Annotated in this window: 56 protein-coding genes (2 of these 56 running past the window's edge); 16 read left to right on the forward strand and 40 right to left on the reverse strand. The window is 67.9% G+C overall.

Going from position 1 to position 56842, the window contains the following annotated elements; translation table 11 throughout:
* The 4 genes from IBJ82_RS34740 to IBJ82_RS21155 form a co-directional block, all read left to right on the forward strand.
* Positions 1-340, forward strand: the end of a protein-coding gene (locus tag IBJ82_RS34740) for a HEAT repeat domain-containing protein (RefSeq protein WP_194827673.1). It extends 464 nt beyond the left edge of the window; only the last 340 of its 804 coding nucleotides appear in the window; the start codon falls outside the window, past its left edge; it ends in the stop codon at positions 338-340.
* 47 nt (positions 341-387) lie between these two features.
* A complete protein-coding gene (locus tag IBJ82_RS21145; protein WP_131816481.1) occupies positions 388-690 on the forward strand; it encodes a hypothetical protein in 303 nt (100 codons plus the stop codon).
* Complete coding sequence (locus IBJ82_RS21150) at positions 680-1066, forward strand: hypothetical protein (RefSeq protein WP_194827674.1); 387 nt, start codon at positions 680-682, stop codon at positions 1064-1066. The genes IBJ82_RS21145 and IBJ82_RS21150 overlap by 11 nt, the downstream gene beginning before the upstream one ends.
* A gap of 228 nt (positions 1067-1294) precedes the next feature.
* Positions 1295-2668, forward strand: a complete 1374-nt coding sequence (locus tag IBJ82_RS21155) for an FAD-dependent oxidoreductase (protein ID WP_194827675.1) — start codon at positions 1295-1297, stop codon at positions 2666-2668.
* Between the two features lie 12 nt (positions 2669-2680).
* Here the strand turns inward: IBJ82_RS21155 and IBJ82_RS21160 are convergent, their stop codons facing one another.
* Genes IBJ82_RS21160 through IBJ82_RS21180 form a run of 5 tightly spaced genes read right to left on the reverse strand, consistent with a single transcriptional unit; the run spans position 2681 to position 8541 of the window.
* Positions 2681-4051: a hypothetical protein gene (locus IBJ82_RS21160; RefSeq protein ID WP_194827676.1), complete on the reverse strand. Its 1371-nt coding sequence runs from the start codon at positions 4049-4051 to the stop codon at positions 2681-2683.
* Between the two features lie 9 nt (positions 4052-4060).
* Positions 4061-4897 (reverse strand): ABC transporter permease, encoded by an 837-nt coding sequence (locus IBJ82_RS21165; RefSeq protein ID WP_370585406.1) that lies wholly within the window; start codon positions 4895-4897, stop codon positions 4061-4063.
* 20 nt (positions 4898-4917) lie between these two features.
* Positions 4918-5865 (reverse strand): ATP-binding cassette domain-containing protein, encoded by a 948-nt coding sequence (locus IBJ82_RS21170; RefSeq protein ID WP_194827677.1) that lies wholly within the window; start codon positions 5863-5865, stop codon positions 4918-4920.
* Positions 5862-7124 (reverse strand): glycosyltransferase, encoded by a 1263-nt coding sequence (locus tag IBJ82_RS21175; protein WP_194827678.1) that lies wholly within the window; start codon positions 7122-7124, stop codon positions 5862-5864. Before IBJ82_RS21175 ends, IBJ82_RS21170 begins: the two co-directional genes overlap by 4 nt.
* Positions 7125-7128: 4 nt before the next feature.
* Positions 7129-8541: a condensation domain-containing protein gene (locus tag IBJ82_RS21180; protein WP_194827679.1), complete on the reverse strand. Its 1413-nt coding sequence runs from the start codon at positions 8539-8541 to the stop codon at positions 7129-7131.
* Positions 8542-9337: 796 nt separating this feature from the next.
* On the opposite strand from IBJ82_RS21180, the gene IBJ82_RS21185 reads away from it, so the two are divergent.
* Complete coding sequence (locus IBJ82_RS21185) at positions 9338-9913, forward strand: hypothetical protein (RefSeq protein WP_194827680.1); 576 nt, start codon at positions 9338-9340, stop codon at positions 9911-9913.
* 77 nt (positions 9914-9990) lie between these two features.
* Positions 9991-10392 carry a nuclear transport factor 2 family protein gene (locus IBJ82_RS21190; protein ID WP_194827681.1) on the forward strand — a complete coding sequence of 134 codons (402 nt, stop codon included), beginning with the start codon at positions 9991-9993 and terminating at the stop codon, positions 10390-10392.
* Here the strand turns inward: IBJ82_RS21190 and IBJ82_RS21195 are convergent, their stop codons facing one another.
* Positions 10393-10734, reverse strand: a complete 342-nt coding sequence (locus tag IBJ82_RS21195; RefSeq protein ID WP_194827682.1) for a hypothetical protein — start codon at positions 10732-10734, stop codon at positions 10393-10395.
* Between the two features lie 104 nt (positions 10735-10838).
* Here IBJ82_RS21195 and IBJ82_RS21200 point away from each other — a divergent pair, with 104 nt between their 5' ends.
* Entirely contained in the window at positions 10839-11597 is a 759-nt protein-coding gene (locus tag IBJ82_RS21200) for a 2'-5' RNA ligase family protein (RefSeq protein WP_194827683.1), read from the forward strand.
* Here the strand turns inward: IBJ82_RS21200 and IBJ82_RS21205 are convergent.
* From IBJ82_RS21205 to IBJ82_RS21240, 8 genes are all read right to left on the reverse strand, one after another.
* Positions 11587-11925 (reverse strand): ferredoxin family protein, encoded by a 339-nt coding sequence (locus IBJ82_RS21205; RefSeq protein WP_194827684.1) that lies wholly within the window; start codon positions 11923-11925, stop codon positions 11587-11589. The two genes, IBJ82_RS21200 and IBJ82_RS21205, sit on opposite strands and share 11 nt — an antisense overlap.
* Positions 11922-13514, reverse strand: a complete 1593-nt coding sequence (locus IBJ82_RS21210; RefSeq protein WP_194827685.1) for an FAD-dependent oxidoreductase — start codon at positions 13512-13514, stop codon at positions 11922-11924. Before IBJ82_RS21210 ends, IBJ82_RS21205 begins: the two co-directional genes overlap by 4 nt.
* Before the next feature lie 101 nt (positions 13515-13615).
* Positions 13616-14551 (reverse strand): TauD/TfdA family dioxygenase, encoded by a 936-nt coding sequence (locus IBJ82_RS21215; protein WP_194827686.1) that lies wholly within the window; start codon positions 14549-14551, stop codon positions 13616-13618.
* Positions 14552-14659: 108 nt separating this feature from the next.
* Positions 14660-16000, reverse strand: coding sequence for an LLM class flavin-dependent oxidoreductase (locus IBJ82_RS21220; RefSeq protein WP_194827687.1), 1341 nt, complete (start codon positions 15998-16000; stop codon positions 14660-14662).
* A gap of 13 nt (positions 16001-16013) precedes the next feature.
* The gene (locus IBJ82_RS21225; protein WP_194827688.1) at positions 16014-16907 is read right to left on the reverse strand and encodes an ABC transporter permease; all 894 of its coding nucleotides are present in this window, start codon (positions 16905-16907) and stop codon (positions 16014-16016) included.
* On the reverse strand, positions 16900-17763 hold the full coding sequence (locus IBJ82_RS21230) for an ABC transporter ATP-binding protein (protein ID WP_194827689.1): 864 nt from the start codon (positions 17761-17763) through the stop codon (positions 16900-16902). The genes IBJ82_RS21225 and IBJ82_RS21230 overlap by 8 nt, the downstream gene beginning before the upstream one ends.
* Positions 17760-18842 carry an ABC transporter substrate-binding protein gene (locus IBJ82_RS21235; RefSeq protein ID WP_194827690.1) on the reverse strand — a complete coding sequence of 361 codons (1083 nt, stop codon included), beginning with the start codon at positions 18840-18842 and terminating at the stop codon, positions 17760-17762. Before IBJ82_RS21235 ends, IBJ82_RS21230 begins: the two co-directional genes overlap by 4 nt.
* A 322-nt stretch (positions 18843-19164) precedes the next feature.
* Positions 19165-19905 carry an IclR family transcriptional regulator gene (locus IBJ82_RS21240; RefSeq protein WP_194827691.1) on the reverse strand — a complete coding sequence of 247 codons (741 nt, stop codon included), beginning with the start codon at positions 19903-19905 and terminating at the stop codon, positions 19165-19167.
* Positions 19906-20157: 252 nt separating this feature from the next.
* Here IBJ82_RS21240 and IBJ82_RS21245 point away from each other — a divergent pair, with 252 nt between their 5' ends.
* The gene (locus IBJ82_RS21245; RefSeq protein WP_194827692.1) at positions 20158-20466 is read left to right on the forward strand and encodes a hypothetical protein; all 309 of its coding nucleotides are present in this window, start codon (positions 20158-20160) and stop codon (positions 20464-20466) included.
* Between the two features lie 10 nt (positions 20467-20476).
* On the opposite strand, the gene IBJ82_RS21250 is transcribed toward IBJ82_RS21245, so the two are convergent.
* Genes IBJ82_RS21250 through IBJ82_RS21260 form a run of 3 tightly spaced genes read right to left on the reverse strand, consistent with a single transcriptional unit; the run spans position 20477 to position 23039 of the window.
* Positions 20477-21739 carry an acyl-CoA dehydrogenase family protein gene (locus tag IBJ82_RS21250; protein ID WP_194827693.1) on the reverse strand — a complete coding sequence of 421 codons (1263 nt, stop codon included), beginning with the start codon at positions 21737-21739 and terminating at the stop codon, positions 20477-20479.
* An 8-nt stretch (positions 21740-21747) separates the two neighbouring features.
* Positions 21748-22752 carry a phosphotransferase family protein gene (locus IBJ82_RS21255; protein WP_370585407.1) on the reverse strand — a complete coding sequence of 335 codons (1005 nt, stop codon included), beginning with the start codon at positions 22750-22752 and terminating at the stop codon, positions 21748-21750.
* Positions 22749-23039 (reverse strand): DUF6285 domain-containing protein, encoded by a 291-nt coding sequence (locus tag IBJ82_RS21260; protein ID WP_194827694.1) that lies wholly within the window; start codon positions 23037-23039, stop codon positions 22749-22751. The genes IBJ82_RS21255 and IBJ82_RS21260 overlap by 4 nt, the downstream gene beginning before the upstream one ends.
* A 167-nt stretch (positions 23040-23206) precedes the next feature.
* Between IBJ82_RS21260 and IBJ82_RS21265 the strand changes: the two genes are divergently transcribed.
* Positions 23207-24496 (forward strand): hypothetical protein, encoded by a 1290-nt coding sequence (locus IBJ82_RS21265; RefSeq protein ID WP_194827695.1) that lies wholly within the window; start codon positions 23207-23209, stop codon positions 24494-24496.
* Positions 24493-25260, forward strand: a complete 768-nt coding sequence (locus IBJ82_RS21270) for a hypothetical protein (RefSeq protein WP_194827696.1) — start codon at positions 24493-24495, stop codon at positions 25258-25260. Before IBJ82_RS21265 ends, IBJ82_RS21270 begins: the two co-directional genes overlap by 4 nt.
* 60 nt (positions 25261-25320) lie before the next feature.
* On the opposite strand, the gene IBJ82_RS21275 is transcribed toward IBJ82_RS21270, so the two are convergent.
* The 7 genes from IBJ82_RS21275 to IBJ82_RS21305 all read right to left on the reverse strand — a co-directional run bounded on the left by IBJ82_RS21275 (position 25321) and on the right by IBJ82_RS21305 (position 32824).
* The gene (locus IBJ82_RS21275) at positions 25321-25488 is read right to left on the reverse strand and encodes a hypothetical protein (protein WP_194827697.1); all 168 of its coding nucleotides are present in this window, start codon (positions 25486-25488) and stop codon (positions 25321-25323) included.
* A gap of 53 nt (positions 25489-25541) precedes the next feature.
* Positions 25542-26744 (reverse strand): peptide synthetase, encoded by a 1203-nt coding sequence (locus IBJ82_RS21280; RefSeq protein ID WP_194827698.1) that lies wholly within the window; start codon positions 26742-26744, stop codon positions 25542-25544.
* A 48-nt stretch (positions 26745-26792) separates the two neighbouring features.
* Positions 26793-27836, reverse strand: coding sequence for an NAD(P)-dependent oxidoreductase (locus tag IBJ82_RS21285; protein ID WP_194827699.1), 1044 nt, complete (start codon positions 27834-27836; stop codon positions 26793-26795).
* On the reverse strand, positions 27833-29491 hold the full coding sequence (locus IBJ82_RS21290; RefSeq protein ID WP_194827700.1) for a fatty acid CoA ligase family protein: 1659 nt from the start codon (positions 29489-29491) through the stop codon (positions 27833-27835). Before IBJ82_RS21290 ends, IBJ82_RS21285 begins: the two co-directional genes overlap by 4 nt.
* On the reverse strand, positions 29488-30387 hold the full coding sequence (locus IBJ82_RS21295; RefSeq protein ID WP_194827701.1) for a hypothetical protein: 900 nt from the start codon (positions 30385-30387) through the stop codon (positions 29488-29490). The genes IBJ82_RS21290 and IBJ82_RS21295 overlap by 4 nt, the downstream gene beginning before the upstream one ends.
* A gap of 9 nt (positions 30388-30396) precedes the next feature.
* Complete coding sequence (locus tag IBJ82_RS21300) at positions 30397-31446, reverse strand: 3-oxoacyl-[acyl-carrier-protein] synthase III C-terminal domain-containing protein (RefSeq protein ID WP_194827702.1); 1050 nt, start codon at positions 31444-31446, stop codon at positions 30397-30399.
* Between the two features lie 382 nt (positions 31447-31828).
* Positions 31829-32824, reverse strand: coding sequence for an MsnO8 family LLM class oxidoreductase (locus IBJ82_RS21305; RefSeq protein WP_194827703.1), 996 nt, complete (start codon positions 32822-32824; stop codon positions 31829-31831).
* A gap of 159 nt (positions 32825-32983) precedes the next feature.
* Between IBJ82_RS21305 and IBJ82_RS21310 the strand changes: the two genes are divergently transcribed.
* Positions 32984-33382, forward strand: a complete 399-nt coding sequence (locus IBJ82_RS21310; protein WP_194827704.1) for a DUF779 domain-containing protein — start codon at positions 32984-32986, stop codon at positions 33380-33382.
* Between the two features lie 4 nt (positions 33383-33386).
* On the opposite strand, the gene IBJ82_RS21315 is transcribed toward IBJ82_RS21310, so the two are convergent.
* The 7 genes from IBJ82_RS21315 to IBJ82_RS21345 all read right to left on the reverse strand — a co-directional run bounded on the left by IBJ82_RS21315 (position 33387) and on the right by IBJ82_RS21345 (position 41246).
* Positions 33387-34784, reverse strand: a complete 1398-nt coding sequence (locus IBJ82_RS21315) for a hypothetical protein (RefSeq protein WP_194827705.1) — start codon at positions 34782-34784, stop codon at positions 33387-33389.
* A 10-nt stretch (positions 34785-34794) separates the two neighbouring features.
* Positions 34795-35619, reverse strand: coding sequence for an ABC transporter permease (locus IBJ82_RS21320; RefSeq protein ID WP_194827706.1), 825 nt, complete (start codon positions 35617-35619; stop codon positions 34795-34797).
* A 29-nt stretch (positions 35620-35648) separates the two neighbouring features.
* Positions 35649-36611 (reverse strand): ATP-binding cassette domain-containing protein, encoded by a 963-nt coding sequence (locus IBJ82_RS21325; RefSeq protein ID WP_194827707.1) that lies wholly within the window; start codon positions 36609-36611, stop codon positions 35649-35651.
* Positions 36608-37864, reverse strand: a complete 1257-nt coding sequence (locus tag IBJ82_RS21330; protein WP_194827708.1) for a glycosyltransferase — start codon at positions 37862-37864, stop codon at positions 36608-36610. The genes IBJ82_RS21325 and IBJ82_RS21330 overlap by 4 nt, the downstream gene beginning before the upstream one ends.
* Before the next feature lie 2 nt (positions 37865-37866).
* Positions 37867-39288, reverse strand: coding sequence for a condensation domain-containing protein (locus IBJ82_RS21335; protein ID WP_194827709.1), 1422 nt, complete (start codon positions 39286-39288; stop codon positions 37867-37869).
* 279 nt (positions 39289-39567) lie between these two features.
* Positions 39568-40509: a hypothetical protein gene (locus IBJ82_RS21340; protein WP_194827710.1), complete on the reverse strand. Its 942-nt coding sequence runs from the start codon at positions 40507-40509 to the stop codon at positions 39568-39570.
* A 50-nt stretch (positions 40510-40559) separates the two neighbouring features.
* Positions 40560-41246, reverse strand: a complete 687-nt coding sequence (locus tag IBJ82_RS21345; protein WP_194827711.1) for a TVP38/TMEM64 family protein — start codon at positions 41244-41246, stop codon at positions 40560-40562.
* Between the two features lie 173 nt (positions 41247-41419).
* Between IBJ82_RS21345 and IBJ82_RS21350 the strand changes: the two genes are divergently transcribed.
* The 4 genes from IBJ82_RS21350 (at position 41420) to IBJ82_RS21365 (ending at position 47171) form a co-directional block, all read left to right on the forward strand.
* Complete coding sequence (locus IBJ82_RS21350) at positions 41420-43291, forward strand: methylmalonyl-CoA mutase family protein (protein ID WP_194827712.1); 1872 nt, start codon at positions 41420-41422, stop codon at positions 43289-43291.
* Positions 43291-45555, forward strand: coding sequence for a methylmalonyl-CoA mutase (gene scpA, locus IBJ82_RS21355; protein WP_194827713.1), 2265 nt, complete (start codon positions 43291-43293; stop codon positions 45553-45555). The genes IBJ82_RS21350 and scpA overlap by 1 nt, the downstream gene beginning before the upstream one ends.
* Before the next feature lie 110 nt (positions 45556-45665).
* Positions 45666-46649, forward strand: coding sequence for a methylmalonyl Co-A mutase-associated GTPase MeaB (gene meaB, locus IBJ82_RS21360; protein ID WP_228537520.1), 984 nt, complete (start codon positions 45666-45668; stop codon positions 46647-46649).
* Between the two features lie 198 nt (positions 46650-46847).
* Complete coding sequence (locus tag IBJ82_RS21365; RefSeq protein WP_194827715.1) at positions 46848-47171, forward strand: hypothetical protein; 324 nt, start codon at positions 46848-46850, stop codon at positions 47169-47171.
* Positions 47172-47184: 13 nt separating this feature from the next.
* On the opposite strand, the gene IBJ82_RS21370 is transcribed toward IBJ82_RS21365, so the two are convergent.
* The 7 genes from IBJ82_RS21370 to IBJ82_RS21405 all read right to left on the reverse strand — a co-directional run bounded on the left by IBJ82_RS21370 (position 47185) and on the right by IBJ82_RS21405 (position 54256).
* Positions 47185-48312, reverse strand: a complete 1128-nt coding sequence (locus IBJ82_RS21370; protein WP_194827716.1) for a magnesium and cobalt transport protein CorA — start codon at positions 48310-48312, stop codon at positions 47185-47187.
* Between the two features lie 175 nt (positions 48313-48487).
* Positions 48488-50029 carry a molybdopterin-dependent oxidoreductase gene (locus IBJ82_RS21380; protein WP_194827717.1) on the reverse strand — a complete coding sequence of 514 codons (1542 nt, stop codon included), beginning with the start codon at positions 50027-50029 and terminating at the stop codon, positions 48488-48490.
* Between the two features lie 48 nt (positions 50030-50077).
* Complete coding sequence (locus IBJ82_RS21385) at positions 50078-50815, reverse strand: anti-sigma factor (RefSeq protein WP_194827718.1); 738 nt, start codon at positions 50813-50815, stop codon at positions 50078-50080.
* A complete protein-coding gene (sigK, locus tag IBJ82_RS21390) occupies positions 50812-51459 on the reverse strand; it encodes an ECF RNA polymerase sigma factor SigK (RefSeq protein ID WP_194827719.1) in 648 nt (215 codons plus the stop codon). Before sigK ends, IBJ82_RS21385 begins: the two co-directional genes overlap by 4 nt.
* 122 nt (positions 51460-51581) lie before the next feature.
* Entirely contained in the window at positions 51582-52235 is a 654-nt protein-coding gene (locus IBJ82_RS21395) for a fasciclin domain-containing protein (RefSeq protein ID WP_194827720.1), read from the reverse strand.
* Between the two features lie 120 nt (positions 52236-52355).
* Positions 52356-53666, reverse strand: a complete 1311-nt coding sequence (locus IBJ82_RS21400) for a deoxyribodipyrimidine photo-lyase (protein ID WP_194827721.1) — start codon at positions 53664-53666, stop codon at positions 52356-52358.
* Positions 53663-54256, reverse strand: a complete 594-nt coding sequence (locus IBJ82_RS21405; RefSeq protein WP_194827722.1) for a lipocalin family protein — start codon at positions 54254-54256, stop codon at positions 53663-53665. Before IBJ82_RS21405 ends, IBJ82_RS21400 begins: the two co-directional genes overlap by 4 nt.
* A gap of 174 nt (positions 54257-54430) precedes the next feature.
* Here IBJ82_RS21405 and IBJ82_RS21410 point away from each other — a divergent pair, with 174 nt between their 5' ends.
* Positions 54431-55267, forward strand: coding sequence for a MerR family transcriptional regulator (locus IBJ82_RS21410; RefSeq protein WP_194827723.1), 837 nt, complete (start codon positions 54431-54433; stop codon positions 55265-55267).
* Between the two features lie 129 nt (positions 55268-55396).
* Here the strand turns inward: IBJ82_RS21410 and IBJ82_RS21415 are convergent, their stop codons facing one another.
* Positions 55397-56749, reverse strand: a complete 1353-nt coding sequence (locus IBJ82_RS21415) for a TIGR01777 family oxidoreductase (RefSeq protein ID WP_194827724.1) — start codon at positions 56747-56749, stop codon at positions 55397-55399.
* Between the two features lie 56 nt (positions 56750-56805).
* On the reverse strand, positions 56806-56842 hold the 3' end of the coding sequence (locus IBJ82_RS21420; RefSeq protein WP_194827849.1) for a multicopper oxidase family protein. The gene runs 1406 nt beyond the window's last position; 37 of the gene's 1443 nt are visible here — the last part of the coding sequence; the start codon falls outside the window, past its right edge; its stop codon occupies positions 56806-56808.

The following is a 56842-nucleotide window of genomic DNA, read 5'->3' on the forward strand; positions in this document are numbered from 1 at the left end:
CATGATCGGCGGCGACGCGGCCTTGGCCGCACTCTGGGACGAATTCGAGAATCGCCGCTACTACCGCATCGGCTACATCGCCAGCGCGTTGTCGGAATTCGCCCCGGACATCATCCCGAGGCTGATCGAGGCGGCCGCAGGCGACGACCCCGACAAGCGGTACTGGGCGGCCGTCGCCCTCGGCTCGACCGGCGACGATCGCGCCGTGCCGACGCTGGAGCGGCTCATGGCCAACGATCGTGGCTCCACAGTCTTCGACGGCATGGTGAGCGTCGCCGCGAAGAAGGGCCTGCGCACGCTACGCCGAATCCAAGCCGCGATCGCCGCCCGCGAATCCTGAACGCGCAGCCGAGGATAGTTGTCGGTGCCTGACGATAGTCTCGTCCGGTGTCAGTGAATATCGATGTCGCCCTGACTGTTCGGGGGCTCGCGAATGAACGCGAGTGGGTGGGGATGACCGACTTGCTCGTCGAGGTCTTCAAGGACGAGCGACTCGAGGACGAGGTCTTCGTCTGGATGGAGGAGACCGCGGACGGCCTGTTCGTTCGCGCGAAATCGGACTACCCGGTGATCTTCAGTGGATTTTTCCGCTGGAGTGGGGCTTTCGAAGATCGCCTCACTCGCCGGGTGACAGCACTCGTCCCGCAGGCCCGCGTGGCTTTCGACTGGGGGTATCCGGATGAAGAATGACGATACCGGCCTCGAGTGGGCCGACATACTACCGGACACAGCGCCGACGATCCACAGAAACCTGGACGTGACGGTCGGCGAGCGCACCCTGACCACACTCACCCGCACCCAACTGAGCTATTGGATCAGCAAACTGAAATACAGTCGCGGCGGCCCGTTCATGACGGTATCCCGCCCCGACCACCCCGAATTCATCCAGACCTACCGCCACAGCGACACCGACTACTACCTCGAGATCCGCTCACCCGATTCCCTCGACGAGTTGGCATCGACGACTGTGCAAGACGCTGAATCGGTCGCTGACCTCATCTGGGAGTGGTTGGAGCGCAAGGGAAGTCGCCTGGACGCAGTGCAATGGGAGCGGCGCACGATCTAGCCCCCGTTTCGAGTTCGCCGCAACGTCGCAGTATGCGACTCGACTCGGAAGTAGATGTTATGACCCGCAGGGCGGTTGACAGCGTTCTCTACGCGACGCTCTCGGAATTCGGTATGTCCGCGAGAACGGAACTCGGCGTCCGTCCTGAGCGGGTCCGCCGAACCTTCAGAACTGGTGACTCGCGGTGCTGGTGGCCGAAACCACGACGTGCTCTCGTACGGTGGTGGGATGGGCGGACGGATGGTGGTTGTCGGTGCGGATGCGACGGGGATGGCGGCGGCGTCGCAGGCGCGGAGATTGCGCGATGTCGGTGAGCTCGAGATCGTGGTGTTCGAGAAGGGCAACCACTCCTCGTATTCGGCGTGCGGGATTCCGTACTGGGTGGCCGGCGATGTTGCCGGTGCCGATGATCTGATCGCGCGGTCGGTGGCCGAACATCGTGCTCGTGATATCGATCTGCGGATGCGGACCGAGGTTCTCGAGATCGATCCGGTGGGGCGGCGGGTGCTTTCTCGCGATCTCGACACCGGTGCGCAGGGGTGGACGGGTTACGACCAACTCGTGCTGGCCACCGGTGCGACGCCGGTTCGCCCGCCACTCCCCGGTATCGACGCCGAGGGCGTGTACGGCGTGCAGACCCTCGACGACGGGCAGGCGCTCATCGACGGGCTGGAGTCGGCGACCGGACGGGAGGCCGTCGTGGTGGGTGCGGGGTATATCGGTGTCGAGATGGCTGAGGCGTTGGTGCGTCGGGGATTCGAGGTCACCATGATCACCCGAGCCGCTGAACCCATGTCCACGCTGGACTCGGATATGGGTGCACTCGTACGAAACGCCATGGAGGGGATGGGAATACGGATCATCCGCGATGTCGAGGTGACCGGAATGCGGACCGAGGCGGATGGCAAGGTCTGTGCGGTGACGACCGCCGATGCCGAGTATCCGGCCGCTGTGGTCGTGCTGGGGATCGGCGTAGGCCCGGCGACTGATCTCGCGCGTCAGGCGGGGCTCCCGCTGGGCGAAAGCGATGGTCTGCTCACCGATCTCGCCCAGCGCGTGCGCGGGTACGACGACATCTGGGCCGGTGGTGATTGTGTAGAGGTACTGGACCTGGTGTCGGGCACGCTCCGGCACATCCCGCTCGGCACCCACGCCAACAAGCACGGGCAGGTGATCGGATCGGGCGTCGGCGGCGGGTATGCCACCTTCCCCGGTGTGGTCGGCACGGCGGTGAGCAAAGTGTGTGACCTGGAGGTGGCGCGAACCGGCTTGGGAGAGAAGGATGCTCGGCGTGCCGGGCTCCAGTTCCACTGCGTCACCATCGAATCCACCGGCCGCGCGGGGTATTTCCCCGGCGCGGAGCCCATGACGGTGAAGATGCTCGCCGAACGCCGCACCGGTCGGCTGCTCGGTGTGCAGATCGTCGGACGCGATGGTGCCGCCAAGCGAATCGACATCGCGGCGGTGGCACTCACCGCGAGAATGACGGTGGAACAGGTCGCCGCCCTCGATCTAGGCTACGCACCACCGTTTTCACCGGTGTGGGACCCCGTCCTCGTCGCCGCCAGGGCAGCCGTCCGTGCGGTGGCAGACGGTCGATGACCACCTCGAAAGTCACCAGAAGCTGGGTGTGAGGCCCCACGACTCGAACTCCGCCGACAACAGCTCGCGCAGGGCAGCGCGGGTGGGGAAGCGGTCGGGGTCGGCGCCGGTGACGGCCAAGGTGACCGTGTGGCCGTCGGTGGAGAAGGAGAGGTTCACGCCTACCTCGACTCGGCGGAACATGGTGGTGTCGTTGGTGCAGACGACCGGGCGCATGAGCACGGCGGACGCGTGGTGTCCCGCGAAATCGGCTACGCCGCTGGCGGTTTCACCGAGGTTGGTGCACAGGCATTCCGGGGCTTTGGCTGTGCGGGCGAAATGGCGCAGGACGAAGCGGGGGAGGATCATCTGCAACGGTTGTAGATGTTGCAGGGCCGGAGTGGTGGCCGGGTCTCGGTAGGCGGTGGCAGCCCGCTTCACGGCGGAGCGGATGGCGGCGAGGTCGATGCGTTCACCGGTGCGGTAGGTGACCGAGATCGGCAGACCGGTGGTGGCGTTGGCGCGGGGGTCGTCGGGTGTGCGCATCGAATGGGGGATGTCCACGCGGATGTCGGCGGTGTCACCGACGCGCCCGCTGCGACCGAGGATGCCGGCGCCCAACGCGATCAGGAGCCCGTTGGTGGTGCCGGAATGCCTTGTGGCGGCGGTGTTCCACTCGGCGAGGTTGAGCCGAACCACCAGGTCGGCCGGCGACCACTGGGTCGGTAGGGGGAGCTCCGGGAGCGCGGGACGAAGGGCGCGGTCCGGCTCGGTGACGCCACGGGTGGCGATCGCCGCGCGAATTCCCTTCGCGACCGCGCGCAGCTGTCGGCCCGCATCGATCATGTTCGCGCTCAACGAGTTCTGCGGTGGTGTTCCCACGAGCTGGCCCGAACCCGTTGCGAAGTGCGGCCTCTCATCGAGTCGGGCCAGTGCGTCGCCGACGGCGAACAGCACCGCACCGCCGTCGGATGCCACATGCGAGGTCACCAGCGACACCAGCGTCCCACCCGCCGTGGTCGGCGCCGCGGACAGCCGCCACACCTGTCCTGTCTCAGGATCGAAGTCGACCCGGCTCTGCGCGAAATACCAGTCGAGGATCTCCTCGTCGGCGACGGGCACCGGATCCCAGCCCAGCGCAAGCGCTTCCGTCGCGGGAAGCCAGTAGGGACGGGCGAACGGAACCCGGGTCGGTTGCACGCGGCGGGCCAGGAATCCCCGGGCCAAGTGGGCGTGGAAGCGGGCGAGCAGCTCGGGGGCCAGGGGCTCGTCGAACCGCCAGGCGAGCTGATTGACCAGCGCGTTGCCGTAGAGGCTGTGCAGCTTGAGGAACAGGTCGTCGTCGGCGGTGAGCCGGTTGACGGCGACGGGCGCGGTGACGATGGCCGGGGCAGTGAGCGTCATCAGAACTCCTCAGCGAGCACGCAGGGTACGGACGGTCAGGGGTGCGAAGACGGCGGCGATCGCAAGCGAGGCCACCACCGACCAGAGTGCGTCGGTACCGACGACACCGTCCTCGGCGAGCCCGCGTACCGCGGACACGAGGTAGGACACCGGGTTGTAGTCGGAGACGTATCGAAGCCAGGTCGGCATCGCCGACTCGGGCACCAGCGCGTTGGAAGCGAAACTCAAGAAGGTGAGCACCAGCATCGACATGCCCTGCACCGCAGCGGGTCTCGACACGGTGACGCCGATGAACGCGAACAACCAGCTGATCGCGGTGGTGGCAAGGACCACGAGCACCGCACCGGCGACGAACCCGACCGGATGATCCGGGCGATAACCCATCGCGAATCCGACGATCACCACCGTGGTCGCGGCGATGACATACCGGGTGGCCCCGGCCAGCAGCGCCCCGGCGACCGGTGCCGACCGGGCGATCGGCATGGCGACGAACCGATCGAAGACCCCGCACCGAATGTCCTCGGACAGTTGCACTCCGGTGGACACCGACGAGGTGAGCACGATCTGCACCAGCACGCCGGGAATCAGAATCGGCAGATACGCCTGCATGCTGCCCGCGATGGCCGTGCCGAAAATACTGCCGAACAGCAGCGGCCCCACGATCGGCAGCAGCAGCGCGTCGTAGAGCAACTGCGGGCTGTGCCGGAAGGTGAGCAGACCGCGCCACGCCATCATCAGCGACTGGAACAGCGAGGCGCGCAGGCTGACGTGGGTGATCCGGGGACGGCGGTCGATCGTCGGGGGGGTGGTGTGCGCGATGGCGATTTCAGTGATGGTGGCAGTCACGGTGGCCTCGGTCTTTCGGATCAGGCGGCGACGCGGTCGGTGCCGGTCAGAGCGAGGAATACTTCGTTGAGATCGGGACGGTCGACCGCGAAACCGCGCAGCGCGATGCCCGCGGCGCGGCAGGCGGCGACGATATCGGCGGCGGTGCCGGCATCGGTGAGCGCGACGGTGAGCATGCCCGCCGAGGACCCCTCGGGTACCTCACCGGTGAGCTCGACGACGATGGCCTCCGCATGGGCGGACTGGGCGGCATCGGCGAGTTCCAGGCGTAGCACCTGGTCGCCGATGGAGGACTTCAGCTGCGCCGCGGTGCCCTCGGCGACGATCGTCCCGCGGTCGATGACGGCGATCCGGTCGGCCAATGCGTCGGCTTCTTCGAGGTATTGCGTGGTGAGCAGGACGGTCGCGCCACGGGCGACGAGTCGCCGGATCACTCCCCACATCTTGTCGCGGGTATGCGGGTCGAGGCCGGTGGTCGGCTCGTCGAGGAAGATCAGCGGCGGATCGGTGATCAGGGTGGCCGCCAGATCGAGCCGCCGCCGCATGCCGCCGGAGAACTGATTCACCGGCCGGTCGGTGACCTTCGACAGTTCGAACTCTTCCAATAGTTCGACACTGCGGCGCGCGGCATCTCGGCGGGAGAGTCCGAGCAGACGGCCGAACAGCCGCAAATTCTCACCGGCGGTGAGGGTTTCGTCGACCGATGCGTACTGGCCGGTGAGCCCGATCATCGATCGCACGGCGGTGGCGTCGCGCGCGATGTCGTAGCCGAAGATCTCGGCGGTGCCGCGATCGGGACGGACCAGGGTCGCGAGCATGCGGACCGTGGTGGTCTTGCCCGCGCCGTTGGGACCGAGCAGGGCGAAGACGGTGCCCGCCGCGATGGTGAGATCGACGCTGCCGACGGCGGTGAAATCGCCGTAGGACTTGCCGAGACCGGTGGTGCGGATGGCGATATCGGTATTCACAGTTGCCTCCCGGCGGAATGAAGCAGGTCAGGGACGACCGGCGAACCCAGAAGCGCCTCGACGGCATCGGCGGCTCGCTCGACACCGTCGGTGGCGAAATCGGCGGCATAGAATGCCGCGCGCAGGACCACGTCGGGACGGGAGACCAGATCGAGTAGTGCGTCGAGGCGTTCGCCGGTGAGCTTCTTCGCAGGAATCGTGGCCGCGAGGCCGAGTCGCCGCAACGCCTGGCCCCAGTAGGGCTGGTCGGCCTGGACCGGGCAGATCACTTGCGGCACACCCGCTCTCAGCGCGGCGGCCGTCGTCCCGGCGCCGCCGTGGTGCACGGCCGCGACACAACGAGGCAGCACCCGGGCATGATCGACCTGACCGACGATCGCGACGGCATCCTCGAACCCCGGACCGATCGTCACCCAGCCCGACGCGAGCAGCAGCCGACGACCTCGCCGGGCACACACCTCGCGCAGGATCGCGACGAACGCGGCCGGATCGCCCACATCCATGGAGCCGAATCCGACGTAGATCGGCGCGGATCCCGCATCCAGCCACGCATCCAGAGTCGGTGACGGCATCAGAGGCTCGGAAAGCTTTGTACTGGTGAGAAATCCGTTCGAATCGACCGGAAACCCGACGAACGGACCTGGCAACTGTTCGTCTACACCAGGGAACAGCCGCGGGTCGTAGGCCTGAATTCGCACGCTGGCCGGATTCGGCCCGGTGATGACGGGCAGGACCGGGGCGAGGGCCGCGGCTCGTGCCCGGGCCAACACCGACCAACCCCATCGGTGCACGAACCCCGGCAGGCGGGCGGCCCAGCGCGCCGGTGCGACAGGGACCGCGCTGTTGGGCTGGATCGGGAAGAAGTGCACGGCCGCGAACGGCAGTCCGACCGCCCGCGCCACCGACTCGGCGGCTTCCTCGCCCGCCATTCCCGCGACCACCACATCGTGTCCGGGTGCCAGCGCACGCAGGTCCTTCATCTGCTCGGGCACTCCACGTCGCTGCAGGTCGAACAGCGCCCGCAGCCGGGCGCGTGGGTCGCGGCTGGTGAAGCGTCGGTCGGTGCGCTGCGCGTGCAGCAGATCGGCGGTATCGCGGCCGAACGGAACCGCGGGAACACCGTGATCATGGGCGAAGGCGACGAGGTTCGGCGCGAGCGCCAACGTCACGTCGTGACCGCGCTCGCGCAGCGCATGGGCCAGCAGGATGCCGGGCTGGGCGTCGCCGCGGCTGCCGGTGAATGCCAACAGTGACCGCATCCGCTCATCCCGCCTGCACGGCGACACGGAGCGCGTCGGCAGTGGGACCCGCATGTACCGCGGCGGTGATCGACGACAATGCCTGCCCGAACGCGGTCAGGAATTCGTCCATCACCTCGGCGGGGAACCCCGCCGGGTACCGGGTCGACACGTACAGCCCGTCGGCCGCGCGCACCACCCACAGGAACACCTCGTCGGGTGAGTACGACTCCGCGCGCAAGGTCCGCCCACGCAGGTCAGCGACCAACTCGTAGCCGGGCAGGACCCGGATATCGAGGAAGGAAATGCCGAACCGCGGTGTCTCGGTGACGTCGAGCAGGTCGAGTACCCGCGACCAGGAGGCGTCGTTGGCGGTGCGCGAACGACGTAACGCGGCACGGGCGAGATCCATGGCCTCGGCGATGCCCGCGCCGGTGGGCAGGGCGATATCGACCGGCACCACGTTGACGAACCAGCCCATCGATTCCATCCAGCGCAGGTCAGGGCGGGTTGCGATCGGCATCGCGGTGCGCATCCGGTTCGTGCCGAACCGCTGTTGATTGGCCACGGCCAACGCGGCGAACACCGCTACCGACATCCGGTGCCGCACCTGGTCGAGGATCGCTTCGATCTGCTCGAGTTCGCCGAGATCGAGCAGCCGCCGCGACACGCTGGGCTGGGGTAGGTCCGCGGGAGCGGGCCGCTGGGCATGCGGGGCGAAGCGCGGCATCGCACCGTCGGCGAGGAACTCACGCCAGGTGGCGACCGCTGCGCAGGCCGGATCCAGTTCGGCCACGCTCGCCCGTTCCAGAACGGCGAAGTCGGCCGCGCTGCCGAAAGTGACGGACTCGCGCGCCTGTTCGCCCGCCGCGACCTCGCGGTAGAGCGTGCGCAGTTCGAGGATCAGAATGGCTTGGGAATAGGCGTCCATCACCGAGTGATCGGCGGCGACGAGCACCGTGAAATCGCCGGTGTCAGCGTGCTCGATCGTGGCCGCGAGGCAGTGTGGCCACACCAGAGGCGACAGACGCTCTTCGAGCGTGCCACGAAGGAATTCGTTGATCCGGGTGCCGTCGGTGAGTTCGGCTACTGGCTGCTCGGCGATGCCGACGGTGGCGGGTGCGGCGACGAGTCTGCGAGGTTCGCCCGAGGCTGCGGTGCTCACCGTGGTGCGCAAACCCTCGTGCCTGGCGTGCCAGCGTCGCAGCGTCTCACGCCAGGTGGGGGCGTCGAGCGGGGCGTCCATCTCGAAGATGGTGCCGATCCAGCGGCCGCGACCGGGCAGCGGATCGGCGGGATCGACGCTCGCGCAGTAATCGGCGTGCACGCTGGTCAGTGGACGATCATCGAGCTGCCACGCGTCGGCGGCGAGTTCGGGCGTCCACATCGACAAAACGCCTGAACGGATTTCGAATTCGGACAGGTGGGTGTATTCCATGACCGGTTCACCTCGTGACGAATGCATGCCGAAGCGGCGGAAGGGTGGGATTCGGGAGAACACCGCACTGTGTCACCTGATGCGTCGAACTTCGGCGGTAATACATTTCCGTGAAGCCTCGGCGAGAGTGATCGTATATGTGATTCTGCTGAGAGGAATACGGTGACGGGCATCACGGTTTCATTGAACAAAAGTCTGTCGCCTGCTGCTTTATGTCAGCGCATGACGGGTTCTCTTGTCGTGCTTCAGTGTTGGGCGTGGGTGCATTCGGGTACGTGATTGTCTCCAGATATTTTGTTCATTCCGGATGGGACGATTCTTGTATGCACGATCACACTGGCGGAGGCGGTCGTCGAAGTTTGTTTCCCTTGCGTTCACCTGCCGCAATTCATATATGCCGTTCGTTATATGGCGATCGGTGCATCCGTGGATTGTCGGCCGGATATATCCGCAGCGCGGGGCCGGTGACCGGTATGGGGTCGTTGTCGGAAACCAGCGTGGGCGTCGTCATCTGTCTGTTATCACAACGTTGCTCACTCGAGGCCGGTTGCTATGGTGAAGGCGCGAAGTGTTCGTTCGAATGTGAAGGAAGACAATGGGAAGCACTGCCCTCGACATCATGGCGTTGGTCCTCAACCGCGTCACCGAGTTCTGGAACTGGATGGCGACCGGATCGTCGGGATTCCCGCCGCTGTGATCAGCTGAGATCACGCTGTTTCTGTGAAACCCCTGGAGGCCGTTGGCTTTCGGGGGTTTCGCCGTTCATCGGGGCGCGAGCCGCTCGTAGAGTGGGCTGATGACGACGGTGGGGACGCAGACGACGGTTGAGGTGCCACGGCGATGGGCGGTGGCGATGTGGGTCACCACCGGGGTCGCGACGGTGGCGATCGCGGTGATGCTCGTGGTCGATGCCACGCACATCGACCTTCTCGGCTGGGTTGTGGCGGTATTGATGCTGCTGGCCTGCGGGGTGTCCTGGACGATTCTGGCGCCGATCGGGTGTGCTCGGTATCGGGAGTATCGGGCCGTCGTCGTCGCCCCGGTGGTGGTGATCGTCGGGCTGGGCCTGGTGTGGTTCGGGGTGCCGGACAAAGTGGGGTGGTGGCTGTCGTCCGAGGCGATGACCGATGCCGCGCGGCATTGCCGGGAATCGGAGGGGCGATGGTTCGGTGTCATTCGGACCACTGGCGTCAGGCCCGACGACGGTGGATGCCAGTTCACTATCGATGACATGGCGATTGTCGGCGGTTTGGCCTACTTCCCGCCGGGAACTCCGCCGCCGGATCACGGCGGTGCGGGATATCAGCCCGTTTATACGCCCTATGACGGAAATTGGTACCGATTCGCGGTGACGATGCACGAACACCCCTGATTCCGAGTCGCGCGCCCGATTCGTGTCGTACCCCGGCGTTACCGTTGTCGCACAACCCGAGTCGAGGGAGGGTGGCGATGGCCGAGAATGTGCGAGAACGTGCGCAGCGCCCGGAAGATCTGAGCCGGCTGGTGGTCGAGCGATTGAACGCCGGTGATGTGGACGGACTCGTCGAGCTGTACGAGTCCGACGCGGTGCTCGCACTGCCGGATGGGGTCATCGCGACCGGGGTGGACCAGATCCGGGCAGCCTATGCGCGACTGGTCGCCGATCGACCGGTGTTCCAACCCGGTCACCAGGCACCCGCCTTACTCGCGGGCGATCTGGCTCTGACATCGTCGCGTCTGCCCGGTGGCCCCGGCGCGACCGTGGAGGTGGCACGCAGGCAGCCCGACGGCAGCTGGCGCTGGATCCTCGATCAACCGAACGCGCCCTGGGTGGTCAGTGCACCGGCAGGTCGGTCGAACGTGCCCGGATGATCAGTTCGGGTTCAGGCCGGTCGCGAAGACGACGACGACCTTGTCATCGGTCACCTCGCTGACGCGAACATTCGTGCCGTTGCTGGCCTGGGACTGGCCGACCGGAACCGTGATCTGCTGGCCACCGATGCTCAGGGTGACCATGTCACCGTTCACGGCGACGAGTTCGGCGTCGATACCGAGGACCGAGGCCTTGGCGCTCACGCCCCGGTCGAAGGTGACGGTGCAGCCGCTCACGGTGCATTCGGAGGTGGAGCCGGGTCCGGTCATGGTGCACGCGGAAACGGCGAGGGGAAGCAGGAGGGCGAACGCGGAAAGCGTGATCAGCCGACGAACGGGCATGGCAGTCAGTGTAGTGCGTCGAAGGCGCAACGGAACGGTCTCGTCAGGTTGCTCGCCGATCACACCGGGAATACCGTCGCTGTGAGGTAGCCGGCATCGCATCGATGCCGATCGTGTCAGCCGAGGTCGGGAGGTTGCGCACCATGATCGCGAGCGAGATGACCGTTGCCAGCCGGTGGTGGTGGCGTCCGGGGTGGACACCGGGTCGTTCGTTCTACAACTGGCAGATCACGCCGAGCCAGCCGGTCGCCGACAAACTGCTCGAGATCTTCGCGCCCACTCTCTCTCGCCTGCCCGGCCTCGAGCAGGTCGACGCCGCGCGGCTGCGGATCGGTGTGCAGGGCATCGGGTTCGCCGACGCGGTCAAAGGGGTGCACCTGGCGGCCCTGGTGGCAGGCGCGCGCGATCTACTCGCCCAGCTCGCGCCGTTCCAACTCGCGTTCGGACCCCCAGAGGTCACCGCCGAGTCGATCCGGTTGCCCATCACCGTCTCGGACGAACTGCTCCGGGTGCGTGCGGACCTGACCGACGCGCTGACCGAGGTGTGGATCCGGGAACGGATCCCCGACTACGGTGAGCCGCTGCGCCCCTACCTGGCGCTGGCCCACGCGACCCACCCGACACCGGTGCACGAGATCCGCACCGCGCTCGCCGAGGACGGGTTCGCCGACTTCGCCCTCGACGACACGATCTCCGCGGTCTCGATGGTCGAATTGCAGTGCGAGGACGGACGATACGACTGGTCCGATGTCAGCACCGCGGGCCTCCTGCGTGAACCGGACCCGGTCGTCGAACAGAGCGTGTTCGACGACCCACTGTTCGGCCCGCTGCGCCACCCGATACCGCCCACGCTCAGGGGTTGAGGCGCGGGGGCGGCGCCCCGTGCGGGAGTCGCGGCCCCACCGCGACCTGTGCGCCCGCGGTGCGCCCGTGCCCCCAACCGAGTTTCTCGCGATACCGGCCGATGTGCTCGGTGGGTAACGCCGCGTCCGGCGGCAGTGGCGTGACCTCCGGCGCGACGTAGAGGGCGTCGGTCGGGCAGTACGCCTCGCACATGAAGCAGGTCTGGCAGTCCGATTGCCGTGCGATAACCGGGATCCCGCCGTCGACGCGATCGAAGACATTGGTGGGGCAGGCCGTCACGCATTTGTCGCAGCCGATGCAGTCCTGTGCGCGCAGCAGTTCGATCACGACGCCACCGCCAGACCCGAGTTGCGGGTGCCCGCCGGGTCGACCCACGGCTTGTCGAGCCCACCCGAATGCAGGTGGTGATGCTGTGCCGGATCGAGGTCGGGATGATCGGCGCGTTTGCTCATCCCACGAGTCTCGGTGCGCGCCAACGCGGATCGGTACATGAGGCGCCCGACCGCGGTGATCGCCGCGGCCTGCCGGGCCCTGACCCGTTCGTCGCCGGTTCCGCCGCCGAGACCCGCCGACGCGGCATCCCACAGTTCGTCGAGCCGGGCGAGGGCGGGGCGCAGCCGGTCGCCGTGGCGCAGATAGTTCTTCTCGAAGGGGATCAACTCGTCCTGCGCGGCGGTGACGACCTCGGTCGCGGTGACCGACCGCGACTCGTGGGGGCGCAAGCCGACTCCACCGATCCCGTGCACCGCACCACTGGATCGGCCGGCTGTCGTGGCATAGTGCGCGGCGCCCGCACCCGCCCAGCTTCCCGACGACATCGCCCACGCGGCGTTATGGCTACCACCGCCCGTGAAACCGCCACAGATTCGTTCGCGGGTGGCCGCGTCGCCCGCGACGTACAGGCCGGGAACCGTTGTCGCGCAGTGATCGTCGACCACATCGATGCCGCCGGTGCCACGCACCGTGCCCTCGGCGAGCAGGTCGATCTCGAACCGGTCGGTGAACGGATCGATACCGCGCCGGTCGAACTGCAAGAAGAAGTTCGGCTGCCCCACCCGCATCTGCGCCTGCACGGTTTCGTCCGCGCGATCGAGCTGCGCGAACACCCTCTCCTGCAACAGGGTTCGGGCGATCACCGAGCGCCCCTTGGTCGACCCGGCCTCCTCGAGTACCCGGCCGTCCTCGCCGAAGAAGGTGGCATAGCCGTAGTAGGCGGTCTTGGTGATGGTGGAACCCTTGGGCACGATGGCATAGGCGTTGGAGAACTCCATGCCGGAGAACCGCACGCCCGCCTCGGCCGCCATCAACGCACCGTCGCCGGTGTCGACATTGGTACCGAGTGCGCGGGAGAGGAACGCGCACCCGCCGGTGGCGAGCACTACCGCGCCCGCGGTTATCCGGTAGTCCCGATCCAGCTGACGCTGATAGCCTGCCGCACCACGCACCGCGCCCGTCTCGTCGACGAGCAGTTCCAGGGCGGGCGAGTGATCGTGGACCTGCACACCGAGCCGGTTGAGCCAAGCCCGCATTCGGCGCATGTACTCCGGCCCCTGCACACCGGTGCGCAACTGCGCACCGGTGGCCGGGTCCACCGGGAACGGGTAGCGGCCCTCGACGGCGAGCCGGTTCATGTTGGCGTAGGTCTGGTCGAGGACGCGATCCATCCAATAGTGGTCGGCGAGATGACCGCCGAGTGCCTCCCTGCTCGCCTTCGCGTTGGCGCGGGCGGCGGCTTCGGGTGCGACGTACCAGACGCCGGTGCCGGAAGGTGCTGTGGCGCCGCTGGTTCCGCAGTAGCCCTTGTCGACCAGGATCACCTCGGCGCCTGCTTCACGGGCGTGGATCGCGGCCCAGGATGCCGCGGGACCGCCGCCGATGACGAGCACGTCGGTACTGGTGTGCCACGGTTCGGTCATGTGTGCTCCTGTGTGTGTCGGCGCGCGCCGCGCGCACGGTCGTGGCCACCGAGGGCCGGAGTGCGGTGCCCGACACGAAGGTGCGGGCACCGCAACGGTTCTCAGGCGCCGGTGAACTTCGCGCCGGCGATCGGAGTGGAGGTCGCGCCGTCGACGCCGACCGGGATGTCGCCCTCGAGGGTGGTGCGGTAGAGGACCCGGGTGACGTCGAGGTGGTCGAGGTCGCTGGGGGCGAGGTGCGCGGTGGCGCGGTTGTCCCAGAAGGCGATGCTGCCCTTTTCCCAGCGGAAGCGGACGGTGTAGGCGGGGTGCGAGATCTCGTCGAACAGCAACTGCAACAGGGCATCGCTCTGGGGCGGAGTCAGGCCGAGGATCCTGGTGGTGAAGCCGGGGTTGACGAACAGCACGCGCTCACCGGTTACCGGGTGGACGCGCACGACAGGGTGTTCGGTCACCAGCGGTGCCGCGGCGATTTTGCGGGCGTACTCGCTGCGCGCCTCCCACGGCGGAATCCGGCCACCGAAGCGGTGCTCGGCGCGCAGTCCGTCGAGGAAGGTGCGCAGCGATTCCGGCAGACCGGCGTAGGCCGCGGCCAGGTTGGTCCACTGGGTGTCGCCGCCGATCTCCGGTGCGATCTCGGCACGCAGGATCGAGGCCGCGGGCGGATTGATCAGCGGCGAGACATCGGTGTGCCATTTGTTGGTGTAGCTGAACTTCTTGCGACCGAACTTCTTCTCGTAGAGGCGGCTGTCGACGGCCAGGATCTCCGGGTGTTCGGTGGGTGCGTCGTCGTCGTAGGGATGCGACGGGGTGACCGCGCCGAAGCGTCGGGAGAACGCGATCTGTTCGGTGTGCCCGATCTGTTGGTCGCGGAAGAACAGCACCTTGTGCCGGTGCAGCGCCGCGGTGAGCTCGTCGACCTGGGCGTCGGTGAGTTCCTCGCGCAGGTCGACGCCGGTCACCTCGGCGCCGATGTGGCCTGCGACCTGGGTGATCTCGAGAGCGGTGCGGAGGCGGGGGTTTTCGATGGTGGTCATGTCGGTGGTCCTTCGTGTGAAGTCTGTCGCCGGGTCGGGGGAGTCGTCATTGCCGACAGGAACTGCTCACCACCCGCATGAACTCGATATCGAGTCGTCGGGCGCGCATCAGGCGCTCACCCGTGAATCCTGCTCGGCGAACTGGCTTTCCACCGGGGCGAGACCGTAATGGCCGCGCAGCGTGGTGGATTCGTAGTCGGTGCGGAACAGGCCGCGCTGCTGCAGGATCGGTACCACGCGGTCGACGAAATCGGCCAGTCCACCGGGCAGGTAGGGCGCCATGATGTTGAAGCCGTCGGCGGCACCGGCGTCGAACCAGCTCTGCAGTTCATCGGCGACCTGCTCGGGCGTCCCGGCGAAGGTGCGGTGACCGCGGCCGCCACCTAGCTTGCCGATGAGCTGACGCACGGTGAGGTCCTCGTTCTCGGCCAGCTCCTTGACCAGCGTGAATCTGCTCTTGCCGCCCTCGATCTCGCTCTCGGCGGGCAGCGGCGGTAACGGTGTGTCCAGCGCGTGTGCGGTGAGGTCGACACCGAGCATCGACGAGAGCTGGCGCAGTGCGTAGTCGGGCGAGATCAGGTCGGTGAACTCCTGTTCGAGGGCCCTGGCCTCCTCGACGGTATCGGCGATGAACGGCACCAGACCGGGCAGCACCTTCAGGTCATCCTGTGCGCGACCGTATTTCGCCAAGCGTGACTTGAGATCGCGGTAGAACCGCACGCCCTCGTCGAGGGTGCGCTGTGCGGTGAACACGGCTTCGGCGCGGTGTGCGGCGAACTCCTTGCCCGATTCCGAGGACCCGGCCTGCACCAGCAGCGGACGACCCTGCGGTCCGCGAGGGGAGTTCAGTGGGCCGCGCACACGGAACCGTTCGCCCGCGTAGTCGAGGGTGTGCACCCGGCTCGGGTCGGCGAAGACGCCGGTCTCGGTGTCGAGCACGATCGCTTCGGTTTCCCAGCTGTCCCACAGGGCCAAGGCGACGTCGACGAACTCCTCGGCGCGTTCGTAGCGGCGAGCGTGCTCGGGGATCGCGTCGAGCCCGAAGTTGTAGGCCTCGTCGACATTGCCGGAGGTGACGATGTTCCATCCGGCACGGCCCGCGCTGATGTGGTCGAGCGAGGCGAACTTGCGTGCGAGATTGAACGGTTCGTTGTAGCTGGTCGACGCGGTGGCGATCAGGCCGATCCGCTCGGTGACCGCGGCGATCGCCGACAGCAGAGTGATCGGTTCGAACACGGTGAGGGTGTTGCGTTCGATCCGCGGGCCCACGGCGAGGGTGTCGGCGAAGAACACCGAGTCGAGCTTGCCGCGCTCGGCGATGCGCGCCAGTTCCTGGAAGTGGCGCACATCGAGCACGCGCTGCTCGTCGGTGCGCGGATGGCGCCACGCGGCCTCGTGGTGGCCGACGCCCATCAGGAAGGCGTTGAGGTGAAAGGTTCTGCCGGACATGGTGATCTCCTGATCAGGCATTGGTCGGTGAGGTGCGCCAGCGCGAGAGCCGGCGTTCCAGGGCGACGAGGGCGAAGTTGAAACCGAGACCGATCAGCGAGATAGCCACGATCCCCGCGTACATCTGCGGAATCTGGAAGTTCTGCTGCGCGGCGGTGATGAGATAGCCCAGACCGGCTCGCGCGCCGATCATCTCGGCGGCGATGAGGACCAGGATCGAGCCCGCCGCGGCCATCCGGATGCCGGTGAAGATGGACGGAATCGCCGCGGGCAGGATCACCTTCTGGAACAACCGCAGTGGCGAGAAGCCCAGCGAGATCGCCGATTTCACGAGCAGCGGGTCGACGGTGCGCACGCCGGTGATGGTGTTGAGCAGGATCGGGAAGAACGTGGCGTAGCCGATCAGCGCGATCTTCGAGGTCTCGCCGATGCCGAGGATCAGCACGAACACCGGAAGCAGCGCGAGCGCGGCGGTGTTGCGGAACAGTTCGAGGACCGGATTGAGGAAATCCGACACCGGCTTGTACCAGGCGATGGCGATGCCGGCCGGGACGGCGATCACCAGGGCGAACGAGAAGCCGGTGACCGATCGGGTCAGGCTGGCCGAGGTGTGTTCGGCCAGCTGGCCGTTGCCCGCCAGTTCGACGAAGGCTTGCACCACCGTGGAGAACGGCGGGAGGAATACCTCGTCGACCAGGCCGAACCGCGGCGCCAACTCCCACGTGCCGAGTAGCAGCGCGAAGGCGAGCAGTGGTTTGGCGATGCGAAGTGCAGTGCTGCCTGCCGCGCTGACCCCCCGGGCGAGCGCGGAGCGAGCGGCAGGCACCGCGGTGGATGTACGTGGGGGTGCGGCCGGTGCCGCGGCGACCTCGACGGGGCGCACGAGCAGGGGGACGGCGCTAGACATGGGCGGGACTCCTGTCGGTGGACGCGACCGCCGTGGCGGCCGTGGTGCCGTCGGCGGCGAGTTCCAGGCGCTGGGCCCGGCTCACCTCGCTCTGCAGTTCCGTCCAGATCCGGTGGCGGTAGTCGCGGAACTGCTCGCTGGAGCGGACATCGGTATCGCCGCTGCGGTCGATGTCGATATCGATCACGGCCTTCACCCGGCCGGGGCGTGAGGTGAGCACCGCGACGCGCTGGCCCAGATACACCGCTTCGTCGATGCCGTGGGTGATGAACAGGATGGTCTTGCCGGTGGTGCGCCAGATCCGCAGGAGCTCGTCTTGCAGCGACTCCCTGGTCTGTGCGTCGAGCGCCGCGAACGGTTCGTCCATCAGCAGTACCTCGGGATCGAAGGCCAGGCTGCGGGCGATCGCCACGCGCTGCTTCATGCCGCCGGACAACTCGTGCGGGTACCGGTCGCCGAAGCCTGCCAGGCCGACCAGCTCCAGGTAGTGCTCGGCGATCGCCTTGCGCTCCTTGCGAGCGATGCCCTTGGCCTCGAGGCCGAACTGGATATTGGTGCGAGCGGTGCGCCACGGCAGCAGCGCGTACTGCTGGAACACCACGCCGCGGTCGAGACCGGGGCCGGTGATCGGGGTGCCGTCGAGCAGGATCTGCCCGGAGCTGGGCTTGCTCAGCCCACCCAGCAGGTCGAGCAGCGTGGACTTGCCGGAGCCGCTGGGCCCGACCAGGACGAGGAACTCGCCTGCCCCGACCTCGATGGAGATGTCGTCGATCGCGGTGAACTTCTCGTCGGTGCCGCGCACGGCGAACTGTTTGCTCACCGATCGCAGCGCGAGTTTGGCTGGGGTGCCGGTCATTTCGCGGCCACCACCTCTCCGGTCGGACCGCTGGTCGGCTGGTAGGTGCCGTTGGCGTAGGGGTTGTCCTTGTTGGTGAACAGGTCCTTGGCGGTGATCTTGCCCTTGGGCAGTTCGCCGTTGCGCTCGAGCCAATCGATCCAGATCTGGATCTCCTTGTCCGCGATCACCGCGCCGGGGACCGGGAGACCGGGGCTGCGCCAGTAGTCGAGCAGCTTGAGGTTCTCGTTGCGGCCGCGCTTGTTGATGATCTCGGTGAACTTGGCGACGACCTGATCACGCGGGGTGAGCTGCAGCCAGCGGGTGGCACGCGCGGTGCCCTGCACGAAGTCCTTGACGGCCTCCGGGTTCTGCGCGATGTAGTCCTTGCGGAAAACGTAGGTGCCGTAGTCGAATTCGCCGAAGATGTCCTTGTCGGTGAACAGCGGGCGCAGGCCACCGCGCTCGACGGCGGTCTCGCGGAACACGCTGCCGAGCGCGCCGACGTCGATCTGACCGCTGCGCAAGGCCTCCTCGGTGTTGACCGGCGGCACCACGATCAACTGGACCTGCTTGATCTCGGCCTCGCTCAGACCCTGCTGGTGCAGCCATTCGCGGGTGACGAACTCGTGGTGCGCGCCGAGAGTATTGACGCCGACCTTCTTGCCGATCAGGTCACGGGCATTGGTGATGCCTGCGTCGTCGCGAACGAAGTAGCCGGTGAACGACTTGGCATCGGAGCCGTAGGAGCTCAGCACCGCCTGTACCGGCGCGCCGCCTGCGGCGAGCTTGACCACCGCGCCGTTGAACGCGCTACCGAATTCGACCTGCTTGGTGGCGGCCGCCTGGATATTGGCCGGGCCACTGGTGGTGTCGCCCTCCCACTGAAAGCTGATCTCGGTGAAGTAGCCCAGGTTGTCGGCGAGCTCGTACGGCGTGACCTGTCCGGTCTGTCCCTGGTAGCGCAGCACGGTCTTGCCGTCGGCGGTCGTCACCGCATCGGTGCCGCCGCACGCGGTGACGACCGCGAGGACGGCGGGTGCGACGAGCGCGGCGGCAAGCGCACGCAGCGGACGTCGTCGGAAGGTAGTGGACAACATGTTTCGCGAATTCTTTCTGCGGCGTGGAGGACCACGCGGCGGGCCACAACGGGCGCACGCCGCGACGATCCGCACACGAAGGGCGGATTAACGGGGTATGAGAGAAAGTGGAGTTCGACGACGGGAGAATGTCGCCGCTATTTCAGCTGCGACAGAATCCGGGGGACAGGCGCATCAAGTCCACCGTACGACGGCGAACGAGCGCGGGGGATTCGATCATGGTGCGACTTTCGTGAAAGTGATCGGCATAGGGGACGCCGCCTCGATTCAATAGTGCGCCAACAGATAACGACTCGGCAATACTGTTTTCACATCGTGGAAATCATGGTGCGTCGAATCCCTCACCTGCGGCCGCGGTATGGAAATAGGGGCCGATGCGCACCGCGATCTGGTGCATCGCGGGCAGCACGGCACGAACGAGATCGCGATCGAGGCGTACCGCGCGCGCCTGCACACCGAGCGCACCCCACACCTGTCGATCCGGCCCGAGAACCGGGACGGCGATCGCGCGGATCGGTTCCTCGCTGTCGATCTCCTCGATGGCGTACCCGCGACGGCGAATGGTGTCGAACAGTTCGCCGTTGCCGCGGTCGAGTCCCGCCGTGGCGTGTGCGAGCAGCGCGTGACCGACGGCGCTGGTGCTCAACGGCCTACGCTCCTGCGGAATTTGGTTGTGGCAGAAGTGGATCGGTGGCCGTGCCTGGAACACCGTGAGGGCCTCGTCGGCATCGGCGACGCTGAGACTGACGGTGATCTTGATGCCGGCGGCCAACGCGTACAGGTGTGGCGCCGCGTCGTCGAGCCCGAGCCGCGACAGCGCGGGACGGGCCAGGCATGCCAGTCCGTGCCCGATCCGGTAGCGATCGGTCGCCGGGTCCTGCTCCAACAGCCTGCCGCGCACCAGCGCCTGCGCCAGTCGGAAGGTGGTGCTCACCGGGAGCCCGGCGCGCTGTGCCAATTCGCTCAGCGACAATTCGGGGTCGCCGCCCTGAAAGCAGTTCAACACGTACACGGCACGGTCGACGGCTTGTGCGCCGGAACGTGGGGGTTCGGTCGCGGTCATGGCGGCCTCCTACTCGACGACGTGCCGAGAACTATCGCCATCGCGCTATCCAGGCGCAATGATTCGGCGCATCGGTGCGAGTAATTCACCGGGCGCCGATCGAATCCGGGTGAGAACAAACCTGTCGGCGCGGTGGGATTGCGGGGAATCTGGAACCCGCCCTGAAGCGTCCCGCGATCACGACGACCCCGACTATCTGCGACTGCCGCCTGAAATGCTGCGGTTGCTCGGCGAGACAGGAAGGTCGGCGGCATGACCATCGACATCGAGGACACCCGGCGCACCGCCGCGGTGTTCGACCGGGGCGGCGTTCCTTCGTGGTCGACGCGCACATCCGCCAGCCGACGCATCCTCGGCGCCGTGATGGCGACGGTAGCGATGGGCGGCGACGACATCCACTGGAGTGGGCGCCGGTGGTGGGATCGGATCGCCGTGTGGTCGGCGAATCGGCGCGCGGTTCCGCCTTCAGGCTCGCCGAACGAGCCGCGGGAGCGGGAATCGGAATGGGAAAACGCGCTCACCGCCTCGGTGTTCGCCTGGACGGCCTTCCTCGGTGGGTAGGGCCGCGGACTCACACCCCTTTGACCGCGGTTCGGTCCATGAACCCGAACAGATACCCGGCCACCCGCCGCATCTGAATCTCCTCCGCCCCCTCGGTGATCCGGTAGCGCCGATGGTGGCGATAGATGTGCTCGAACGGCTTGTGCCGCGAGTAGCCGAGACCACCGTGCACTTGCATGGCCCGGTCGGCGGCTTCACAGCACAGCCGGTTGGCCCAGTAGTTGCACATCGAAACCTGTTCGGAGGCAGCGAAAGTGCCGTAGGTGTCCATGGACCAGGCGGTCTTGTGGATGAGCGCGCGCAGCATCTCGCACTGTGTGTGCAGTTCCACCAGCGGGAACTGGATGGCCTGGTTGACTGCCAGCGGCTTGCCGAAAGGCCTGCGCTCCTTGGCGTAGGCCACGGATTGGTCGATGCAGTACTGCGCCGCACCGAGACTGGAGGCCGCTTGGCGGATCCGGTTCTCGTTGAAGAAATGCTGGACGACTCCGAGCCCGAGGCCCTCCTGCCCGAAGATCGCCGAACTCGGGACCCGCACCTCGGTCAGCGAGATGCGCGCGTGGTCGGTGGGCATGTTGAAGGTCCAGAGGTACTCCTCGACCCGGAAGCCGGGCGCGTCTATCGGCACCAGGAACGCGGTGATGCCGTGTCCGTCGCCGGGTCGCCCCGCGGTGCGGGCGAAGATCAGATCGGCGTCGGCGATGTGGACTCCGGTGTTCCACGTCTTGGCCCCGTTGATGATCCAGTCGTTGCCCGCCCGGACAGCGGTGGTCGCCATGTGGGTGGCGTCGGAACCGTGATCGGGCTCGGTGATGCCGAAGGCGAAGAACTTGGTGCCCGCGGCCAGCCCGTCCACCCACTGGGCTTGCTGGGCCGGGGTGCCGTACTCGAGCATCAGCAGCAGACCCACATTGTTGGCGACGATGGCGTGCTCGTTCTGCAGGTCGCAATGTAGACCGAGCCCCTTTCCGGCCAGGTGCTCGCGAATCACGGCCATCCCGAGATTGGTGCCGTCGCGCCCGCCGAACTCGCGCGGGAAGGCATAGCGGTAGTGGCCCGCGGCATCGGCACGACGACGCGCTTCGGCCAGCAATTGCTCCCACTCCGCGGTCGGCAGGCCGCCACGGTCCCAGTCGGTGCGGGCGTCCTCACGGCGGTGGTCGAAGAAACGAATGTTGTCGGCCTGCTGCTCGAGCGGGATGATCTCGGCCTCGATGAAAGCATCCAGCTCGGTCAGATATCCGGCCAGATCTTCGGGCAGTTCGAAATCCACTGTCTCTCCTAAACTTTCGCCTCGGGGCGAATCTGCATGAGCAGGTCCCACTCGATTTCCGAAACACGACGTCCGCTGGCGGCCATGACGATGTCGCGCACGCTGCCGTCTACATGCGCGGCGGCCTGGGTGGCCAGTCCGACGCCCCAGGCCAGCGTGCCCATCACCTTCCACCAGCGGAATCTGTCGAGATCGAAGTCACCGCCCGCGGCCTGGTAGCCGCGCAGGAAGCTCGCGCGGTCGGCGAAACCGCCGAACTCCCGTCCATCCGCACCGAAGCGCCACATCCGCAGTGCGGGCCAGGCCACGTCACGCATCGGGTCGCCGAAACGCTGAGCGCCCTCCCAGTCCAGCACGGCCCGCACACCGTCCGCGGCGACGACGATATTGCCGTTGCGCAGGTCGGTGTGCAGCAGCGCGGTGCGCGGCGGCGGGCCAGGGAGCCGATGTTCGAGCCAGCGCAGCGCCAGCGTGAACACCGGCCGGTCGCCGAGCAGCACACGCACGTCCGCCTCGGCCGCGGCGAAAAGGGCGGCGGCCGGATCGGCGCCCGCGGCGGGCACGGTGCGCGGAGCGGCGGCGGGATCGATGGTGTGCAGCCTGCCCATCGCCTCGCCCCATTCGCGGGCCACCGTCTCGGCGTTGTCCGCGGCCGCGATGAGGCGTAATACCCTGCGTGGGAAGGTCTCCCCGGCTACGTGGTCGCTGACAACGAACGGCTCGCCTACCACGGTCGGATCCGCACAGACCGCCACCACCGCGGGCACCGCCACGCCGTGCGTGCGCGCCAGCTCGCGCACCGCCGCCTCATCCTCGACCGACATGATCTGCACGGCGGCCGGCACGAGCGTGGCGACCAGCTTGCGGGCGCGCTCCCCTTCGACGTGCGCGGTGAAGCCGACGTTGCGCCGGCGCGCGCCGGCCGAGAGGTACTCCAGCTCGTCTACTCGCGTGGGCGCGGCCCAGGTCCGGGTCAGGAACTCGGCCAGACCTGTGACGAGATCGGTGGTCACTCGCCCTCCCAGCTGTCGTAACCGGGTTTGGCGATCGCCAGGTCGGCGCGCACCACCTCGACAAGTGCCTGCCACAAGGCGCGCTCGTCGTCGGCCGCGCCCAGGAGTTCGTGTTCATGTCGCGTCGCCGCCGGCGCGAGGTCGATCTCGCGACGCACGATCCTGGCCAGATTCGCCCCCACCCGCGCACGGTGCTGCAGAGCGGGCGGCAAGGCCGGCAGCAGTGTGCTCTCCAGCAGTTCGGCCAGGGACTCCAGCAGTTCGGCTACGGGTGGTTGATTCTGCACAGTGATACCTCTGGCGCTGCCGCATCGTGAGAGAACTTCGAAGAAATCAGGTCTTGACTCGAAGGAGAAGCTACGGCAGATCGCGCGACGAGACAATAAGAGAATCAAAGCCTATATATCTCACGGCTTGGCGTGTTAGACATACCGCCAACGGCAAGGAGGCGGTTGTGACACGTCCGTATCGGTTGATCATTTGGGGTCCCGGCGACATGGGTGGGCGGGCACTGCGCACGGCGCTGGGATCCCCCGATTTCGAGGTCGTCGGCGTCAAGGTGTTCAGCCCGCACAAGCACGGCAAGGACATCGGCGAACTGGCCGGGCTGGCGCCGGTGGGCATCAAGGCGACCACGTCCAAAGCGGAAATCCTTGCACTGAAAGCGGATTGCGTCGTGCACACACCGACGACACCGTCCCTGGTGCAGGGCGCGGACGCCGACGTGCTCGACCTGCTCGAGTCCGGCAAGAACGTGGTGTCCGCGGCGTCCTATCACAATCCGGCCATGCCCACCTGGCTGTCCGAATCGCGTTCGCCCCTGGAGGTATTGCGCACTGTCGCGCAGATGCGGGTGACCGGAGGCGCCTTCGGGCCGCAGTTGCCCAAGGCACTGTCGACGCTGAAAAAGCTGATGCGCGTGGTGGATTCGGGCCCGGTCCGATTCACCGGCCCGGTCTTGGAGCGTCTGGCAGCGCCGGTGGTGGACCGGGCGATCCCACGCCGGGCCACCGGCGAGCGACTTCAGGCCGCCTGCCTGCGGGGCGGGGTATCGCTGCATGGCACGGGCCTGCACCCCGGACTCATGGTGGAGCAACTGCTGCTACGCCTGGCCGGGCTGCTCGACGAGGTGCGCGAGGTGAAATTCCTCGAGGTCGGCGATCTTTCGGCCGCGCCGGACGGCATGTGGGGCGGGCTGGCCAGCCTCGGTTTCGGCATGCCGCTGAGCGCGGTCGACTCCAACCACGCCATCGCGCTCATGCAGCACTTCTACTTCGACGCGGTGCTCGCCAACGTCGCGCACACGCTGTTCGGCGCCGGCGCCGAGGAGGTGCGGGTGGAACGGCACGTCTATCCGGTGCCGGCGCGGACCCGGGTGCAGGCCGGCGGCAGTGTGATCGAGCCGGGCACTGTCGGCGCCATCCACATGAGCTACCGCGGCTACCTCGGCGACCGGTTGTTCATGACCAACGCCGAATGCTGGCACGTCGGACCGGGCAACGCCCACCTCGGGCCGGATCATCCGCGCAGCCTGGCCGGCGGGCATGTGATCACGCTGGACGGCAGCCCCGCCCGGATCGAGATGCGCAACGAACTCGACGACGAGTCGTACGAGGGCGATTGGTCCGCGGTCACCGACATCTCGGTCAAGGCGATGCTCGACGTCATCCCGGAACTCTGTGCGGCGCCTGCCGGTGTCGCGACGCCCGATCTGAGCCCCCGATACCGTCTGGAGACAGCATGACCTCCCCGCTTCCGGTCGCGGTGCTCGGCGCCGGGCCGCTCGCCGACCGGATCGCCGTACACCCCGATATCTCTGTCGTGCCGCCTTCCGCGGCCGCGGTGGTTGTCCACCTGACTGCCGACGTCGAAGCGGTAGTCACCCAGCTCGGCGCGGGCCGCGACGTGGTGACCGCGCTGCCCCTCGAAGCCCTCCCACTGGACGAGGTGCGGGATGCCTGCCGCAACGGATCGTCCACCCTGCACGCCACCGGCGGCTTCCAGTCGGCGGTCGCGGCCCGGCTCACCCGCTCGCTCGCCGCGGCGACGCGCGAGATCACCAGGATCGAACTGATCGAGGAGCTCGAGCTACCTGACGACGGCGTGTATCCGTGGAACACGGTGCCGGACGAGATGGTGCCCGGTTACTACTTCTCCGGTCTGCGCGTACTGGAAGACGCCGCCTTCTCCGGCTCACGCTCCGATACTCCCGAGCAGGCCGGTGCGGTCTACACCCTGGGTGACCGGATCACTTACCGTTCGATCCACACCCGAGGCACCGGCGCCGTTCCGCTGCGCTATCGCCTGGTCACCACCACCGCAGCGGGAACTGCCACGGCCACAGTCGATTTCCATCCCACCGACGGCGTCCACCCGGCCGATCATCTGACGTCGGTGGAGCTGGTGAAGGCGCTCGGTCCGGTTCACGCGAGCGAGCCCGGCATCGTCCTGCGCGATCTCGGCATCACCTATTTGGTCCCGGACGACCGGCTGCCGAGGTCCGCTTAGCACCCAGAGCTTGCCGGTAATTCCCGATTCGCTTGCTCCAGATGTCGCTGAGATGGCAGGTCAGGCGTCGGATTCGTCGTCGTCGTCGGTCGGGTGCGGGGTGGCGGTGCCGGACAGGCGGAGGACGCCCGCCTCGAGGTCCAAGTCGAGGTGGGGTTGGCCGTTGGAGTCGCCGCTGCCTTCGTTCTGCAGCTTCTTACCTGGGAAGAGTTCGCCGATGATGCCCACGAGGTTCAGGATAGTCGCGGTAGCGACCTGGGCGCCGGGGCCGTGCGGCGGGGTTACTGCTGGTCTGCCGGACTCGGTGTGGGAAGTTCGGCTTCGAGCATGGCGGCGATGCGGTCGAGTAGGGCCTCGAGGCGGGACTCGATGCCCGCGCCGTTGCGTGCTGACACGGTCAGGTGGGTGTGGCCGTCGAATTCGGTCAGCCCGAACAGCAGGGGCATGGCGATGCTGTGCTGTGGCAGGACGAACAGTCCGGTCGGGTGGAAGCCGGGGACCGCGAGTTCCGCTGCGGTGAAGCGACCCATGTGGGACACGGTGGCCGAGGCCAGGTTTCGGCCGAGGCGGGCACCGAGCCAGTTCGTGGTGCGCAGCACGGCGCGGTTGATCGGGTCGGGTACCAGCGTGATGCGGGTGTTGGCGAGTTGATTCAGCTCGCGCCGTTCGCGCAGTCCCGCCTTGATCTGATCCTTGATCGCGGTCCAGCCGCGGCCGGGTTCGATATCGAGGAACAGCGGGAGCGCGAGGTTGGCGGTGGAGCGCAGTGCGGGGTCGTGGCGACGGAGGTCGACGGGCATCATGATGCGCGAGATGCCCGGGGTTTCGGCGGCCAGCAGGGCGCAGACGCGGGCCAGCGCGCCGGGGCCGGCAGCATCGATGCGCCGATGACGCAGAAGATGAGGTGCGAGATCACGATGCTGCCTGCCTCGCCCGACGGCCGCGCGGTAGCGCGGGACCATCGGAGTCGGCCTGCCCGGTGCGCCGACCCGCGCGACGAGCTCCTGGTCGGCGACCGGATCGAGGTGGGGAACGGGGTCCTCGCCGCGCAGTGCGCGCAGCACATTGGTCGCCCACGCGACCATGCCGACGCCGTCCATCACGCCGTGGAAGACCCGGAAGATCAGCGTCGTCGATGCGCCGGTGAGCAACAGGACCTCGACGGTGGCGTCGGGGTTCGGCCCGATCTCACTGGTGAGGACCGGGTCGGTCTCGAGCGCGGGGGAGCTCAGCCGATGGTCGGATACCACCCGCACCGCCGGGGCGATCTCGCTGTCGATCCACTCGGCGCCGTGGCGGCGCAGTCGCGCGCCGGGAGTGACTGCCGCGGCCGTCGATACCGCTGTGCGCAATGACTCCGGCTCGATGTTGCCCTCACCGGGAACGACCAGCTGCATGAGGAAGGGCGGTGCCAGCTCGCGCATCGGGAAATACATGCGCTCGGTAGTCGACACCGGCCGACGGAAAACCTTGCTGCCGTTCATGATTACCTTCTGCGAGTCGGTCGTTGCGGGTGCGCGGTCGCGCCGGGTTTACTGCAAATCTTCGGCGAGTGCTTCGATGCCGCCTTGCTGGTCGAGCCACGTGAGGAAATCGGTCAGACCGGTGTCTCGATCCACGACCGGCGTGTAGCCGAGATCGCGGCGAGCCGCCCCGGTGTCGTAGGTGGCGGTGCGCGTCATCAAGGCGACGGCGTAGCGCGACAGGGGAGGCGACCAGCGATTCGCCACAGCCGGTATGCGCCAGACGGTTTCGATGGCGGCGACCACCGCCGCCAGTACGCGAGGGTTCGGTCGGCGGGAAGGCGGCTGATACCCCAGCCGGGTCGCGACCTCGCCGAGGAATCCCCAGACATCGGTCTTCTCGGCATCGGCGATGAAGTAGGCCTTGCCGCCCACCGCGTCCGAGGTCAGCGCCAGCAGGCAGGCGTGCACGATATTGTCCACGTGGCACAGCGAGGCCTCGATGGTGCGACCGTAGGACAGGTCGGGCAGGGAGCCCGCGGCTGTCCGGTCGAGCAGCCGAACGATCGGTCCCGATCGGTCCCCGGCGCCCCAGATCGCTCTCGGGCGCAGCGCCACTGTCCTGAATTCCGCTGTGTCAGCGGCGAGTACGGCACGCTCGGCCGCGGCCTTGGTCTCGGAGTAGTGGTTGAGGTAGCGGCTCGGATACGGCAGCGACTCGTCGACGTCGACCTGATCGCCGCCGTCTCGCTCCATCAGGGCACTCGGACTCGAGATGAAGACGAACCGGCCCGCGCCACCGCGTCGCGCCGCGTCGAGGAGCAGTTCGGTGGCACGGACGTTCTCGGTCCAGAAGCGGTCCCTGGTGCCGCGTTCGTCGACCCGCGCGGCGCTGTGGATCACCACGTCCATCCCGCTGGTGGCTCTGCTCAGCGAGGCCGCGTCGGCGAGATCGCCGTAGACGACGGTGACATGCGCCGCGGCGGGGCCGAGATCATCGAGAATGCTGGTGCGCCGGACCAGGATCGAGACATCGTGGGTGCCCTCGGCGATCAGCGCGCGCACGATGGCGCCGCCGAGGAATCCGGACGCGCCGGTGACCAGGATCTTCATCGTCGCGAGTCCAGTTTCTTCGTGGCCCAGGGGGCGAGTTGTTCGCGGCCGATCTTGGCGTTGTGCCGGATGTCGACCGGGAAGCGCGGGTGCACGAGGAAGTCGGCGATCGGGGCGAGAGTGTCGAATTCGGCGGCGCGGGTGCGCAATCGGGTGAGTGCGGCCACTGCGTCGGCGCCGGGTTCGAGCTCTACACACAGCACGGGTCGCTGTGTGCCGGGGGCGCCGACGCCGACCAGTGCCGTGCGCGCGACTCCGGTCACCGCGTTGAAGACCTGTTCGACCTGCACGGTGAACATCGGGCCGTGCGCGGTGGTGATCCGCTGACTCTTGCGTCCGCAGAACCAGATTCGCCCTTGCTCGTCGAGCCATCCCAGATCGCCGGTGCGATGCCAGATCTGCTCGCCGTCGGTGATCTTGCCTGCGGTGTTGGCGTGCGCGGGCCAGTAGTAGCGCGTGCTCACATTCGGGCCGGCGACCACGATCTCGCCGACCTCCCGTGCGCCGAGTTCGTCGGTGTCGTCCCAGGTCGCGACCGGGTCGTCGGTGATGGCGAGCAGCCGGACCCGCACTCGATCGGTGGGTCGACCGATGCAGGTGCCCTCGCCGCTCTTGGCGCGCTCGACCAGACCGTCGAGCAACTCCCGCGATTCGATGGTCGACATGGGCAAGGCCTCGGTCGACCCGTATCCGGCGTAGATCTCGACATCGGGGCGCAAGACTTCACGCAAGCCGGCGACACACCAGTGCGGAACGGGAGCGCCACCGGAGAAGATGCTGGCCAGCGACTTCACGTCGACCGGGTGTGCGCGCAGCCGTTCCAGCAGAGGAATGAGCACCGCGGGCGAGGCGAACATGGTGCGCACTCCGAAGCGCTGGATCGCGTCGACCACGTGTGCCGGATCGGTCGAGCCGACCTTGCTCGGAATCAGCGGTGGCAACACGCATCGCGACCCGAGTAGCAGGTCGAGGACGCCGACCAAAGGCAGTGTCACGAGGGAGGTGTCCGGTGGCGTGTGCCCGCGGGCGGCGTGTACCTGTTCCACCATGGCGGCCAGATTGCCGTGGGTCAGCTCGACGGCTTTGGCGGGACCGGTACTACCCGTGGTGAAGCCGATGATCAGCAACTCGTCCGGATCGGCGGGCACGCGCTCGGGCAGAGCGCCGGTCGGGGTGCGGTTGTACGAGGCCAGCGTGGGTCCACCCCAGAACCAGCGGCGCCCCACGGTGAGGGTGGTGCGCACCCGCCGGAAACTGCGCGGAAACAGCACCCGCAGAGCGTGCGCCTGCGGGATGCCGATGAACGCCTCCGCTTCGGCCGCACGCAGGCAGTGCACCATGCGACGCACGCCCATACCCGGATCGATCACCACCGGTACGGCGCCGATCTTCAACAGCGCGAACAGGATCGCGTACAGCTCCGGGCTCGGCAGCACGAGCACGATCGTGCGGGTGCCGCTGCCGACCCCGGAGTCGGTGAGATGTTCGGCGATGGCGTCGGACCAGCGATCGAGGTCGCGGTAGGTGATGCTGCGGTATTCGGGTAGCCCGTCGGCGGTCGAGCCGTCGGGATGGATGACCGCCTCGCGGTCGGGCTCCTCGCGCGCGAGTTCCCGAAATCGATCGATGGTCTGCCAGTAGGTCGCCGTCCTCACGCGGTGGTGTCCGCGGGAAGTCGGTACAGCGTCGCGGCCGCGGACGGGCCGGCGCCCGCCGCGACGAACAGCACATGGGTGTAGCCGACGAGCGTGCCCTCGGCGCTCGCGCGCGCGTAGGCCAGCGGCAACGCGGCGGTGTGCGGGTCGCCCTCGGACAGGTCGGGCACCCGCACCGCGTCCTGGTCGATGCCGAGCGCGTCGGCGAGCCGCTTGGGGAAATGCGGGCTCGGGGTGGACGCGATCAACGCGACGAAGGCGCCCTCGAAGTCGGCGAGCGCGGACCGTGCGACCTCGGTGGCGACCGTGAGGATTCGGTCCTCGAAGTCGGGTTCGCGTTCGACGGTCATCAGTGCGCGGCCGACGGTGCCCATGGTGGCGGTGTCGACATAGGCCTGTCCCGCGGGCGTACCGGGCGCGGTGGCGATGTGCACGGGACCGAAGCCCTCGGGGCCGTCCACCTGCTCGAGCAGCAGCGCGGCACCCGCGGTGGCGTAGGGGAACTCGGCGTCGGCGCTCGACCTGGTCATCGAGGGATGGGTGTCGCCCGCGACGATCAGGACGTGCTCGGTGCTGCCGGTCGCCAACACCGAGCCCGCCACCTGCACGGCATTGACGACGCCGACCGCGCCGTTCATCAGGTCGAAGGAGAATGTCCGCGGATCGGGCCTGGTGTAGTCGAGCCCGATGCCCGCTGCCTTCTGGATCAGCGCGGCCACCGCCGGTTCGACGGTGTTCGAGTCGCGGAAGATGCCGGTATTGATCAGCACGCCGACCTGGTCGGGGCGGACACCGGCTTGTTCGAGGGCCTGCCGGGCGGCGCGGCCGCTGTGCTCTACGACGCTGTGGGTGTCGGTGGATCTGCTGGTTCCGGTGGAACGGATACGGATGCCCATGGAGAAACCTCAGACCTTCAGGGAGGAGATGGTGGTGGACAGGAAGCCCGCTACTACGCCGGACGCGGCCGGAACCATGAGCAGTTTCGATCCCGCCGCGATGTTCTCGTCGGCCAGCTGATCGTGCAGAACGATGAAATGCGATGTGGTCGAAGTGTTTCCGTACTTCTCGATCACATTCAGATCCGGCGGCATCTCGGCGCCGAACTCGCGGGCGGCCACCGCGTTGATGTACGGCACCGCGGAAGCACCGAACTGGTGATGGATGATGTAGTCGAACTGCTCACCGGCGAAGTCGCGGCCCTGCTGTTCGAGGAAGCTGCCCTGGGCGTCGGGCCAGAGCAGAAACCGTGCTTCGTTGTGCATCTTGCGGTTGTCGGTGTAGAGCGCGACGCCCGAGGACTTGTCGCTCGGCATGCCGAGGCACAGGTGCGAATGTTCCGCGGCAGTGAACAATTCGACGTAGTGGATCTTGTCGGCGTCGTCGACCGCCCGGTCGAGTACGACCGCGCACCCGGAATCGCCCACCGACAGCGAGGCGAACTGCAGGTCGTACTTCTCCGAGATCTCGTTCACCGCGGTCTCGGCGATGGGGGTGATCGCCTCGCCACTGACCACCATGCCGTTGCGTACCACGCCCGAGCGGATCATCCGATCGAGAATGTATGTGCCGGTGAGCATTCCGGCGCAGGCGTTGGAGACGTCGAAGGTGATGGCCCGCTCGGCGCCGAGGGACTTGGCGATCGTCGACGCGAAGGAGGGCTCCATGAACATGCGGGTGCCGTCGTTGCTGCGGGTGATCGAACAGGAGATGATCACCTCCAGCTCGCCCGGGGCGTAGCGCGAGCGTGCCAGGCAGTCCTGCGCGGCGTTCACGGCGAGGGTGAACGAGTCCTCGACCGATTCCGGTCGGGTGTCGCGCACACGGCGTTCTTTCACGCCGGTGATGCGTTCCAGATCGAATGCCGGTGGCGTTTTCAGCCGGGAGATCAATTCGGTGGTGGACAATATGTTCGACGGAAGATATGCCCCGATGGATTCGAAACGCGAATGCGACACGTGAGCTCCCGGATGCGGTCGAAGAATGGTGTCCCGGACGATTTCTGATCGCCGGTGGAACCGAACCCTACCGGTCTCGAACGCGTGCTGTGAGCAGTGATCCAGCACACCGCACGGCACGATTTATTGTGTGAGACAACATGTTACGGAAACCACGGCAATCCGGTAAATGCGCACATATCGCGAGGACAGGCGACCTTCGTGAGCGTATCGGCAATGACTGAGCTATCGGTCACACAGGTCGTCGACGCGGCCGTGCTGTGCTGCGGAACGGTGCTCGCGTAGTGAGTGACCTCACGATTGTTTACGCCGTCGAATAAATGGTGCGCGGAGCGGGCTTGTCTTCGGAGCACAGGTATCCGCGCGAAGTTTGTCTGCCGGACTAACTTCCCGAGCCGACGACGCGAGCCAGCCGCCGGTGCGAATCCAGCCGCGCCGCACGATCGAAAGTGCTGGTGTGGACGAGGATTTCGTCGGCGTCGGTGCGGCTCACCAGGTTCTCCAACGCTTCTGCCACCTCGTCCTCGGTGCCGTGGATCTGATGGCCGAGTGCCTGCTCGAAGAGGTGGCGTTGCCGGTCGGTCATCGTCGCCGGGTCGATCTCCTCGGGTGGGATCAGCGCCGGGAACTTGCCGTGTGTGCGCGAGTAGGCACTCGACCACGCCTCGGGGAGCAGGAGTCGGTGTGCCTGTTCGGTCGAGTCGGCGATCACCACCGCCGCGGAGACGACGACGTACGGCCGTGGCACCCGAGCGGAGGGCTGGAACAGGGTGCGGTACCGCTCGATCGCCTCCACCATGGACTGCGTGCCTGCGATCGGGGCGATCACCAGCGGCAGCCCGAATCGCGCGGCGCGCTCGGCCCCGGAACCGGTGGCAAGGAGGAACGTCGGCACGTCGGCGCCTTCCGCGGAGGCGGCGTGCACGCCCTGCCTGCCCGCCTCCAAGTAGTCGAGGACCTCGAGCAGGCGCGCGTCGAAATCGTCGGCATCGTCGAGATCGTGGCCGAGTGCGCGGCGCACACCGTCGGTGAATCCGACCGAACGACCGAGGCCCATGTCGATCCGTCCGGGGAACAGTGAGGCGAGCACGCCGAACTGCTCGGCGACGACGAGTGGTTGATGATTGGGCAGCATCACCCCGCCGGTGCCGACGCGGATTCGTGAGGTGGCCGCCGCGACCGCGGCGGCGAGCACGGTCGGCGCGGTTCCGGCGACACCGGGAACACTGTGATGCTCGGCGACCCAGAACCGGTGATAGCCCCACTGTTCGGCCAGCGCCGCGAACGCGACTGTCTCACGCAGGGCGTCGGCGTGGTCCTGCCCGCGCCGCACGCGCGAGCGGTCCAGGATCGAGAAGCGAACCGATTCGAGTGCCATATCAGTAGTCAACGCCGAAGACGCGCGGCGATTCCGTGGCGGGTGACACGCGCGGGTGATCTTCGCATGTTTAGACCGGTACCAACCCTGGACCAACCTTTCGCAACCATAGTGTGCCCCGAGCGCGATCACCGGCGAGAAAACTGCGAGGAGTGCACTATGGTTCGACACCCCAACGGACGCAAGGTAGATCATCGCCACCGTGCGGTCGAGGCCAGCGATGATGCCCTGCGCGTGCTGCGGCTGCTGCTCGAGATGCACGGCCCGGTGGTGCTGTACCTCGCGCCCGACACCGATGGGTACACGCCGATCTGTGTGCGGCGCAGCGAGTTCCGCCCCGGCGCGGGTGATGTCCTGGCCGGCCAGACGGCATGGCACACGCAGTTGTGGATGGCGGAGCGATTCCATGTCGGCTTCGACGACATCGATGTGCGGATCGAGGTGCGCAACCGTCCGCAGCGAGGTTCTGCTTCCCTGGAGGCGTCGTGCGGGTTCCGGTTCGCCCTGCGCATCGAAAACGTCGATGCCGCTGCGGAATTCGCCGAGGAGGCCTCCTAGTCGCTCACCAGAAGCGCGGAGTCAGCCCCCAGTCGGCGAACTCCGCGGCCAGCAGCTCGCGCAGCGCCGCGCGGGTCGGGAAACGGTCGGGGTCGCCGCCGGTGACCACGAGCGTCACGGTGTCGTCATCGCAGGAGAAGGCGAGATTGACGCCGACCTCTACCTGACGGAACAACTCGACCGGACCGGGATTGACCACCGGACGCATGATGACGTCGCGCGCACGGTGCGAGCCGAGGACCGCGATGTTCTGCGCCGTGCGACCCATGTTGGTGCACAGGCACTCCGGGGCCTTGGCGGTGCGGGCGAACCTGTGCAGCACCACCTTCGGCAGCAGCATCTGCACCGGTTGCAGGTGCTGGATCGGGGGGATGGTCGCGGGATCGCGGTAGGCCAGGCCCGCCGCCTTGAGAGCGGTGCGCACGGCGGGCAGATCGGCGCGTTCGCCGACGCGGTAGCCGACACTGATCGGTAGTCCGGTGGTGGCATTGGCCCGGCGGTCGTCGGCCTCGCGCATCGAATGCGGAATGTCGACGCGGACCTCGGCGCCGTCGGCGATCCGGCCACTGCGGCCGAGCAGGCCGACTGCGACGCCGATCAGCAGACCGTTGGTGGTCCCGCCGTGTGCGGCGGCGACGGCGTCCCATTCGGCGAGATCGAGCTGGACGATCGACTCGGCGGCCTGCCAGGTGTCGGCATGCGGTAGACGCGGGGCGGCTGGGCGGGGATTGCGGGCCGGTTCGCTGACACCGCGGGAGCGGCGAGCCGCGCGCACCCCGCGAGCCACGGCACGCAACTGACCGCGGGCATCGGTGAGGTCGGCGGCGAAACGACCCGTGGTCGCGACCGGGCCGACGAGTCTGCCCGCACTGGCCGAGCGGTCGGGCGACTCACCGCGGTTGAGCCGGTCCAGCGAGTCGACGATCGCGTGCATCATGGCGCCGCCGTCACACGCGACATGTGAGGCGACCAGGGTGACCACGGTGCCACCGGATTCGGTCGGCGCGCCGGCCAGCTGCCACACCAGTCCGCGTTCCGGGTCGAATTCGACGGCGGCCTGCTCCAGGAACCAGTCCAGTACCCCGTCGTCGGAAATCGGTGTGTCCGACCAGCGCAGCGGCAGGGATTCGGTGGCGGGCTCCCAGTGCGCGCGGGCGATCGGGAACCGGGTGGTGCGGACCCGGCGGGCGATGAAACCGGTCGCCAGGTGGGCGTGCCACCGTTCGAGCAGATCGCGGCCCAGCGGGGTGTCGAACCGGTAGGCCAGCTGATTGACCAGGGCGTTGGGGTAGAGGCTGTGCAGTTTGAAGAACAGGTCGTCGTCGGCGGTGATCCGGTTGAGGCCGGTGGGACCCGCGGCCACCGCTGCGGCGGAAGTGACGGAAGGGGAAGTGACAGTCATCGGGTACTCCTCATCGGGAACGGAGGGTGCGCACGGTCAACGGCGCGAAAACGGCGACCACGACTACCGAGGCGACCAGTGACCACAGGGCGTCGGCGCCGACGGTGCCGTCGGCAGCCAGCGTGCGCACTGCGGAGACCAGGTAGGACACCGGATTCAGGTCGGACACGTGGCGCATCCAGGTCGGCATGGCTTCCTCGGGCACCAGAGCGTTGGAGGCGAAGCCGAGGAAGGTCAGAACCAGCATCGACATGCCCTGCACGGCGGCCGGGCGGGCGATCGTGGCACCGATGAAGGCGAACAACCAACTGATGGCGGTTGTGGCGACTACGACCAAAAGGGCGCCGGCTAGGAATCCGGCGGTGTGCTCGGGTCGATAGCCCATGCAGAAGCCGACGATCACGACCGTGGTCGCGGCGATGAGATAGCGCACCGCCCCCGCCAGCAACGTTCCAGCAACCGGTGCTGAGCGGGCGATCGGCATGGCGACGAAGCGATCGAAAACACCCGAGTGGATGTCCTCGGAGAGTTGCACGCCGGTCGCGACCGAGGAGGTGAGCACGATCTGGACCAGTACGCCCGGAATCATGATCGGCAGATAGGCCGCCATGCTGCCCGCGATGGCGGTGCCGAAGATGCTGCCGAAGAGCACCGGCCCGACGATCGGCAGCAAGATGGCGTCGTAGAGCAGCTGTGGGCTGTGCCGGAACGTCAGCAGTCCGCGCCACGCCATCATCAACGAATGCTGGAGCGCGGCAAAGGGGCCCACGCGGGTCACGCGCGGCGCGCGCACGACCCGAGTGGGAGTCGGGGCGGTCTCGACGGCGAGAGTCATTGCGGGCCTCGATTTCTCGCGTAGGGCGCTCACGCCACGTCGGCTCGGTCGGCGGTGTGGGTGTGTCCGGTCAACGCCAGGAACACCTCGTTGAGATCGGGTCGGTCCACCGCGAAGCCGCGCAGGGCGATGCCCGCGTCGCGGCAGGCCGCGACGATGTCGGCGCCGAGAGCGACCTCGGACAGGGCGACGGTCAAGGTGCCGGTCGACGACCCGTCGGGGACCTCACCGGTGAGGTCCTGGATCAGTGCCTCGGCGCGTCGCAGGTCCGCGGTGTCGGGGATGTCCAGGCGCAGAACCTGGTCACCGATCGAGGATTTCAGCTCGGACGGGGTGCCCTCGGCGACGAGGTTGCCCCGGTCGATGACCGCGATCCGGTCGGCGAGCGCGTCGGCCTCATCGAGGTACTGAGTGGTCAGCAGTACCGTCGCCCCCCGCTCGACCAGGCCACGCACGATGCCCCACATGCGTTCACGGGTGTGCGGGTCGAGGCCGGTGGTCGGCTCGTCGAGGAAGATCAGCGGTGGCACGGTGATCAGGGTCGCCGCCAGGTCGAGTCGTCGCCGCATGCCGCCGGAGAACGCGCTGACACTACGGCGTGCCACCGACGAGAGCTCGAACTGCTCGAGCAGTTCGTCGCAGCGCCCGGCCGCGTCCTTGCGTGACAGCCCGAGCAGGCGACCGAACAGGCGTAGATTCTCTCCGGCGGTGAGGGTTTCGTCGACCGAGGCGTATTGACCGGTGAGCCCGATCATCGACCGCACGGCCGTGGCCTCGGAGACGACGTCGTAGCCGAACACCTCGGCGGTGCCACGATCCGGTCGCAGCAGTGTCGCCAACATCCGCACCGTGGTGGTCTTGCCCGCCCCGTTGGGGCCGAGCATCGCGAACACCGAGCCGGCCGCGATGTCGAGATCGACGCTGCCGACTGCGGTGAAGTCACCGTAGGACTTTCCGAGTCCCCTGGTGCGGACGGCGATTTCGGTGCTCATCCGAGCCTCCCGGCGTGGTCGAGGGTAGCGGTCGGAAACGGTAGGCGGACAAGGGATTCCACCTCATCGGCAGTCCTGGATACGCCGTCGCCGGAGAACCGGCTCGCATAGTCGGCCACCCGTGACACCACATCCGGTGCGGCCACCAGGTCCAGCAGTGCGGTGAGCCGACGTTCGCTGAGCTCGGCGGAGCGCATGGTGCCCGCCAGGCCGAGTCGAGCCAGCGCACGACCCCAATACGGTTGATCGGCCTGGATCGCGCAGATCACCTGCGGCACACCGGCTCGCAGTGCGGCGGCGGTCGTTCCGGCGCCGCCGTGATGGACCGCGGCGACGCAACGTGGGAATACCGTGGCGTGGTCTAGCTGTTCGACGATCGCCACCTCAGGGGTCAGGACGGGTTCGATGCCCGCCCACCCGGCGGCGAGCAGCAGACGCTGCCCACGCCGCGCGCACACCGCACGCAGCACGGTCATCAGCGCCGCCGGATCGCCGACCGCCATCGAGCCGAAGCCGACGTACACCGGTGCGGGCCCGGCGTCGAGCCACGCGTCGAGCTCGGCGTCCACCGGACCGCCGAGGTGTCCGTCGACGTCGACGGCGAACCCGACGATCGGGTGTCGATCCGGCAGTTCGGCCGCCAACCCGGGAAACAGATCGACATCGTATGCCTGGATCGAGACCCGTTCCGGCAGTGGATGTTCCACGACCCCGAACTCGGCGAACGGCAAGGCGAGCGCGGTGTCACGCGCCCACCTCAGCGCCGACCAGATGCGATGGTTGAGCGCACCGGGAATCCGGGCCCCCCACGCGGTGGGTATCACCGGGACCGAGCGATTGGGGTGGATCGGGAAGAAGTGCACCGCGGCCAACGGCAATCCGACTCTTCGCGCGACCTTCTCCGCGGTCTCCTCGCCCGCCATCCCGGTGACCAGCACATCGTGACCGGGTGCGAGGACGTGGAGTTCCCGCAGCGCGCGGGCTACCCCGCGCCGCTGCAGGGCCAGCACCGCGCGCACTCGTTGACGCGGGTCCGGACTGCGGAACCGCTGATCGCTGTGCTGGGTGTACAGCAACTCGGCACTGTCCCGACCGAAACCGACCGCGGGAATGCCGTGGGTGACGGCGAATTCGACGAGATTGGGCGAGAGCGCGAGTGTCACCGAGTGCCCGCGAGCCAGCAGCTCGCGAGCCAGCAGGATGCCGGGTTGAGCATCGCCGCGGCTTCCGGTGAAGGCCAGCAGTGCGCGCATTGTCAGCCCGCGCTCAGCGCCGCCGCCGCGGTATCGATGGCAGGCGCGACCGGCGCCGCCATCGTGGTCACCGCGTAGATGGCCCTGGCGAATTCGGCGAGGAAGGTGTCCATCACCTCGGCGGGCAGGCCCGCGGGGTAGCGCGTGGACACGTACAGACCATCGGGACCGCGCACGATCCAGAAGTACACCTCGTCGGTGGAGTACGACACCGCGCGCAGCGTGCGTCCGCGCAGGTCAGCGACCAGTTCGTAGTCCGGCAGGATGCGGATGTCGAGGAACGAGGCACCGTAGGTCGGGCCTTCCGGCGAGCCGACCATCGCCAGCGAGCGTCCCCAGGAGGCGTCGTTGCAGTGGCGGGAGCGCTTGAGCGCGGTGCGGGTCTCCTCCAGCGCCACCGCCATGTCGGCGCCGGGGGGCAGGGTGACATCGACCGGCACGACATTGACGAACCAGCCCATCGACTCGAGCCAGGTCAGGTCGGGTCGGGTCACGATCGGCATCACCGTGCGGAATCGGTTCTCGCCGAAGGTCTCACGAGTGGCGACGGCCAGTGCGGCGAACACGGTCACCGAGAGTCGGTGTTTGACCCGTTCCAACGCTTCTTCGACCTCTTCGAGCTGTGCGAGGGAGAGCAGGGTGCGCGAGACACTGGGCTGGGCGTGTTCACCGTCCAACACGGCGACCCGGTCGGCAGCGAAGCGGGGCATGGGAGAGCCTGGGGTGCCAAGGAATTCGCGCCACAGCGCAACGGCAGGCGAGTCGGGGGTCAGCTCCTCGGCCGCGGCGCGCTCGATCATGGCATAGTCGGCGGGACTGCCGAAGGTGGCCGAGTCGCGGATCTCGCCGCCGGTGGTCACCGCGGCGTAGAGGGTGCGCAGCTCGAGGATGAGCACCGCCTGGGAGTAGGCGTCGAGCACCGAGTGATCGGCGCCGACCAACACGGTGAAGTCGGCGGTCTCGTGGGCGACGGTGGCGACCAGCAGGTGCGGCCAGATCAGCGGCGACAGGCGCAATTCCAGTAGCTCGCAAAGGTATTCGTTGATGTCGTCACCGTCGGTCGGCTCGGCGACCGGAACGCCGGTGACTCGTACGGTGCCCGGGGCGGTGGTCACCCGGTGGTAGCCGCCGTCGCCGGTGGGGGCGACGGTGGTCCGGAAGCCCTCGTGGCGATCGTGCCACAGTTGCAATGTGGTCGCCCACGCCTGCTCGTCGAGTGGGGCATCCATTTCGAAGATGGTGCCGATCCAACGACCGCGACCCGGACGGGGGTCTTCGGGGTCGAGGAAGCCGAGATACTGCTCGTGCACGCTGGCCAGCGGACGCTGGTCGTCAGTCCATGTATCGGCAGTGATGGTGGCGGGAGTCCAGATCGACAGATCGCCGGAGCGAATCCGGAATTCGGACAGATGTGTGTATTCCATACCGGGTCACCTCAAGGGGGAAAAACAGGCCGAGAACGGCACGAACGAACAGGGACTGGGTGACCGCAGAAGCGTCACCGATGTTGCTCTGGATACCGCACCGGATGCTTCCGGCGAACCCTGGGTTATCCGCGAGTCTACAGCTTATAACTGTATAGATTTGTGAAATATTACTTAGTCACTATCCACTGCTGTGAACAATATCACTTTCATTTCATGTCGTTTTTCCGACGCCAATCAGGCGTCGTGAGGTAATGGACGTTAGGTCGACACTGTTGGTCAGGCGGTGGACGGCCCGAATTCGGGTAGCACCGTGCCGTGCCGCACGACCCCGGACAGGCCGGGCAGCTCGGTCGGCGTCGACCAGGTGCGGAACCCGTCGTAACTGTCGCTGAAGTAGTACCGACCGTCGGTATAGGCGTCGAGGTAGATGCGATGGCCGCCGTCGGGGAGCGGGACCACCGACTGCCCTTCGCGTGGACCGCCCCAGCCCGCCCAGTCGCCCGTGGCCACGAAAGTGAAGGGGCCGAGCGGGCGATCGGCGACGGCCAGTTCGATCAGCTTGGAGTCCTCGTTCTTCGCGAACGCGAAAAGTCGCCCGTCCAGTCGTTGCAGTGTGGTGTCGATGTATCCCAGCGAGCCGGGTCTGCTCGGACCGAGACCCAACAGGGGCAACGGTGGCGCCCATGTCGTGAGTCCGGCATCGAGGGGGATGAGCAGATGCGGAGTGAAACCGCGACCCCAGGTGAGCGAGACGATGATGCCGACTCGGCCGGCGGCGTCGGCATACCACTCCGGCGCCCACGCACCCTCGAGCCGTCCCGGCACGAGAATCGGGACGTTGGCGAGGAACGTCCATGTGATCCGGTCTCGACTGCGTGCCAGACCGATCGCGGTGGCGTCACCGGCGATCGTATAGGTGAGGTAATAGGCGCCGTCGGTGTGCAACAGCACGCTGGGATCGCGGACCAGGCCGGTGGGTGGGGTGAACGCGTGGTCGCTGACCGGCGAGAAATCGGTACCGTCGCTCGATTCGTACACCGCGAGCGTGGTGTCGCTGTCGGCCCGAAAAGCCGTCATCGTGTAGCGGATCGGGGTGCGTGGCGGGTCGATGCCGACGCCGGGGCCCAGCGAGGATTGTGCCCTGGCCGTTCCCGCGGCGAGCAGTGGCAGCCCGGCGAGCAGCGCGAGTGCAGATCGTCGGCCCACTGTCATCGCCATGACCAGCGATTATCCGGTCGAATCGCTACGCGGCGGGGGAGGCGCGCCGGTCAGGGGGTGACGGCGACCGGTTCGGCGTCCGCGTCGATCGGGGAGGGGTCTACCGGCAACCGGGCGTCGACGATCAGCCCGATCAGGCCGAGCGACAGGCAGATCGCCGAGACGGCGATCGCGATCGGGTGAGTGCCGCCTGCCAGCGAACCGGCGAGCACCACCGTCGAGATCGTGCCCGGCGCCGAACCGGCCAGTGTCGCGACGAGATAGGGCCGGACCCGCACCGAGGACAGGCCGCAGCAGTAGTTGACGATCGAGAACGGCGCCAGCGGGATCATCCGCAGCGCGGCCACCGCGAGCCAGCCGCGCCGAGCCAGCCGCTCGTCGATGCCGCGCACCGCCGGATGTGTCAGGTGTCGGGCGACTCGGTCCCGGCCCACCGCGCGGACGCCGAGCAGCGCCAAGGTCGCGCTCACCGCGGTCGCGCCGAGAGCGATCACCGAACCGAGAATCGGACCGAACAGCACGCCACTGGTCACGGTGAGCACGGTGCGCGGAACGGGGGCTACGGCGACCACCGCATAGAAAAAGAAGAACAGCAACGGCAACAGCGGCCCGGCGCCGCCGGCCCAGTCTCGGATCTGCTGCGGGCCCGGCAACGGAACCAGCATCGCCACCACGAACAGCGCGGCGAGCCCGGCCATGGCGATGAGCAGGCGCGGGGAGCGGATCAGTCGCGACACCCGGGTAAGCGTACCGGCCGGTAGGGGATGGCCCGAGTGGGTGGACACCCTGTCACAGATAGCATCATCGGGGAACCGGATACATCCGGGTTCGCTGTGGGCCCGTTTGTGGGATTTCACGGACCGGCAGCACACCGGGGTGCGGTCGTCGAATGGAAGAGAGAACAGCAGCTATGCCGATTGGTTCAGAGTCCGGGGCGGGGCTCGCACCGGATCCGGTGCCCGAGTACGCCGCGTGGCGCAAGGGTGTGGCGGGTGTGCTGGCGAAAGCGCGACGGGTCGACGCTTCCGAGCTCCCCGCCGAACCGGAACATCTGCTCGACGAGACCACCTATGACGGGCTGACGATCGCCCCGCTCTACACCCGCCGCGACGAGCTGCCCGAGCAGCCGCTGCCCGGCGCCTTCCCCTATGTCCGCGGTGGCGACGCCTCGCGTGATCCGCAGCGCGGCTGGTTCGTCGGCGCGTTCGCCGGCGAGGACGACGCCGAGGCTACCAACCGGGCGATCATGACCGGTCTGGAGAACGGCGTGAGCGCGATCGCGCTCGGAGCGGGCCCCTACGGTGTCGCCGTCGACGACATCCCCGTCGCACTGCGTGGCGTGCTGTTCGAGCTGGCCCCGCTGACGCTGGTATCCGGTGCGGCCGTCGGCGCCGCCGCCGAGCAGGTGTACGGACTGCTCGACGCGTATTCGATCGCCGATCCCGCGCAGATCCGCGTCGGCCTCGGCGCGGCCCCGCTGACCAGTGCCTTCACCGGTGCCGAAGACCTCGATCAAGCCGAGACTGTCGCACTGGCCGTGCAAGCGATCGCCCGGCCCGAGACGGTCCGCGCGATCACGGTGGACGGCATCGCCTTCCACAACGCCGGCGCCGCCGACGCGCAGGAAGTGGGCGCCGCCGTCGCGGCCGGTCTGGCCTACCTGCGCCTGTTGACCGCCGCCGGGGTGGACATCGCCGACGCGTTCGGTCAGCTCGAGTTCCGTTTCGCGGCCACCGACGACCAATTCGCCACCATCGTGAAGTTCCGGGCGGCTCGCCGACTGTGGGCCCGAGTCGCCCAGGTCTCCGGTGCTCCCGCCTTCGGCGCCGCTCCGCAGCACGCGATCACCTCGGCCGCCATGATGACCCAGCGTGACCCCTGGGTGAACCTGCTGCGCACCACGCTCGCCGCGTTCGGCGCCGGCGTCGGCGGCGCCGACTCGGTGACCGTGCTGCCCTTCGACGCGGCTCTGCCCGCGGGCGAACTCGGCGTCTCGACGACGTTCTCCCAGCGTCTGGCTCGCAACACCCAGCTGCTGCTGCTCGAGGAATCCCGTCTCGGGCACGTGCAGGACCCGGCCGCCGGTTCCTGGTATGTCGACAAGTTGACCGACGAACTCGCCGCCAAGGCCTGGGAATTCATGCAGGAGCTCGAGTCCGCCGGTGGCTACCTCGCCGCGCTGGACGCCGGAGTGCTCGCGGCCAGGATCGCCGAGACCGCCGCCACGCGCGCCGCCGACGTGGCCCATCGCCGGACCGCGGTCACCGGGGTCAACGAGTTCCCCAACCTCGCCGAGACCCCGCTGTCGGAGCAGGCCCGCGAACCGGGCCCGAACGCGCGCTACGGCGCTGCCTTCGAGGCGCTACGCAACCGCTCCGATGCCTACCTGGCTGCCAACGGCGCCCGCCCGAAGGCGCTGATCGTGCCGCTCGGCTTGGTCGCCGAACACAACGCGCGCACCATCTTCACCGCGAACGTGCTCGCCTCGGGTGGTATCGAGTCGGTCAACCCCGGTCCGCTCACGGTCGACGCAATTGCCGCCGCCGCCACCGAATCCGGTGCGCGGATCGCGGTTCTGTGCGGTGCGGACAAGCGCTACGGCGAGCAGGCGGGAGCCGCCACCGCCGCCCTGCGCGCCGCCGGAATCGAGACCGTGCTGCTGGCCGGACCCGAGAAGGCGGTCGAGCAATTCAGCGGGACGCAGCGTCCCGACGGGTACCTGGCCCTGCGTATCGACGCGGTCGCGGTCCTGTCGCAGCTGCTGGAGAAGGTGGGAGCCTGATGACCACATCCGACATCGAGCACGTCATCGGCAGCTTCGCCGAGGTGCCGCTGACCGACCACGCGCCCGCGCCTGCCGACGTCGACGCCGAGCAGGTGCGCACCTTCGTGGCCGATGCCGCGACGGCCAACCACACCACTGCCGAGCAGTTGGTCTGGTCGACCCCCGAGGGCATCGACGTTCCGCCGGTGTTCACCAAGGCCGACCGGGATGCTGTTGTCGCACAGGGCTATCCCCTCGACACCGTGCCCGGCGTCGCGCCGTTCCTTCGCGGCCCGTACCCGACCATGTACGTGAACCAGCCGTGGACGATCCGCCAGTACGCCGGCTTCTCCACCGCCGCGGACTCCAACGCCTTCTACCGCCGCAACTTGCAGGCGGGCCAGAAGGGGCTCTCGGTCGCCTTCGACCTCGCCACCCACCGTGGCTACGACTCCGACCACCCCCGCGTCCAAGGTGACGTCGGTATGGCCGGCGTCGCGATCGACTCGATCCTGGACATGCGCCAGCTCTTCGACCAGATTCCCCTGGATCAGGTGTCGGTGTCGATGACCATGAACGGTGCGGTGCTGCCGATCCTGGCGCTCTACGTCGTCGCCGCCGAAGAGCAGGGCGTGACGCCCGATCAGCTGGCCGGAACCATTCAGAACGACATTCTGAAAGAGTTCATGGTCCGCAACACCTACATCTACCCGCCCAAGCCCTCCATGCGGATCATCTCCGACATCTTCGCCTTCGCCAGCGCGAAGATGCCGAAGTTCAACTCCATCTCCATCTCGGGCTACCACATCCAAGAGGCCGGTGCGACCGCCGATCTGGAGCTGGCCTACACCCTCGCCGACGGGGTGGAGTACATCCGCGCCGGTATCGCCGCGGGCATGGATGTCGACAAGTTCGCACCGCGTCTGTCGTTCTTCTGGGCCATCGGCATGAATTTCTTCATGGAGGTCGCCAAGCTGCGCGCGGGGCGTCTGCTGTGGAGCGAGCTGGTGTCGAAGTTCGAACCCAAGAGCGCGAAATCGCTTTCGCTGCGGACACATTCGCAGACCTCGGGCTGGTCGCTGACCGCGCAGGACGCCTACAACAATGTGGCGCGCACCTGCATCGAGGCGATGGCCGCGACCCAGGGGCACACCCAGTCGCTGCACACCAACGCGCTCGACGAAGCCTTGGCCCTGCCGACGGACTTCTCCGCCCGCATCGCCCGCAACACCCAGCTGCTCATCCAGCAGGAGTCCAACACCACCCGCCCGATCGACCCGTGGGGCGGCTCGTACTACGTCGAGTGGCTCACCCACCAGCTCGCCGAGCGGGCTCGCGCCCACATCGCCGAGGTCGAGGCGCACGGCGGTATGGCGCAGGCGATTTCGGAAGGTATTCCGAAGCTGCGCATCGAAGAGGCCGCCGCGCGGACCCAGGCGCGCATCGACACCGGCCAGCAGCCGGTGATCGGCGTGAACAAGTACCAGGTCGAAGAGGACCACGCGGTCGAGGTTCTCAAGGTCGAGAACTCGCGGGTGCGTGCCGAGCAGATCGAGAAGCTGGAACGGCTTCGCGCCGAACGTGATTCGGTCGCCGTGGAGCAGGCACTGGCCGAATTGACCCGTGCGGCTTCGGCGACCGAAGGCGGCATGGAGAACAACCTGCTCGCGCTCGCCATCGACGCGGCGCGCGCCAAGGCCACCGTCGGTGAGATCTCCGACGCGCTGGAGAAGGTCTACGGCCGCCATCAGGCCGAAATCCGTACTCTGTCCGGTGTGTACCGCGACGAAGCAGGCAAGGCATCCAATATCGGCGCCGCCATCGCGCTGGTCGAGGAATTCGGCGAGGCCGAGGGGCGTCGTCCCCGCATCCTGGTCGCCAAGATGGGCCAGGACGGTCACGACCGCGGCCAGAAGGTGATCGCGACGGCGTTCGCCGACCTCGGCATGGACGTCGACGTGGGCCCGCTGTTCCAGACGCCCGAAGAGGTGGCGCGCCAGGCGGCCGACAACGACGTGCACATCGTCGGTGTGTCCTCGCTGGCCGCTGGTCACCTCACGCTGGTGCCCGCCCTGCGGCAGGCACTGGCCGATGTCGGTCGTCCCGACATCATGGTCATCGTCGGCGGCGTGATCCCGCCCGGTGACTTCGACGAGCTCTACGAGGCCGGCGCCGCGGCGATCTTCCCGCCGGGCACCGTCATCGCCGACGCGGCCATCGACCTGCTCAAGAAGCTCGGCGCGGCGCTCGGACACGAGATCGGTGGCGGCACAGCCGAATGAGCGACGCCGCACAGGTAGCCGGGGGTGCCGACGCGCACCCTCGGCTCGGGACCACCGCGGGCGTCGGCTCGCCACGAAACGAGGGGCGCACCGCCGTGGGCGTTCGCCGGATGATTGATGTCGACGCGCTCGCCGAGGAGGTCGAGGCGGGGCAGCGCTCGGCGCTGGCCCGCGCGATCACGCTGGTCGAATCCACCCGCTCCGATCACCGGGAACTCGCGCAGCAGCTGCTGCTGCGGGTGGCGGCGGAACCGGGCAGCGTCGTCTCGAACCGGGTCGGCATCACCGGTGTTCCCGGCGTCGGCAAGTCCACGTTCATCGACGCGCTCGGTATGTACTTGCTGGCCAAGGGGCATCGAGTCGCGGTCCTCGCGGTCGACCCGTCCTCGACCCGTACCGGCGGCTCGATCCTCGGTGACAAGACCCGCATGGCCCGGCTGTCACTGGAAGCCGACGCGTTCATCCGGCCGTCCCCGACTGCGGGCACGCTCGGTGGCGTAGCCAAGGCGACCCGCGAAACGATCGTTCTCCTGGAAGCCGCCGGATACGACGTCATCCTCGTGGAGACCGTCGGCGTCGGCCAGTCCGAGGTGACCGTCGCCAATATGGTCGACGTGTTCTGCTTCCTCACTCTGGCTCGCACCGGAGATCAGTTGCAGGGCATCAAGAAGGGCGTGCTGGAACTGGCCGAACTCGTCGCGGTCAACAAGGCCGACGGCAAGCACGAGATCGAGGCCAAAGGCGCGGCCCGCGAATTGGCAGGCGCGCTGCGCCTGATCCACCCGCACGACGCCCTGTGGAAGCCACCGGTGCTCACCATGAGCGGCCTGGAAGGCATTGGCCTGGAGAAGTTCTGGGGCACCGTCCTCGATCACCGCCGGGTGCTCACCGAGGCGGGCGAATTCGCCGAGAAGCGCCGCCGCCAGCAGGTCGACTGGACCTGGACCATGGTCCACGACCAGATCCTGCGCCGCCTGGCCGACAATCCGAATGTGAAAGATGTTCGCGCGCAGGTGGAATCGGCTGTCCGCGCCGGAACGCTCACTCCCGCTCTCGCCGCCGAACAGATCCTCACGGCCTTCGACCGGAGTTGAGACACCGCAACGGTGCCCATCGGTAGCTGTTGGCGGCGGCATCGAGTCGTACCTAGGGTGATCGCCCGTAATCTTTGGCTTTCACGTGGGAGTTTGTGATGATAGCCCGATTCTTACTGATTTGCTAGCTGTTGCCTGGGCCGATTTTCAAGGATCCTCGGAAGTGGACGTCGAGAGCTGACGGCCGAGGAGGCAGTGATGACGATCTTCCGCACGAATCGGACCATGAGCAGCGACAGGACGCCCGAGCGGGCGATTCTCGGGGGCGACGGTCGTTGGCGGCTCACCTGGCTGCCGGAACTGGGCCTGACGTCCGATCAGGCGATATCAGGGCTGAGGCTGGACGAGATCCTCAGTGACCCAGCCCTGGTCTATGACCGGATGGCGCTGGCGGAGGCCACCACCTGCGCCGACCGCATCGGCATCATCCTCGAGCTCGCGATGGTGCGACTCTGGAAGCGGATGATCACCACCGTCGCGCTGTGCGGGTTCGTGGCGACCGGATGGGGTCGACTCGCCTGACCGGGTCGGACTCTCACAACCAGCGGATACGTCGGAAGACGACGACCAGGGCGGTGCAGATGGCGAGCATGACGATCACCGTGGCGGGGTAGCCCCAGGTTTGTCTGAGCTCGGGCATGTGATCGAAGTTCATGCCGTAGATGCCGGCGATCATGGTGGGGACGGCCAGGATGGCGATATAGGCGGAGATCTTGCGCATATCGGTGTTCTGCTGGACCGCGATCTTGGCCACGGCGGCGCCGACGAGGGTGGTGAGGGTTTCGTCGAGGTCGTTGATGCGATCGGCGACACCGCTGTGGTGGTCGGCCACGTCGCGCAGATAGCGCCGCACTTCCTTGGGTAGGGGAGTGCGCGGCGCGGTGAGGGTTTGCAGCGGGCCCGCCAGGGGGCGCACGGCGCGACGCAGCTCGACGATTTCCCGCTTGAGCTGGTAGATCGCCTCGATAGGGAGCTTGCTGCGCGGGCTGAACAGCTCCTCTTCCATCGACTCGACATCGAACTCGACTGCCTGGGTGACATCGACGTACGAGTCGACGACGTGGTCGGCGATCGCGTGCAGCACTACGCCGGGGCCGAGCGCGAGGCGATCGGGTTCGGTCTCGAGCCGGTGCCGGACCGCGGTGAGTTCGTTGTGTTCGCCGTGGCGGACCGCGACGACGAAATCGGCGCCGAGGAAGACCATGATCTCGCCGGTCTGCACGATCTCGCTGACGACGTGCATATCGTGCTCGACATAGGCGACGGTCCGCATCACGGTGACCATGGTGTCGTCGTAGCGTTCGAACTTCGGGCGCTGTCTGCCGGTGACAGCGTCCTCGACGGCGAGTTCGTGCAGGCCGAATGTCTCGGCGACCTCGCCCATCTGCCGCAGGTCCGGCTCGAACAGGCCGATCCACACGAAACCGGTACCGCGCGCACGGATTTCGGCCAGGGCGGTCTCGGGGGTGAATCGGCCGGGCAAGCGTTTGCCGTCGACGTAGGCGGCGCAGTCGATGATGGCGCGCGCGGTCGGGACCGAGGGTTTGGGGACGACGTCCACCCGGCGCCTACCGCGCGACAGCAGCGGAGAACCTGCCACTACGGCCCCGATGCTGCGCCGAGGTGCGAGGCGAGCCGGTGAGGCGCGAGGGTTGTCGACCATCGTTCACCTCGCTCTCTCCGATCGTTGCGCAGCATCCCACGCTGGCCGACACAGACGCAACCGGACCGAGGGCTCGACAGTGTCTTTCGGGCATTGGCCGATCCGACTCGTCGCGCGATCATCGAACGGCTGGCGCATGGGCCCGCATCGGAGCCTGAGCGGTCCGTGCGGTGGTTCACCGCACCATGACAACGCGCGAATGCCTACCCGTCGCGCCGTCGGGGAACGGCGTGGCTCTGGCGTCGGTCTGTATCTCGCCGGTGGCATCGACCGCGCGCACGCGAAGAGAGTGGGTGCCCGGCGAGGCATCCCAGGTCCAGGTCCATTGGCGCCAGGTATCGAGGGAGTAGGCCGTGGCGAGTGTGGTGGGCTGCCACTGGCCGTCGTCGACCTGGATCTCCACGGCGCTGATCCCGCGGCCCTGGGCCCAGGCGACGCCCGCCACGGTCACGGCTCCGGCGTCGAGGTGGGCGAAGGCCGCCGGGACATCGATCCGGGACGCGGTTTTGACCGGTGCCCGCGGTGCCCAATCGCGTTGCGTCCAGTACGCCTCGGCGCGGTCGAACCGGGTGAGTTCCAGGTCGACAACCCATTTGGTGGCTGAGACGTAGCCGTAGAGGCCGGGCACGATCATGCGGGCAGGGTAGCCGTGGGCGACGGGCAGCGCTTCGCCGTTCATCGCGACGGCGAGCAGGGCATCGGGGTTGCCGAGCACGGCGGCCAGTGGTGTGCCCGCGGTGAATCCGTCGATGCTGCGCGACAGGATCATGTCGGCGTCGGAGGAGGGGCCCGCCTCGGCCAGCAGATCGGACAGGCGATATCCGGTCCACAGCGCGGTGCCGGCGAGATCACCACCGACCTCGTTGGAGACGCAGGTGAGCGTGATGAGCGACTCGACGGCGCGCCTGGCGCTCAATTCGTCGAAGTCGAGACGTATTTCGCGGTCCACCATCCCGTGGATGCGTAGCCGCCATTGCGCGCGGGTCAACGACGGGAGCTGCAGCGCGGTGTCGACACGGTAGAAATTCGTTGCGGGGGTGATGAATCGAGTGAGTCCGGGAATCGCTCGGTCCATCTCGGCGGTGACCGGCGGGGCCGGATCCGCGACCCGGGGGAGGACGAATGCCGCTCGGTCGGCAGTGATGTCGCGCAGTCGGGTACCGATGACCCGCCCCGCCGCACCCGCCGCCGCGGCACCTGCGGCCACCGCCGTCAGCGCGAGCAGGAAGCCGCGCCGCGTCGGCCCAGCCTGCCGGGCGGTCTCGGACGGCACGAGGAACAGCGCGCACAGCGCCGCGATCCCCGCCAGCGACCCGACCACCGCCGGGACAACGAAAAGCGGTGTGGCAGTGGGGCGGAGCAGCGCCAGGCCCGCCACGACCACACCGAGAGCGCCCAGCAGGCCCGCCGCCGAGGCCAGGCTGCGGCGGGCTATCAGACCGATCATCGCGGCAGCGACGGCCATCACCAGGCCCATCGTGACGGCCAGGGCCAACTTGTCGTTGGCGCCGAACCAGCGGATGGCGCTGTCTTTCAACCACTTCGGTGTGTGATCGACCACGGTGGCGCCGAGGACGAAGAAGGGGGAGGAGGCCGGATCGACGAACACGGCGACGAGGTGTCCGACCCCGAGGACGAGCGCTGCCGCGGCCGCCGCAGCGGCCGCCGCGGCGAGACGGCCCGGATGACGATGCGTGAAACCAAGTGGGCGAACCATGCTGTCACTCCTGGTGTTTCGAGTGTCGGCACGGCCCGCCGCAGCGGGTCAGCCGACGATCATGCTGACGATCGGGGAGGTGGTCGGCCCGGGCGAACCACCGGCGGGCTCGACGGTGACCGCGAGGGTGTCGGCGAGGTCGACAGCGGTGACGACCGAGGCCGGACCGTCCATCACCGCCACCGATTTCGGTGGGTCGCTCTCGCCTGTCAGCCGCCACAGTTGGTAGCTGCGATCGGCAGGCAGCGCGGGCATATCGTCGAACGACACAGCGGCGGCGCCGAGGGTCTTCGACTGATACACCGTCATCGCGCCGCCGCCGGTGACGGCGACCGAGGATTCCTTGCTGTCGGGCTGGTCGAGCACCTGCTGTGCGGTGACGGCTCCCGTGCCGTCGTCCGCGCGCTCCATCACCACCGCGATGCCGACACCGGCGCCGACCGCCACGATCGCCGCGGCGGCGACGGTCAACCATCGCAATTGCCACCGCTTGCCGAGCGCGCGGTGCCGCGCGAGCGGATGTACCTGTGGGTCGTGGCGGTCCAGCGCCCGCATCAGCGCGGATTCGAGTCGTGCCGGTGGCGGAACCGAGTCGAACACCGTCAGCTCCGCCATGGTCTCCTGGATGCGGCGCACGACGGTCTGGAATTCGGCCGCCCGGTCGGGTCCGGCGGCCTCGAGCCACTCGTCGAGCGCCTGTCGCTGCGCGGGATCGAGCGCGTCGATGGCATACGGGTAGGCCTCGTCGATCCACGACCAGGGCGTTCGCCGATCGATCTCGTTCATCGGGAACCTCCTCCGGTCAAACAATTCTCGAGCCTTTTCAAGCCGTCTTTGATCCGGCTCTTCACGGTCGGCAACGGCACCGTCAGGGTCTCGGAGACCTCGACGTAGGTGCGGCCGCCGTAGTAGGCCAGCGCCACCGCTTCGCGCTGGAGCTCGGTCATGGTCTCGAGACAGTCCAGCACCGACTGCTCGTCGAGTCGCTGGGTGACCTCCTCGGCCACGATGTCGTGGTCGCAGCCGAGGTGGGCGTGACCGAACACGATGTCGCGACGGGTGGCCGACTGCTCGGCCCGTACCCGATCGACCGCGCGCCGGTGGGTCAGCATCATCAGCCAGCCGATCGGGCTGGCCTTGGCCGCGTCGTACTGCCCGGCCAGCGACCAGACCTGGAGGAACACCTCCTGGGCGATGTCCTCGGCGGCGCCGTGGTTGCGCACCACGCGTAGCGCGAGCCCGAACACCCGTGGGCTGGTGGCCCGGTAGAACTCGGCGAACGCCGACCGATCACCTGCCGCGACATCGTCGAGCAAGGTGACCAGCCGCGCTTGCACGGCATAGTCGCGTTGAGCACCCGCCGGGCAGGCCGGAGCCGGCTCGGTCACCGATCGCAGGCGGATCGGTGAGGAGCCCGGCCGGGCCGTCATCGTGTGGTCCCTGCTTGATTCAGCATGAGAGGGATTTCGGCCTGCCTTCGGGTTCGGATGGGCGCCGCCGAGATATTTCTGCTGCGACGCTGGACTGCGCGCCGGTGCGACCATCGTCGACATCACGCCGCGGGCGGCATGAGCACGCTGTCGATCATGTACACGGTGGCGTTGGCGGTGCGGACGCCACCGCAGATGACGTTCGCGTCGGCGACCTTGATCGTGTCTCCGGAGCCGCTGACCGTCACGTCGGCGCCCTGGACCGTCTTGTGGGTGCCCGCGATGTCCTGCGGCGAGATCTGGCCCGGCACCACGTGATAGGTGAGGATCGAGGTGAGCGTGGCCGAATCGGTCTTCAACGACTCGATCGTGGCCGGATCGATCTTCGCGAATGCCGAGTCGACAGGCGCGAAAACGGTGAACTGGCCGCCGTTGAGCGTATCCACCAGGTTGACCTCGGGATTGAGCTTGCCCGAGACCGCCGAAACCAGGGTGGTGAGCATCGGGTTGTTGGACGCGGCGACGGCCACTGGTTCCTGGGCCATTCCGCTGACCGAGCCGGGTCCACTGGGAACCTGGGCGGCGTATGCCGCGCATCCGGGCCCGACCAGGTCCGCGGCTGCGGACGTGCCGGTGGTTGCGGCCGGTGCCGACGTCATCGGCGCGGAGGAGGACGAGGCGGCGGTGGTGCTCGAGTTGTCGTCGGAACAGGCCGCGAGGCCGAGCGCCGAGCCGAGGAGCATTGCCGCAACGAGAGTTCTTGGCAGAGATCGCATGGTGTTTCCGTCACTTCCGTCGAGGCGGCGAAGTGCCGCACAGGTTCTGGACGCAACGGAGTTCGGCAGGCTCGGTGGTTCGGACTGGTCGCGAGCAGTACCGATTTCGGCGACATCGCGCTAGCTGCCGACACAGTCGATGATCGGCGCGGGATAGTGCGCCGCGTCGACGTTCTCGCGCCACGGACGGTGAATGCTCGCGCCCGGCAGATGCGCCAACTCGGGCAGCCAGCGCCGCACGTAGACGCCGTCGGGGTCGTAGCGGTCGGCCTGGCGCAGGGGATTGAGTACCCGGTTGGGCCGGGTGTCGGTGCCGGTGCCCGCGACCCACTGCCAGTTGAGCTGGTTGTTCGCGAGGTCGCCGTCGACGAGCCAGCGCAGGAAATGTGCCGCGCCGACCCGCCAGTCCTGGTGTAGCGACTTGGCGAGGAAGCTGGCCGCGATCAACCGCGCTCGCCCTGGCATCCAGCCCTCGGCGCGCAGTTGCCGCAGGCCCGCGTCGACGATCGGGTAGCCGGTGCGCCCGTCTCGCCAAGCGGCGACGGCCTTTTCGTCGTCGGGGCCCGCGCTCACACGTGTGCGGTAGTCCGACCAGGCGGCACCGGGGCGCGCGGCGAGCACCTGATGGTGGAAGTCGCGCCAGGCCAGCTGTCGGACGAACGAGAGTCCGCCTTCGTCCGACGCATCGACCCGGCTCACCACCTCGGTGGGCGACACGCATCCGAAGTGGATATACGGCGACAACCGGGAGGTGGCGTCGGCGGCGAGAAAGTCGTTGTCGCGGGCATAGTCGGTGATCGGGCCGTCGAGCCAGTCCCGCAGTAGGGCACGCCCGGTGGACTCCCCGCCGACCTGCAACTGTGGTGACGGCTCTCCCGAGCTCAGATTCTGCGCCTCTGGCAGCGCCTCGCTCCGGATCCGGGGCACCGCCAGTGATCGCGGCGCCGACAGCGGGGTGCGGTGATGGGCCGCGCTCCAGCGCCGGAAGTACGGGGTGAAAACGGCGAAATGATCGCGCCCCGTCGACGGGACCAGCTCGGCGGAAGTGGCTGTGATGGAACCGGAATGGCACACCACGGTGATGTCGGGGATCTGGCGCAGCGCCTTCTCGCGCTTGCTGCTGTAGCCGCTGACGTCCTCGGCCAGGTGCACGCTCGCGGCGCCGGTCTCCTTCATCACTCGCTCGACTTCGTCGATCACCGCGCCGCGGCGCACGACGAGCGTGCCACCGAGTGCGCGCAGTTCCTTGTCGAGTTCGGCCAGTGCGGCGGCGAGGAAGTGCGCGCGATTGGGCGGGCAGCGATCGGGCACCAACGCCTCGTCGACGACGAACAGCGGCACCACCTGGTCGGCATTACGCGCGGCCGCGGTGAGCACCGGATTGTCGTGCACGCGCAGGTCGCGAGTGAACAGGGCGATGGCGACGCTCATCGTGCGCAGAGGGGCGCCACGCCCTCGCGTCCGCCGGTCGTGGGTGAGGTGAGATAGATGCACGGGTCCTGACCGGCGACCCTGATCGCCTCGTCGACCTGCTGCCAGGTGGCATCGTCGAGTGCCGGAGTGCGGGAGAGGACGAAACCGGACAGCCTGCTCGGCGAGGTGACCAGAGCCCACGAATAGTCCGGGCCGAGCGCGGTCACGATGTAGTTGGTGTCTCCCTCGCGTCCGTCCTGGCCGGGGACACCCGGAAAGCTCACGTGCAGTTGCGCGTTGGTGGCCGGGTCGTTCACCGTCGCGGTGCCACGGATCTCGTCGACGCCGCCGGTCCAGGTGCGGCAACGGTTGAACACACCGACGTCGCCGCTCGGGTCGAGGGTGTAGGTCGCGGTGGTATCGCGCGCGCAATTGAGGTTGAACGGCTGCGGCACCGCCGCGAGCTGATGCCATTCGCCGAGATAGCGGTCGAGCTCGAGACGGGGTACCGGCGCGGGCGGTTCAGCGGCCGCGGTGGCGGAGCCCGCGACGGACAGGCCGACGGCGATCAGCAGGGTGGTGGTCCACGGGCCGAGACGGGTGCGCACAGGAACTCCTCGCGGGTAGGTGGTGTTCTCACCATGCTAGCAGCAAACGATGCACTATTGATGCATGAAATGGTCGGTTCGGCGGGAGGTCGGTTCGGCGGGCAGCGTACGCCGCCGACGCGCGGAGGGCGGGCCGTGACGCGCCGGTCAGGGCGTTGCGGGCAGAATGGAACGATGTCCGCCGGTTTTGCTCCCGAATCCGCCGCGGCCGGATTCACGGTGCGCGCGGTGGCCGATCGTCTCGGCATCCCGACCGCGACCCTGCGGAGCTGGAACCGCCGCTACGGCATCGGTCCCGCCCAGGACCGGCCCGGCCGCCATCGGCTCTACTCCGACACCGATATCGCCGTGCTCGAGCACATGCTCGAGCTCATCGGCGGCGGTGCGAGCCCGGCCGGAGCCGCGGCGGCGGCTCGCGGGCCCGCGCCGGTGCTCGGTGACCGCGCCGGCCTGCTCGACGCGGCGTTCGCACTGGATACCACCACCGTCTGCGCGCATCTGGACGCGCACGTGCGGGCGTATGGCGTTGTCCAGACCTGGGAGACCCTGTGCCGCCCCGCCTTCGCCGATGTCGTCGCGCGCCAGGGTGGCGGCGAGGGCTGCATCGACGTCGAGCACCTGCTGTCGTGGTCGATCGCGGCAGTCATGCAGCAGGTGAAGCCGGCGCAGAGCAGTGCGCCCGTGCTGCTCGCCTGCACCAGCGGCGAAACGCATTCGCTGCCGCTCGACGTGCTGCGTGCCGCCCTGGCGCAGGCCGGGGTCGGTGCGCGCATGCTGGGTGCCGACGTGCCGACGGTCGCGCTGTCCGACGCGCTCGCCAGGCATCCGAGCGGGGCCTCGGTGCTGCTGTGGTCGCAACGGGAGTCGACCGCGTTGACCTCGGCGGTGCTGACGTGTGCGGGGGCAGGCGCGCGGGTGCTCGTCGGTGGGCCGGGGTGGGAGGTCGTGATGCTGCCCGAGACGGTCGAGCGGATCGGCGGACTCGCACTCGCGGTCGATGCCCTGCGCTGAATGCTCTCGGAGACGCAATGTGCCGACTCGGTGTCGACGGGCGAACGATGCTCAGTCGATGCGGCACCCCTGACACCGGGGTCGGCGGACCCGCTGTCGCTCGGTGCTGACGACTGACGCCGAACTATGTCAGCTCGCGGTCCGTCCGAGTAGATGCCGCAGCGTCTCCTCCAGGTCCTCGGTACGGAAGGTGTGCCCGGCCTCCGTCAGCCGCGTCGGCGTCACCCGCTGATTGGCCTCGGCGAGTTCACGCGCCCCCTGTCTGCCGAGAAGTATGGCCGGACCGAAACTCGGGACCGGTAGCAGCGCGGGACGATGGAGCACTCGTGCCAGCACGCGGGTGTAGTCGCTGTTGCGAACCGCCTGCGGCGCAACAGCATTGACCGGTCCGCGCAGGGTGTCGTCCCAGAGCGCGCGGTGGTAGACGTCGACGAGATCGTCGATACCGATCCACGACAACCACTGTCGGCCGTCCCCGATCCGCCCACCGAGCCCGGCGCTGAACAACGGTCGCAGCAACCGCAGGGTCCCGCCACGCGGAGACTGGACGATGCCGGTGCGCACCCGCACGACGCGGACTCCGCCCACCGCGGCGGGCTCGCAGGCGTCCTCCCACTGCTCGACCACATCGGCCAGAAACCCGTCACCGCGCTCGGACTGCTCGGTCAGCGTCTGCTCACCGCGGTCGTATCCGTAGTAGCCGATGGCCGAAGCGCTGACGAAGGTGTCGACCCCCGAGGCGGCGGCGAGCTCGGCGAGCCGCCGGGTCGGCTCGATGCGGCTGTCGGCCACCGCTCGCCGATGCGCGGCGGTGAACCGTCCCGCGATGGATGCCCCGGCCAGATGAACCACGGCATCGACGTCGGCGAGCAGATCGGCGGCGGGCGCGGCGGGGTCCCACTGTCGTTCGTCGCGATGACGTGCGCCATGGCGGACCAACCGCACTACGCGATGCCCGCCGGTGCTGAGGAAGGCGCTCAACGCGGAGCCGACCAGCCCCGACGCGCCGGTGATCGCGATCGTCGACGGTTGCCAACCGGACTGGCTCGCACGCAGGTGGGCGGCCAGATCGTTGGTCAGCTGGCGGTAGCGGTAGTCGAACATCGGCCGCAAGACCGACTCCGGAATCGGGGTCTGCACCCGATCGATGACCCGGGTGTGCGCGTCGTCGATCTCGTCGAACTCGTGGACGTGCCGCCACGGCAACAGCCGCGAGACCGGCAACGAGGCAGGCCCGTCCGCCGCGACTGCGTCGGCGAACCGCTCCGGCGGGTGATACTGCTCGGGGTCGTGCGCAGCGACCCAGCGCAGCCCGCCGGGAAGACCGAGCACCGCACGCCCGGTGGCCAGCGAATCGGCCTCGTCGAGCAGGGTGACCGGTTGCCACGGCGGAGCCAAGCGCGCGAACGCACCGCGACGAGCGAACCAGGCGAAGACGTCGGCCCGGGGTGTTGCGACGATGCCAGAACACTCGATGCCCATGACTCGACTGTAGCCACATCAGCGATCTTTGAAGCGATGACGCATCGAACGCGGACTCAGCCGTGGCCCATCGCGCCCATGTCCATCTGCATG

The sequence above is a fragment of the Nocardia sp. XZ_19_231 genome (assembly GCF_015355705.1).
Taxonomy (GTDB): Bacteria; Actinomycetota; Actinomycetes; order Mycobacteriales; family Mycobacteriaceae; genus Nocardia; species Nocardia salmonicida.

Coding starts and splice junctions, on each gene's coding strand:
- IBJ82_RS21150 (WP_194827674.1), top strand. CDS start 680: ATGAAGAATGACGATACCGGCCTCGAGTGGGCCGACATACTACCGGAC.
- IBJ82_RS21155 (WP_194827675.1), top strand. CDS start 1,295: ATGGGCGGACGGATGGTGGTTGTCGGTGCGGATGCGACGGGGATGGCG.
- IBJ82_RS21160 (WP_194827676.1), bottom strand. CDS start 4,051: ATGACGCTCACTGCCCCGGCCATCGTCACCGCGCCCGTCGCCGTCAAC.
- IBJ82_RS21175 (WP_194827678.1), bottom strand. CDS start 7,124: ATGCGGTCACTGTTGGCATTCACCGGCAGCCGCGGCGACGCCCAGCCC.
- IBJ82_RS21180 (WP_194827679.1), bottom strand. CDS start 8,541: ATGGAATACACCCACCTGTCCGAATTCGAAATCCGTTCAGGCGTTTTG.
- IBJ82_RS21185 (WP_194827680.1), top strand. CDS start 9,338: ATGACGACGGTGGGGACGCAGACGACGGTTGAGGTGCCACGGCGATGG.
- IBJ82_RS21190 (WP_194827681.1), top strand. CDS start 9,991: ATGGCCGAGAATGTGCGAGAACGTGCGCAGCGCCCGGAAGATCTGAGC.
- IBJ82_RS21195 (WP_194827682.1), bottom strand. CDS start 10,734: ATGCCCGTTCGTCGGCTGATCACGCTTTCCGCGTTCGCCCTCCTGCTT.
- IBJ82_RS21200 (WP_194827683.1), top strand. CDS start 10,839: ATGCCGATCGTGTCAGCCGAGGTCGGGAGGTTGCGCACCATGATCGCG.
- IBJ82_RS21210 (WP_194827685.1), bottom strand. CDS start 13,514: ATGACCGAACCGTGGCACACCAGTACCGACGTGCTCGTCATCGGCGGC.
- IBJ82_RS21215 (WP_194827686.1), bottom strand. CDS start 14,551: ATGACCACCATCGAAAACCCCCGCCTCCGCACCGCTCTCGAGATCACC.
- IBJ82_RS21220 (WP_194827687.1), bottom strand. CDS start 16,000: ATGTCCGGCAGAACCTTTCACCTCAACGCCTTCCTGATGGGCGTCGGC.
- IBJ82_RS21225 (WP_194827688.1), bottom strand. CDS start 16,907: ATGTCTAGCGCCGTCCCCCTGCTCGTGCGCCCCGTCGAGGTCGCCGCG.
- IBJ82_RS21230 (WP_194827689.1), bottom strand. CDS start 17,763: ATGACCGGCACCCCAGCCAAACTCGCGCTGCGATCGGTGAGCAAACAG.
- IBJ82_RS21235 (WP_194827690.1), bottom strand. CDS start 18,842: ATGTTGTCCACTACCTTCCGACGACGTCCGCTGCGTGCGCTTGCCGCC.
- IBJ82_RS21240 (WP_194827691.1), bottom strand. CDS start 19,905: ATGACCGCGACCGAACCCCCACGTTCCGGCGCACAAGCCGTCGACCGT.
- IBJ82_RS21245 (WP_194827692.1), top strand. CDS start 20,158: ATGACCATCGACATCGAGGACACCCGGCGCACCGCCGCGGTGTTCGAC.
- IBJ82_RS21270 (WP_194827696.1), top strand. CDS start 24,493: ATGACCTCCCCGCTTCCGGTCGCGGTGCTCGGCGCCGGGCCGCTCGCC.
- IBJ82_RS21280 (WP_194827698.1), bottom strand. CDS start 26,744: ATGAACGGCAGCAAGGTTTTCCGTCGGCCGGTGTCGACTACCGAGCGC.
- IBJ82_RS21285 (WP_194827699.1), bottom strand. CDS start 27,836: ATGAAGATCCTGGTCACCGGCGCGTCCGGATTCCTCGGCGGCGCCATC.
- IBJ82_RS21295 (WP_194827701.1), bottom strand. CDS start 30,387: ATGGGCATCCGTATCCGTTCCACCGGAACCAGCAGATCCACCGACACC.
- IBJ82_RS21305 (WP_194827703.1), bottom strand. CDS start 32,824: ATGGCACTCGAATCGGTTCGCTTCTCGATCCTGGACCGCTCGCGCGTG.
- IBJ82_RS21310 (WP_194827704.1), top strand. CDS start 32,984: ATGGTTCGACACCCCAACGGACGCAAGGTAGATCATCGCCACCGTGCG.
- IBJ82_RS21315 (WP_194827705.1), bottom strand. CDS start 34,784: ATGACTGTCACTTCCCCTTCCGTCACTTCCGCCGCAGCGGTGGCCGCG.
- IBJ82_RS21320 (WP_194827706.1), bottom strand. CDS start 35,619: ATGACTCTCGCCGTCGAGACCGCCCCGACTCCCACTCGGGTCGTGCGC.
- IBJ82_RS21325 (WP_194827707.1), bottom strand. CDS start 36,611: ATGAGCACCGAAATCGCCGTCCGCACCAGGGGACTCGGAAAGTCCTAC.
- IBJ82_RS21330 (WP_194827708.1), bottom strand. CDS start 37,864: ATGCGCGCACTGCTGGCCTTCACCGGAAGCCGCGGCGATGCTCAACCC.
- IBJ82_RS21335 (WP_194827709.1), bottom strand. CDS start 39,288: ATGGAATACACACATCTGTCCGAATTCCGGATTCGCTCCGGCGATCTG.
- IBJ82_RS21340 (WP_194827710.1), bottom strand. CDS start 40,509: ATGGCGATGACAGTGGGCCGACGATCTGCACTCGCGCTGCTCGCCGGG.
- IBJ82_RS21350 (WP_194827712.1), top strand. CDS start 41,420: ATGCCGATTGGTTCAGAGTCCGGGGCGGGGCTCGCACCGGATCCGGTG.
- scpA (WP_194827713.1), top strand. CDS start 43,291: ATGACCACATCCGACATCGAGCACGTCATCGGCAGCTTCGCCGAGGTG.
- meaB (WP_228537520.1), top strand. CDS start 45,666: ATGATTGATGTCGACGCGCTCGCCGAGGAGGTCGAGGCGGGGCAGCGC.
- IBJ82_RS21365 (WP_194827715.1), top strand. CDS start 46,848: ATGACGATCTTCCGCACGAATCGGACCATGAGCAGCGACAGGACGCCC.
- IBJ82_RS21370 (WP_194827716.1), bottom strand. CDS start 48,312: ATGGTCGACAACCCTCGCGCCTCACCGGCTCGCCTCGCACCTCGGCGC.
- IBJ82_RS21380 (WP_194827717.1), bottom strand. CDS start 50,029: ATGGTTCGCCCACTTGGTTTCACGCATCGTCATCCGGGCCGTCTCGCC.
- IBJ82_RS21385 (WP_194827718.1), bottom strand. CDS start 50,815: ATGAACGAGATCGATCGGCGAACGCCCTGGTCGTGGATCGACGAGGCC.
- sigK (WP_194827719.1), bottom strand. CDS start 51,459: ATGACGGCCCGGCCGGGCTCCTCACCGATCCGCCTGCGATCGGTGACC.
- IBJ82_RS21395 (WP_194827720.1), bottom strand. CDS start 52,235: ATGCGATCTCTGCCAAGAACTCTCGTTGCGGCAATGCTCCTCGGCTCG.
- IBJ82_RS21400 (WP_194827721.1), bottom strand. CDS start 53,666: ATGAGCGTCGCCATCGCCCTGTTCACTCGCGACCTGCGCGTGCACGAC.
- IBJ82_RS21410 (WP_194827723.1), top strand. CDS start 54,431: ATGTCCGCCGGTTTTGCTCCCGAATCCGCCGCGGCCGGATTCACGGTG.
- IBJ82_RS21415 (WP_194827724.1), bottom strand. CDS start 56,749: ATGGGCATCGAGTGTTCTGGCATCGTCGCAACACCCCGGGCCGACGTC.